This is a genomic window from Flavobacterium sp. RNTU_13, from assembly GCF_046614455.1.
Taxonomy (GTDB): domain Bacteria; phylum Bacteroidota; class Bacteroidia; order Flavobacteriales; family Flavobacteriaceae; genus Flavobacterium.
The window spans coordinates 115,343-173,013 of sequence record NZ_JBKJHB010000003.1 but is presented as its reverse complement, the minus strand read 5'-3'; the positions used below and the strand labels follow the sequence as shown (position 1 = coordinate 173,013).

Annotated in this window: 41 protein-coding genes (2 of these 41 running past the window's edge); 25 read left to right on the top strand and 16 right to left on the bottom strand. The window is 41.4% G+C overall.

The window, feature by feature from the left end; translation table 11 throughout:
• Both ACLI08_RS08960 and ACLI08_RS08955 read right to left on the bottom strand, forming a co-directional pair.
• Window positions 1-1,032, bottom strand: partial view of an N-acetylmuramoyl-L-alanine amidase family protein gene (locus ACLI08_RS08960; protein WP_411428144.1) — the 5' portion only. The gene continues 108 nt to the left of window position 1, outside the view; only the first 1,032 of its 1,140 coding nucleotides appear in the window; it begins with the start codon at window positions 1,030-1,032; its stop codon lies beyond the left edge, outside the window.
• Between the two features lie 20 nt (window positions 1,033-1,052).
• A complete protein-coding gene (locus ACLI08_RS08955) occupies window positions 1,053-2,219 on the bottom strand; it encodes an N-acetylmuramoyl-L-alanine amidase (RefSeq protein WP_411428143.1) in 1,167 nt (388 codons plus the stop codon).
• A gap of 123 nt (window positions 2,220-2,342) precedes the next feature.
• Between ACLI08_RS08955 and ACLI08_RS08950 the strand changes: the two genes are divergently transcribed.
• Both ACLI08_RS08950 and ACLI08_RS08945 read left to right on the top strand, forming a co-directional pair.
• Entirely contained in the window at window positions 2,343-5,051 is a 2,709-nt protein-coding gene (locus ACLI08_RS08950) for a putative LPS assembly protein LptD (RefSeq protein ID WP_411428142.1), read from the top strand.
• A 110-nt stretch (window positions 5,052-5,161) separates the two neighbouring features.
• Window positions 5,162-5,539: a RidA family protein gene (locus ACLI08_RS08945; protein ID WP_411428141.1), complete on the top strand. Its 378-nt coding sequence runs from the start codon at window positions 5,162-5,164 to the stop codon at window positions 5,537-5,539.
• A 71-nt stretch (window positions 5,540-5,610) separates the two neighbouring features.
• Here ACLI08_RS08945 and ACLI08_RS08940 read toward each other — a convergent pair whose 3' ends face one another.
• The 5 genes from ACLI08_RS08940 to ACLI08_RS08920 form a co-directional block, all read right to left on the bottom strand.
• A complete protein-coding gene (locus ACLI08_RS08940; protein ID WP_411428140.1) occupies window positions 5,611-5,973 on the bottom strand; it encodes a methylglyoxal synthase in 363 nt (120 codons plus the stop codon).
• A gap of 14 nt (window positions 5,974-5,987) precedes the next feature.
• Complete coding sequence (locus ACLI08_RS08935; protein ID WP_411428139.1) at window positions 5,988-6,836, bottom strand: N-acetylglucosamine kinase; 849 nt, start codon at window positions 6,834-6,836, stop codon at window positions 5,988-5,990.
• A 132-nt stretch (window positions 6,837-6,968) separates the two neighbouring features.
• Window positions 6,969-7,970 carry a type I glyceraldehyde-3-phosphate dehydrogenase gene (gap, locus tag ACLI08_RS08930; RefSeq protein WP_411428138.1) on the bottom strand — a complete coding sequence of 334 codons (1,002 nt, stop codon included), beginning with the start codon at window positions 7,968-7,970 and terminating at the stop codon, window positions 6,969-6,971.
• A gap of 39 nt (window positions 7,971-8,009) precedes the next feature.
• On the bottom strand, window positions 8,010-8,996 hold the full coding sequence (gene pfkA, locus ACLI08_RS08925) for a 6-phosphofructokinase (RefSeq protein WP_411428137.1): 987 nt from the start codon (window positions 8,994-8,996) through the stop codon (window positions 8,010-8,012).
• A gap of 208 nt (window positions 8,997-9,204) precedes the next feature.
• Window positions 9,205-13,698, bottom strand: coding sequence for a translocation/assembly module TamB domain-containing protein (locus ACLI08_RS08920; RefSeq protein WP_411428136.1), 4,494 nt, complete (start codon window positions 13,696-13,698; stop codon window positions 9,205-9,207).
• Window positions 13,699-13,845: 147 nt separating this feature from the next.
• On the opposite strand from ACLI08_RS08920, the gene tsaD reads away from it, so the two are divergent.
• The 5 genes from tsaD to ACLI08_RS08895 all read left to right on the top strand — a co-directional run bounded on the left by tsaD (window position 13,846) and on the right by ACLI08_RS08895 (window position 18,698).
• Window positions 13,846-14,868 carry a tRNA (adenosine(37)-N6)-threonylcarbamoyltransferase complex transferase subunit TsaD gene (gene tsaD / locus ACLI08_RS08915; protein ID WP_411428135.1) on the top strand — a complete coding sequence of 341 codons (1,023 nt, stop codon included), beginning with the start codon at window positions 13,846-13,848 and terminating at the stop codon, window positions 14,866-14,868.
• Window positions 14,868-15,572, top strand: coding sequence for a 16S rRNA (uracil(1498)-N(3))-methyltransferase (locus ACLI08_RS08910; protein ID WP_411428134.1), 705 nt, complete (start codon window positions 14,868-14,870; stop codon window positions 15,570-15,572). The genes tsaD and ACLI08_RS08910 overlap by 1 nt, the downstream gene beginning before the upstream one ends.
• A 57-nt stretch (window positions 15,573-15,629) precedes the next feature.
• A complete protein-coding gene (locus tag ACLI08_RS08905) occupies window positions 15,630-16,268 on the top strand; it encodes a DUF4159 domain-containing protein (RefSeq protein ID WP_411428133.1) in 639 nt (212 codons plus the stop codon).
• Between the two features lie 169 nt (window positions 16,269-16,437).
• A complete protein-coding gene (locus ACLI08_RS08900) occupies window positions 16,438-17,520 on the top strand; it encodes an AI-2E family transporter (protein WP_411428132.1) in 1,083 nt (360 codons plus the stop codon).
• 2 nt (window positions 17,521-17,522) lie between these two features.
• Complete coding sequence (locus ACLI08_RS08895; RefSeq protein ID WP_411428131.1) at window positions 17,523-18,698, top strand: THUMP-like domain-containing protein; 1,176 nt, start codon at window positions 17,523-17,525, stop codon at window positions 18,696-18,698.
• Between the two features lie 76 nt (window positions 18,699-18,774).
• Here the strand turns inward: ACLI08_RS08895 and ACLI08_RS08890 are convergent, their stop codons facing one another.
• Together ACLI08_RS08890 and ACLI08_RS08885 are read right to left on the bottom strand one after the other, a co-directional pair.
• Window positions 18,775-19,722, bottom strand: a complete 948-nt coding sequence (locus ACLI08_RS08890) for a phosphoribosylaminoimidazolesuccinocarboxamide synthase (protein ID WP_411428130.1) — start codon at window positions 19,720-19,722, stop codon at window positions 18,775-18,777.
• A 597-nt stretch (window positions 19,723-20,319) separates the two neighbouring features.
• A complete protein-coding gene (locus ACLI08_RS08885) occupies window positions 20,320-21,267 on the bottom strand; it encodes a PhoH family protein (RefSeq protein WP_411428129.1) in 948 nt (315 codons plus the stop codon).
• A 101-nt stretch (window positions 21,268-21,368) separates the two neighbouring features.
• On the opposite strand from ACLI08_RS08885, the gene ACLI08_RS08880 reads away from it, so the two are divergent.
• The 9 genes from ACLI08_RS08880 to ACLI08_RS08840 all read left to right on the top strand — a co-directional run bounded on the left by ACLI08_RS08880 (window position 21,369) and on the right by ACLI08_RS08840 (window position 39,505).
• Window positions 21,369-22,199: an S-adenosyl-l-methionine hydroxide adenosyltransferase family protein gene (locus ACLI08_RS08880; RefSeq protein WP_411428128.1), complete on the top strand. Its 831-nt coding sequence runs from the start codon at window positions 21,369-21,371 to the stop codon at window positions 22,197-22,199.
• A gap of 47 nt (window positions 22,200-22,246) precedes the next feature.
• Window positions 22,247-22,543 carry a putative quinol monooxygenase gene (locus ACLI08_RS08875; RefSeq protein WP_411428127.1) on the top strand — a complete coding sequence of 99 codons (297 nt, stop codon included), beginning with the start codon at window positions 22,247-22,249 and terminating at the stop codon, window positions 22,541-22,543.
• 80 nt (window positions 22,544-22,623) lie between these two features.
• On the top strand, window positions 22,624-23,349 hold the full coding sequence (gldF, locus tag ACLI08_RS08870; RefSeq protein WP_411428126.1) for a gliding motility-associated ABC transporter permease subunit GldF: 726 nt from the start codon (window positions 22,624-22,626) through the stop codon (window positions 23,347-23,349).
• Window positions 23,349-25,157, top strand: coding sequence for a gliding motility-associated ABC transporter substrate-binding protein GldG (gene gldG / locus ACLI08_RS08865; RefSeq protein WP_411428125.1), 1,809 nt, complete (start codon window positions 23,349-23,351; stop codon window positions 25,155-25,157). Before gldF ends, gldG begins: the two co-directional genes overlap by 1 nt.
• Before the next feature lie 97 nt (window positions 25,158-25,254).
• A complete protein-coding gene (dnaN, locus tag ACLI08_RS08860) occupies window positions 25,255-26,373 on the top strand; it encodes a DNA polymerase III subunit beta (protein WP_411428124.1) in 1,119 nt (372 codons plus the stop codon).
• A gap of 244 nt (window positions 26,374-26,617) precedes the next feature.
• Window positions 26,618-32,653 carry a choice-of-anchor J domain-containing protein gene (locus tag ACLI08_RS08855; protein WP_411428123.1) on the top strand — a complete coding sequence of 2,012 codons (6,036 nt, stop codon included), beginning with the start codon at window positions 26,618-26,620 and terminating at the stop codon, window positions 32,651-32,653.
• Window positions 32,654-32,840: 187 nt separating this feature from the next.
• A complete protein-coding gene (locus tag ACLI08_RS08850) occupies window positions 32,841-36,308 on the top strand; it encodes a gliding motility-associated C-terminal domain-containing protein (RefSeq protein WP_411428122.1) in 3,468 nt (1,155 codons plus the stop codon).
• Between the two features lie 158 nt (window positions 36,309-36,466).
• Window positions 36,467-38,662, top strand: a complete 2,196-nt coding sequence (locus tag ACLI08_RS08845; protein WP_411428121.1) for a bifunctional alpha,alpha-trehalose-phosphate synthase (UDP-forming)/trehalose-phosphatase — start codon at window positions 36,467-36,469, stop codon at window positions 38,660-38,662.
• A 24-nt stretch (window positions 38,663-38,686) separates the two neighbouring features.
• A complete protein-coding gene (locus ACLI08_RS08840) occupies window positions 38,687-39,505 on the top strand; it encodes an alpha/beta hydrolase (RefSeq protein WP_411428120.1) in 819 nt (272 codons plus the stop codon).
• A gap of 92 nt (window positions 39,506-39,597) precedes the next feature.
• On the opposite strand, the gene ACLI08_RS08835 is transcribed toward ACLI08_RS08840, so the two are convergent.
• The 4 genes from ACLI08_RS08835 to ACLI08_RS08820 form a co-directional block, all read right to left on the bottom strand.
• A complete protein-coding gene (locus tag ACLI08_RS08835; protein ID WP_411428119.1) occupies window positions 39,598-41,451 on the bottom strand; it encodes a DNA topoisomerase IV subunit B in 1,854 nt (617 codons plus the stop codon).
• 105 nt (window positions 41,452-41,556) lie between these two features.
• Window positions 41,557-42,519: a transglutaminase domain-containing protein gene (locus tag ACLI08_RS08830; protein WP_411428118.1), complete on the bottom strand. Its 963-nt coding sequence runs from the start codon at window positions 42,517-42,519 to the stop codon at window positions 41,557-41,559.
• A 154-nt stretch (window positions 42,520-42,673) separates the two neighbouring features.
• On the bottom strand, window positions 42,674-43,357 hold the full coding sequence (locus ACLI08_RS08825) for a TIGR02117 family protein (RefSeq protein ID WP_411428117.1): 684 nt from the start codon (window positions 43,355-43,357) through the stop codon (window positions 42,674-42,676).
• 57 nt (window positions 43,358-43,414) lie between these two features.
• The gene (locus ACLI08_RS08820; protein WP_411428116.1) at window positions 43,415-44,047 is read right to left on the bottom strand and encodes a hypothetical protein; all 633 of its coding nucleotides are present in this window, start codon (window positions 44,045-44,047) and stop codon (window positions 43,415-43,417) included.
• A 188-nt stretch (window positions 44,048-44,235) separates the two neighbouring features.
• Between ACLI08_RS08820 and ACLI08_RS08815 the strand changes: the two genes are divergently transcribed.
• The gene (locus ACLI08_RS08815) at window positions 44,236-46,074 is read left to right on the top strand and encodes a fibronectin type III domain-containing protein (RefSeq protein ID WP_411428115.1); all 1,839 of its coding nucleotides are present in this window, start codon (window positions 44,236-44,238) and stop codon (window positions 46,072-46,074) included.
• A gap of 412 nt (window positions 46,075-46,486) precedes the next feature.
• Window positions 46,487-48,415: an SPFH domain-containing protein gene (locus ACLI08_RS08810; RefSeq protein WP_411428114.1), complete on the top strand. Its 1,929-nt coding sequence runs from the start codon at window positions 46,487-46,489 to the stop codon at window positions 48,413-48,415.
• A 65-nt stretch (window positions 48,416-48,480) separates the two neighbouring features.
• Here ACLI08_RS08810 and ACLI08_RS08805 read toward each other — a convergent pair whose 3' ends face one another.
• Complete coding sequence (locus ACLI08_RS08805) at window positions 48,481-49,101, bottom strand: porin family protein (protein ID WP_411428113.1); 621 nt, start codon at window positions 49,099-49,101, stop codon at window positions 48,481-48,483.
• 383 nt (window positions 49,102-49,484) lie between these two features.
• The gene (locus ACLI08_RS08800) at window positions 49,485-51,095 is read right to left on the bottom strand and encodes an NADP-dependent glyceraldehyde-3-phosphate dehydrogenase (protein ID WP_411428112.1); all 1,611 of its coding nucleotides are present in this window, start codon (window positions 51,093-51,095) and stop codon (window positions 49,485-49,487) included.
• A gap of 235 nt (window positions 51,096-51,330) precedes the next feature.
• Between ACLI08_RS08800 and ACLI08_RS08795 the strand changes: the two genes are divergently transcribed.
• From ACLI08_RS08795 to smpB, 3 genes are all read left to right on the top strand, one after another.
• The gene (locus ACLI08_RS08795) at window positions 51,331-52,179 is read left to right on the top strand and encodes an aldose 1-epimerase family protein (RefSeq protein WP_411428111.1); all 849 of its coding nucleotides are present in this window, start codon (window positions 51,331-51,333) and stop codon (window positions 52,177-52,179) included.
• 61 nt (window positions 52,180-52,240) lie between these two features.
• On the top strand, window positions 52,241-52,645 hold the full coding sequence (locus tag ACLI08_RS08790) for a hypothetical protein (RefSeq protein ID WP_411428110.1): 405 nt from the start codon (window positions 52,241-52,243) through the stop codon (window positions 52,643-52,645).
• Between the two features lie 87 nt (window positions 52,646-52,732).
• On the top strand, window positions 52,733-53,185 hold the full coding sequence (smpB, locus tag ACLI08_RS08785) for an SsrA-binding protein SmpB (protein WP_411428109.1): 453 nt from the start codon (window positions 52,733-52,735) through the stop codon (window positions 53,183-53,185).
• 128 nt (window positions 53,186-53,313) lie between these two features.
• On the opposite strand, the gene ACLI08_RS08780 is transcribed toward smpB, so the two are convergent.
• Complete coding sequence (locus ACLI08_RS08780; protein ID WP_411428108.1) at window positions 53,314-53,961, bottom strand: protein-L-isoaspartate(D-aspartate) O-methyltransferase; 648 nt, start codon at window positions 53,959-53,961, stop codon at window positions 53,314-53,316.
• Between the two features lie 171 nt (window positions 53,962-54,132).
• Here ACLI08_RS08780 and ACLI08_RS08775 point away from each other — a divergent pair, with 171 nt between their 5' ends.
• The 4 genes from ACLI08_RS08775 to ACLI08_RS08760 form a co-directional block, all read left to right on the top strand.
• Window positions 54,133-55,098, top strand: coding sequence for a Gfo/Idh/MocA family protein (locus tag ACLI08_RS08775; RefSeq protein WP_411428107.1), 966 nt, complete (start codon window positions 54,133-54,135; stop codon window positions 55,096-55,098).
• Window positions 55,099-55,173: 75 nt separating this feature from the next.
• Complete coding sequence (locus tag ACLI08_RS08770) at window positions 55,174-56,064, top strand: 3-hydroxyacyl-CoA dehydrogenase family protein (protein WP_411428106.1); 891 nt, start codon at window positions 55,174-55,176, stop codon at window positions 56,062-56,064.
• Between the two features lie 78 nt (window positions 56,065-56,142).
• Window positions 56,143-57,357, top strand: coding sequence for a DUF1015 domain-containing protein (locus ACLI08_RS08765; protein WP_411428105.1), 1,215 nt, complete (start codon window positions 56,143-56,145; stop codon window positions 57,355-57,357).
• Window positions 57,358-57,441: 84 nt separating this feature from the next.
• A protein-coding gene (locus tag ACLI08_RS08760; RefSeq protein WP_411428104.1) for a YggS family pyridoxal phosphate-dependent enzyme crosses the window boundary here: on the top strand, window positions 57,442-57,671 show its start. 433 nt of this gene lie beyond the right edge of the window; the window shows 230 of its 663 coding nt (coding positions 1-230); its start codon is at window positions 57,442-57,444; its stop codon lies beyond the right edge, outside the window.

Below are 57,671 nucleotides of genomic sequence, written 5' to 3'. Positions count from 1 at the left end.
CTTAAAAGAGTTGGTTTCCCCATAAAAATACTTGATAAGCTTACCATTTTTTTCCTTGGAAATGTTTTTAAGGCCTTTAAAGTTAGCGGGCTTGGTAGCAAGATCCCTGTTACTGGCCGAAATTTGTACCTTATAAACCACATCTGAACTCTCTTCTGAAGATGCTCCGCCACGCTTTTCGCCCGACGTAGTAACTTTTTCATTTTTCTCTTTTACAGGTACGGTGTCCGGTTTATTAACCAAAGTTTTATTTTCAGACGTTCCTTTATGCGCTCCGCCCCTTCCGGTCATCATATTCTTGTAGCTAATAATTGCCTCTGCTATAACGCGAGCCAATTCTGATTGTCCTTCATCGCTGTTTAAGTAAGCACCTTCGGTTTTATGCGACACAAACCCCAGCTCTATAAGAACCCCGGGCATGGTTGTAGCATCGAGCACCCAAAGTGGTACCTGTTTAATACCCCTGTCGTTTTTACTAAGCGATTTAAAACCCTTTGAAATTTTGCTGGCAAGGCTGGCACTGTATTCTATATTAGCTTCCTGCTGCACAGACATCCCTATAGAAAACTCTGGCTTGGCCGGGTCAAAACCCTTATATTTTTGCTTATAATTGGCCTCCTTATATATAACACTGTTTTCCTGCTTAACCACCTGTAGATTCATAGCACTACGTGAATGCCCCATTACAAAGGTCTCCGTACCGTATGCGGCGGGGTTATCTACACCATTACAATGTATAGACACATACAAATCTGCCTTTTCTTTATTCGCCATATTAGCCCTGTCTCTCAACTCTATAAAAACATCGGTTTTACGGGTGTATATTACCTCTATACCCGGCTCATTATCCAGAATTTGTCCTATTTTTTTTGCGGTGCTTAATACAATATCTTTTTCCACATATCCATTGTGGTTTGTACCTGTATCTTTACCACCATGCCCAGGATCTAATACTACTTTAAACTTTTGGGAAAACATAACGGCTGTAACCATTAAGGCTACAAACTGAAATACTATTTTTTTTCTCACCATTTTTATGCTTACTAAACCTGTTATTTGTTAAGTGCTTCCTGTAATGTTATCTTCTTGCCATCTCTGTACGCAACTATAAAAGCCGACTCATACCCTTTAGCCTTAGCATCTGCAAGGAGCTGTTTGGCTTTGGTATAATCATCGGTAGCTCCGTAAAAATATTTAATTACAGCCTGAGAGTTATCTTTTGTAACATCTGTAAGACCTTTAAAATTACCAGGCTTTAAATCCAGGTCTTTGCTACTGGCCGCAATTTGTACTTTAAAGGTGGCCGCTGCGGCTTTTTCAACTTTATCTGCGGGTTTGGTTTCCTGTTTTACGGGTTCTGGTTTTGCTGCCACAGGAGTTTCCGGTGCTGCCTTCGTTTCGGGCTTCGGCTTTACATTTTCCTTTATTGCAACCGTATTATCTGCAGCAGTAGTACTTGCAGATTCTTTTTTGTAAGCCAAGATAGATTTAGCAATAGACTGGGCTAACTCGTCCTGCCCGGCATCAGAATTAACATACAATCCTTCATCGTTAGACGATAAAAAACCCATTTCTATTAAAACGCCGGGCATGGCGACTTTATTGAGTAACCAAAACGGCCCCTGCTTAACTCCACGGCTTTTTCTTTTAATTTCTAAGAACCCTTCCTGAATTTTGCCTGCCAACTCTATACTTTTGGCCTGCACAGCCTCCTGCAATGCAAATGCACCTGAAATTACCGCAGGATTTTGTAAATCGTAATCGGCATAATCGGATTTATAGTCTTTCTCCAGCATTAGTACCGCATTTTCCCTTTTTGCCATATCTATACTGGCTACGTTTTTTGTAGTACCTACAAAATAGGTTTCGGTACCAAAGGCTGTTTTCTTAGTTTCGCTGTTACAGTGCAACGACACAAATACATCGGCCGAAGCACGGTTTGCCGTAAGGGCACGTTCTTCCATGTTTACAAAAACATCTGTTTTACGCGTGTAAATCACTTCCACCGATGGGTCGGCATCTAAAATACGACCTACCTTAAGAGCTACATTCAGCGCAATGTTTTTTTCAACAAAGCCATTGTATATACTACCGAAATCTTTTCCGCCATGACCTGGGTCTAAAACAACGCGAAATTTGGCACCCGTTTGCGCAAAACTTAATGATGCTGTTATAATAAAAAGTAGAAAAGCTTGTTTTATTCCCGTGTTCACTTTCATTTTCATGTGGTTATTATACTGCTAATGTTATGGTTACATTAAAGTGGTGAGATTACCAAAAATATCGTAAGTTTGACACTCCAAAAAATAAGCCATACTGTTACAAAATTAGCATTAAAACCGTTGCGCACAAACTTATTTAATATCGTTTTATCAGTAATTTTCCTTACCGGGTGTGTGCAAATGCACGGCCAGGACGGCAGGAAAAGAGGACGTTCTGTACCTGCACAGGAACAGAAAAAAAAATCTGCAGACATTAAAAAAACGACTGACACCGTAAAGGTAAACCCGGTTACAACAGATAAAAAAGAAGCCCAGGTAAAAAATGATTCTGTAAAGAAAGAAAAAAAGGGACTTGACGCAGTTGTAAAACGTTCTGCTAAGGATTACGAAAAGATAGACCAACGTAAAAAAGAACTTACACTTTACAATGAAGCCCATATTAAGATGGAAGATATGGAGCTGGACGCCGGTATCATTGTAATGAAATACGATAAAGACGAAGTTTTTGCCGGCCGTGTGAAAGACAGCACCGGTAAATACAGTCAATATCCTCATTTTAAACAAGGAGCAAACGAGGTAGAAGCCGACTCCATACATTTTAACACCAAGACCAAGAAAGCACGTGTATGGAATTCCCGCACAGATCAGGGTGAGTTTAGGGTAAAAGCAGATATAACCAAAAAAGAAAATGATTCGGTTTACTTTATGCGTGGTGCGCGCTTTACTACCTCTAAAAATCTGGATAACCCCGAATATTACTTTTTTACCAATAAAATAAAACTGGTTCCCGGCGAAAAAGTAGTAGTAGGCCCCACCAATATGTGGATAGCCAATGTACCTACGCCGCTCGGGCTTCCATTTGCATTTTTCCCGATGACTAACAAGGCAGAGTCCGGCTTTATAATCCCCGCTTATGGGGATAGTAATACACGTGGCTACTACCTGCAAAACTTAGGTTATTACTTTGCCATGGGCGATTACTACGACCTTGCATTAACCGGCGATTATTATACTAACGGTAGTTATGGGCTCAGGGCGCAAAGCACCTACTCTAAACGCTATAAGTTTGGAGGAAGCTTTAACCTGCGTTATGAGAACCTGATTACAAGCGAACGTGGGTTTCCTGATTATACCAAGGCTAAGAACTATAACATACAGTGGACACACAACCAGGATAGTAAGTCGAACCCTAATTCCAGGTTTTCGGCAAGCGTTAACATGGGGTCCAGCCAGTATTACAGGCAGTCGCTTAACACGGCAAACATAGGTGCCAGTCTTAACAACACACTGCAATCGTCTATTTCCTATTCAAAGACGTTTCAAACGGTGCCGCAAATAAACATGTCGTTAAGCGCCACGCACAGTCAGAACACTAACACAAAGGCCATAAACATGACATTACCTACATTACAGGCCAGTGTAGACCGTATTTATCCGTTTGCGAAAGATGACGAGCCGAAGAAAGGTATCATAAAAAACCTTAACCTTCAGTACAACTTAAGGGGAGAAAACAGGATAAACACTACTGATTCTTTATTCTTTAAACCGGAAATGTTTAGAGATGCCAAAACCGGCATGCAACATACTATACCGCTAAGCACAAATTTTAAGCTATTTAAATTCTTCAGTGTAACGGCAGGATCTAACTATCAGGAAACATGGACACTTAATACTGTAAAGAAAAGCTTTAACACGGTAACAAGCAAAGTTGAAACTACCGACGTAAAAGGTTTTGACGCATTCCGCACCTATAACTTTAATTCCAGCATAGGTACTACGGTTTATGGTACATTTAACTTTGGTGAAGATAAAATCATACAATCTATAAGGCACGTTGTACGCCCTTCTGTTTCTTACTCATATACCCCAAGTTTTTCAAGGTATTATAACACTTACCAAATCGACGCTTCGGGCACTAAGTACGAAGACTACACCCGATTTGAAGGTAACATTTTTAGCACTCCTCAAAGATCATACGCTAATACTATGACAATTGCTGTAAACAATAACTTTGAGGCTAAAGTGAGGAATAACGACGAAAAAGCCACAGAACCTAAAAAAATTACACTGCTTAATAACCTAAACTTTCAAACAGGTTACAACTTTGCCGCAGATTCACTGGCGTGGTCTCCCGTAAGGGTAAGCGCAGGTACTAACCTGTTTAAAAATAAGATGAACATTAACTTTGGTACTACGCTAGACCCCTATGCCATAGACGCTTCGGGTAAAACTATCAATAAATATAACATTGATAACGGCGGTAGCCTGTTCAGGCTTACCAGCGCCAACATAACTATGAACTACTCGTTCTCGAGTAAGGAGCTGGAAGGTGACAACCCTGATAGCCAAACCGCGAAGAACGGTGGGCGTACCGATGATCTTTTTGGAACTGCTACAAACATGAACGACCAAAGGAAGAGTATGTTTAATGAAGAGGACGAAGATGAAAATAAAAAGAAAAAACCGGGCGAAAGCAAATTCTTTAATGCAAAGCTGCCGTGGGATTTAAAGGTAGCCTACTCCCTTACATTTTCAGACAATAACAGAAAGAGAACCATAACCACCAACTCCATAATGTTTTCGGGTAACGTAGATGTAACCGAACGGTGGAAAATGGGCTTTTCATCGGGTTACGACCTTGTAAGCAAAGGAGTAACCTTTACTCAGCTGCGTTTTGAACGCGACCTGCTTAGCTGGCGTATGGACTTTAACTGGGTACCGATGGGCACCAATAAGTACTGGACGTTCTTTATAGGTATAAAATCATCTGTACTAAGCGATATTAAGTGGGATAAACGCCAGGTACCAGACAGAACTATAGGACAATAACAAAAAGCGTAAATGCTCTGAATAACAACAGAACGTTTACGCTTTTTAGCTTCAGCGAAGTGTTTATTCGAAAAACGAAAATAAACTGATAACTAAAAACATACCTAGAAATGAAAAAAATAATATTTACAGAAAAAGCCCCTGCTCCTATAGGCCCCTACAGCCAGGCAACTCAAATAGGCAATACCATTTACACTTCTGGCCAAATACCACTTACTGCTACAGGCGAACTAATCAGTGGCAGTATAGAAGAAGAAACAAAGCAGGTTATGGAGAACCTTAAGGCCGTTTTAGAGGCTGCAGGAGCTACTTTTGAACACGTGGTTAAAACAACGATATTCATAAGTAATATGGACGATTTCGGCAAGATAAACGGCGTATACGGAAGTTATATAAACGAAGAAACCGCACCGGCACGCGAAACCGTTCAGGTAGCACGTTTACCTAAAGATGTAAATGTAGAAATATCTATGATAGCTGTACTTTAAGTAAGCAATAACAATAAAAAATGCCGCGATAATTTCGCGGCATTTTTGTTTCAATTAATTACGAAAGTGGTTTACAACGCTTTCATAAACAATTCTGCTGAAGCAGGATTTGTAGCAATGGCAACATTGTGCACGTCGCAAACCCTTATAAGCATATTAATATCGGCATCATGGGCATGGCTGCTCAGCGGGTCTTTAAAGAAAATAACCAAATCGGTTTTCCCTTCTGCCACACGCCCTGCAATCTGCGCATCGCCACCCATAGGCCCAGACAACATCCTGCGTACGCTAAAACCGGCCTGCTCTGCCCTGCCTCCAGTAGTACCGGTGGCAATCAGGTTAATTTCCGGACGCATTAAAATGTCTTTATGTTCGGTAATAAAAGTAACCATACGGTCTTTCATCCCGTCATGGGCTATAATGGCAATTTCCATGAATGTATGTAGTATTAGTTAAGTTCGTGGTATTCAATAAGACCATCTATAGGCCTTCTTAATACATTACCCAATTTAAGGCCATTAGCACCAAGAACCTCTTCAAGTTCTGCCTTCAGGTAAAATGCTATAGAACCTACAAAGTGTACCGGCACTTCGCGCGCGTCGTCAAATTGAAGGATGTAGTTATCTACAAACGTTTGCATAGCATCGGTAATGATTTTCTTTATAAACGCATCCTCTTTATTCTGGATGAGGAATTTCGCAAAAGTAGCAAGATATGCGTTAGGGTTTGGCTCCTTGTACAGGTTGTGTTTAATCACATCCGGATCAAGGTTATACTCAGCTGCAAACTTTTCAGAAAGGTGCTGAGGCATTTTATTAAAGTAATAAGCACGAACAAGATCGCGCCCAAAACGGTTTCCGCTGCAGTCGTCCATAGCTATGTAGCCAAGAGACTGTACTTTTTGTATCAGCTCTTTACCATCAAAGTAGCTGCAGTTACTTCCCGTACCTAAAATGCACACTATGGCTTTATCATTAGTAGGGTTAGTAGCGTATGCCGCCGCATAGGTATCTTCTTTAACAACAACTTCGGCATTTGGGAAAAACTCCTGAAAAACACCACTCATGTATGATTTCATTCTGTCTGTACCACAACCCGCACCGTAAAAGAACAGGTTAGTTACATCCTTACGGTTATTGTAAATATCAAAGCGGGCTTCAAGCCTTTCAAGAGCTTCTTCTTTATTAATAACTTCCGGGCTTAGACCAAGGGTTTGCGTGGTAAACAGCCTGTTGCCCTGCTCATCTAGGGCTATCCAGTCTGCTTTGGTAGCGCCGCTATCTACTAATAGTTTCATAATGTGTATAAGTTTGGGTTAGTTATGGGTTAAACTTGGGTTAAAGATAAAGTGTAAAATGTGGGTTACTTACGCTTATAAAAAAACAAAGCCCCGCTTTAACTTATAAAAAGCGGGACTAAGGTATAAAAATTATAGAGACGCTATGTGCGCTGCAAGGTCTATAAGTTTGCTTGAGTATCCGTACTCGTTATCGTACCAAGATACGATTTTGAAGAAAGTAGAGTTAAGACCGATACCAGCTTTAGCATCAATGATACTTGTACGAGAATCTGAAACGAAATCCTGAGATACTACGTCGTCTTCTGTAAAACCAAGGATACCTTTAAGTTCATTTTCAGAAGCTTTTTTAAGTACAGCCATGATTTCTTCGTAAGAAGTTTCTTTAGCCACTTTTACAGTAAGGTCTACAACAGAAACGTCTACAGTAGGAACACGGAATGACATACCTGTAAGTTTACCGTTAAGCGCAGGGATTACTTTACCTACCGCTTTTGCAGCACCTGTAGATGAAGGAATAATGTTAACGCTTGCTGCACGGCCACCTCTCCAGTCTTTCCTAGAAGGACCATCGGCAGTCATTTGTGTAGAAGTTGTAGCGTGTACCGTAGTCATAAGACCCTCAACAATACCAAAATTGTCGTTGATAACTTTAGCAAGCGGAGCAAGACAGTTTGTTGTACAAGAAGCGTTAGATACTACTGTATCTGCTGCAGTTGCAGTTTCGTGGTTTACACCCATTACAAACATAGGAGCATCTGCAGACGGAGCAGAGATGATAACTTTTTTAGCACCTCCTGTAATGTGCTGAGAAGCAGTTTCTATAGTTGTAAATATACCTGTAGACTCAGCTACTACATCTACACCTACTTCATCCCACTTAAGGTTTTTAGGATCTTTTTCGGCAGTTACCCTAATGTGTTTACCGTTAACGTAAAGCTTGCCTTCTTTAACTTCCACTTCGCCTTTAAAACGTCCGTGTACTGAATCATATTTAAGTAGGTAAGCAAGGTGATCTACATCAAGAAGGTCATTAATAGCTACTACCTCAACGTTATCCCTATTGAAAGTTTCACGGAAAACGATTCGGCCAATCCTACCGAAACCGTTAATTCCTAATTTAACTGTTGCCATTTTCTTCGTAATTGTTATTTGTTTATTATTGTGAGTCAATTAAATAGACACTATGTCTGATACTTTAATTAGCTCCTGATTTATTTGTGATTTTCCTTTTACCGCAAGTTCCAGCGGTGTAAGGGCAATTTCGTCTTTAATAAGGCCTACCATGTAGTTAGACTTGCCTTCAAGCAATACTTCTACCGCTTTTACACCAAGCCTGCTTGCAAGAACCCTGTCAAAACAAGAAGGTGAACCTCCGCGCTGCATATGACCAAGGATAGAAACCCTTACATCATATTCAGGCATATTTTTGTCAAAATACTCTTTTAGTTCAAAAGCGCTCTTTCCTGTTTTTTCGCCTTCGGCAATTACAACGATGCTCGATGATTTACCCGAAGCCTTACTACGCTTAAGAGATTCTACCAGCCTGTCTAATCCCATATCCTCCTCTGGGATAAGAATTTCCTCGGCTCCGGCACCTATACCGGCGTTAAGCGCTATATGGCCTGCATCTCTACCCATAACTTCTACAAAGAAAAGCCTGTTGTGCGAGCTGGCGGTATCACGAATTTTGTCAATAACTTCTACCACAGTGTTTAGAGCTGTGTCGTACCCAAGGGTAAAGCTTGTACCGTAGATATCGTTATCTATGGTACCCGGTATACCTATTACAGGGAAGTCGTACTCAGCGTTAAATATAAGTCCGCCGGTAAAGCTACCGTTACCACCGATAACTACAAAAGCGTCAATACCTTGCTTTACAAGATTATCGTAGGCTTTTTTACGACCCTCAGGTGTCATAAACTCTTTAGAGCGGGCTGATTTAAGGATAGTACCTCCTTTGTTGATGATGTTGTTTACACTGCGTGGGCCCATTTCCTTGAAGTCGCCTTCAATCATTCCCTGGTACCCTCTGTAAATCCCCGTACATTCTATATTATGAAAGGCACATGTACGAACCACGGCCCTAATAGCGGCATTCATCCCCGGAGAATCGCCTCCTGAGGTAAGCACGCCTATTTTTTTTAATTTACGTGACATTTTTCAGTATTTGATTGTAAAATTAGTAATTTAATGTAATTTATGTATTTACTTTTGAGAAGTATTGACGAATTTTCAAATTTTCAATCGTTTTCGTTAATAAGTTTTTTTGCTAAGGCTGTTAAATAACACTTAAAAAGCAGGTAATTCATTAAAAAATTACCTGCTTTTTTTAGAAATACGAAATTATTGAAATCGTAATCATTTATTAATCAGTCTCCGGAATCGGGGTGCTATCACGATCCTCGTCGGTTCCCGTCTTTTTACGATTTCTGTCTTCAAACTGTAAATAGTCCGGTGCCAGTTCGCTATCCGGCATATCGTTACCCTGATTATTATTTTTGTCGTCTTTCTTAACAACAGTTTTCCTGAACAACTTTACCATCAACTCATTAAACGTATCAAAGTCTACTTCATACGTTAAGCCTATTCCTTGAGTATATCCTATACCTTCACCCAGGAAATTAATATCATTTTCACGGTTAAACACCCTCGCGTTTAGCGTACCAGGCTCATTTAGCCTAAGCTTTAGCTCTATATTACCTACAATAGAACTCTCATTTACACCCCCTACCGGTACCCCTACCTGACCGTTAATAGAAATCCTGTTGTTAATTTGAGAGGACAGGGTTATACCCAATTGTGAATAATTATCTGCATAAGGGTTCCGTACCGACTGAACGTAATTAACTCCAATATTTACCTTACCGCTGTTATCTGAAAGCACATCGTTTACAAGGCTACTCACCCGTTCAAATAAGCTTCCGTACACTGCGGTGTTAGCATTTGTAGGGCTTATGAAACTTCCGCTTGAAAGCAATGCCAACGCTTGGTTTTTTCGCGTTTCTGCATCACTAAGTTTATAGTCAAGATCACTCTTTAAAACAGAACTTACCCCCGGGAAATTAATGGTAAAATCCGGCTCAGGGTTTGTAATACTTCCCTGTAATGCAATAACTACCTCGGTTTGAATCGGGCGGCTAAAACTACTGTTATCTAATAGTACCGATGGGTTTGCAGTGGTTTTATACACTGCCTCCAGATTAAGCCTTGCACGTGAAGGATCACCTTCCCACACAATAGTACCACCGCTTTTTACGCTAAACTTTTTATCTAAAAGTCCACCATAACGGAAAAAGTAATCACCCTTTTGTACCTGGTAATCACCATACATACTAAATTTACCAAGCGTATTTATATTAAGCAGCATGTTACCATAACCGGTAGACGAAAGGCTATGTCCGCTGTTTTTATCTATAATAACTTCTATTTTAGCATCTGGGGTAACTACAAAATCGAAGTTCATTTCGAGTCCTTTGTAAAACCTCGACTTTTCTGAAACCTGCTTGTCAGTCTCCTTAAGCCGGTTTTCCTTTTCAGCAGGGCTTAAGAAGTGGATAAATGCCGCGGTTGTAAGGCTGGTACTACCTACATTACTTATCGGGATTTTTATATCGGTACCCGGCATTGATGTGGCTTCGGCATTAATTACAAGCGCAGTTGTAGGCCCTTTAATAGAAGCATTCCCTTTTATAAACGCTCGCCCGTAATACAGCGCCTCGTCACTTTCCTGCGTGTCAAGCACCAGTATTTTATCTGATGTCATAGACAAATCAAGTTGCCAGTTTTTAAACATTTCATGCTTTACAGTACCTTGTAACCACGCTTTGGTTTTCTCCTTTGTATCGGTAAGCCCTATGCCTCCAAAAATTATTTTGTCTTCGGTAAGGTTTACTATAGAGTTATCGTCAAAGTTGTAGTCGGTATTAAGGTAGCCCACCTTAACCCCTCCGCCTTTTACGTAAAGTACACCATCTATTTCGGGCTTTCGTACGTTACCTACAATAGCTGCCCTGCCCGAGGCACGCCCCCTAATTTCAGGAAAAATATTTTTTAAGAACGCTGTAAGCGGACTAATGTCAAAATCTTTAAATATAGCATCGAGCGACAATATGGTTTGTTTGTTTACTATCTCTACATTACCATATGTCGTAAATGTCTCTTGGTCGTCTCTGTTAATGGTACCGTTTACGTTAAACTTACGGAACGACTTATCTCCGGTTACCTGCAGGTTTAGGTCGCCCAGCGCATACTTATTTATACGCAATGTATCTACAGTAACCGATGCTGCCGGTTCAAATATGTTGCGGTTTTGCTTTACGCTAATTTCACCGTTAAGCCTTCCTCCAAAGCTTATACTGTCCAGCGATGGTGTCATTTTATTAAGGTCTACATCATCAAAGGCAAGGTGGATGTCTTTGTATGTAGAATCACGAACCGCCCCGGCAAGCTCTACGCGCTGGTTGTTATGAGACAGGCTGAGGTTATCTATTATAAAATTGTCTATCTTTTTTCGGAAAACAATCTTATTATCTTTTTTATCTCCCTCGTTTATGTACCAAAGGAAATCTTTAAAGTTAACTTCAGACTTTTTAAAACCTACTACCGAATTATGCTCCTTATCTATGGTATGGTAAAGGTTTAACTTGTACGAGTCCTTATCCCTATTTCCACCCTTAAATTCCGTACGCACATAGAGGGTATCATTGCGTGTTATGTTAAGAAGGTTAAAATCAGAAATCTTATACTTTTTAACCCGCATGCTGTCTACACTTAAATACGTATTGTAAAGCGGATTTTTATTATTAACATCTAACTTTACATTGCTAAACGAATTATCATACACACTAATACCGGGCGAATTAAAAGCCAGTACAAATTCATTTTTATCGGCGTTTACTTTACCCCGAAGGTGAGTGTCCTTACTAACCGCAATATCAGGCAATACAATACCCACTATTTTGTTGTAAATGGTAAGATCGTATTCCAAGTACTGGCCTTTCCTTAATTTATGAGGCGAATAGTTGGTATACAGGCTACCAAGCCCGTTTTCAAATATCTTAGGTATTTGGTATACATCAAATTTACCCGTAACCCGGCCTTCTATAATTTCCTGGGAGTTTATGGTTATAGTCCTTTCGTTTTTGTCATCAAACGAAGACGAGATAAAGAAATCTTCAAAATAATAACTATCCCTGCTATTCTGGTAAGACAGCCGCGATATTTGGAGCGTTCCGGCAATGTCATTAACATTAGTACCCGATGCCTCAAACAGCAAGTCTCCTTTAAATATAGACAGGGTGTCTTTCTTCATTATACGGAGTTTAGCTAAATCAGCATAATCTACCTGCGCATGGAAATCATAGTTTTTACGGTAATTGCTCATATCTACAAGTCCGTCAAAACTCATAAGCAGGTTAGGGTCGTTACTGTTCATTCGACCTTTAAAGTAAGGCCACTTAAACAATCCGTCTACCGTAATGTTTTTGTAATTATATCCGTTAAACGCAAAACCGTCAACTTTTCCTTTTACAGTAGTATTTAATGATTCTTTTCTGAATCCTTTACCATTAACATTTGCCTGAAGCGTTGCCAGGCCAACTGTTTTTACGCCTGTAATGGCGCCAATGTTAAAACCTTCGAGTTCTATCCTACCTTCATACTGCGCGTCGTTTGGCTTGTTGTAGTCTTTAATGCTCATAATAGCATCAGCCTCCCCTAACTCGCTTACCACGTACATATCAGTCTTTAGGTTTTGCTTCGTCAGCTCTATTTCGCCGACAATGTCTACCTGCCCGAATTTCTCAAGTACTACCGGCAAGCTCTTCCCTAATATACGCGGCATTATGGTACGCAGGTTACCATACTCTGCAGTAATGTGGCTAAAATTACCGTTCATGTAAAAACCCGGGCCGTTTTTACCAAACAGGTGCCTAAAGTTTATCGTACCTGCAATCTCAGTACCTTTGTCATCTAAAAGTTTAAGGTTGTGCAGAACAAAGTTGTTCATAGGCCCCTTTAAATTAGCAGACAGATAATATTTTTGGTTTTTACCAAACTCCGGGTAAAATAAGTTTAGCTCGTTACTGCTTACCGTAGCGCGGTGCACATCAAAATCAAAACGTACACGGTTTACAAAATCCCGCATATCCTTTTTTTGATAGGTAAGCTTTACATCACCTTTCAGTTCAGACTCTGCTGTTTTAAGCTCCGCATTTTTCAGGATGATGTTAGTTTTGGTATATGTGAAATCAGCCGCAAGATTATCTACAAACAGGCCTCTGTGATCCTGAAGCGTAAGTTTTTTTATGGAACCATAAATACTTGGCCCTTTTATATAAAAGTCTTTTACATGGCCCGATAGCTTTTTAAAATCCAGCACGCGATGAGTAACCGCATTTTCATTTGTTAACCTGAACCTGCCACCCGCTACAAACAAATCGCCTACATGCATACGGAACTTACCTTTGCCGGGCTTCCCATCGTCAAAGGATTTAATAAACACATCAAGCGAACTTACATCTTCGCCTTTATAGGTTTTCATGTGTACATTAAAATGCTGCGCGCTAAGTTTGCCGAAATACAACTGGCTTTCGGTTATTTTTTTAAAGCTAAGTATATTGGTCTTAATAAAATCAGCGCTCGCCAGGGTATCATTATGGTGGTCGCGTATAAGCACGCCTTTAAGCTTAATGCCCCCGAATATGTTTACCGCAACTTTATCTATGTAGATATGCGTTTTAAACTGCTCATTTAGCTTTGTGGTAGCGTAGTGAGCTAACTGGGTTTGCACGTACGGAACCTGTAAAGAAATAGCCACAGTTATTATAAACAGCAAAAGCCCCAGCAGGGAGCGGAGCAATATTTTTTTAAATTTTTTGAAACGGCTATTTGTCTTAACTTTGTCTTCCAAAATGATTTGTGTCCCGTTAGTGGCAAAAGTAGGAATTTTTACAGTTGGTTATCCTGCTTTAACCCTTTTTTATAAACTCAAAATCTATACCGCTTTATGGCAGAAAATGCCTCATACATACTGGCAATAGAAAGTTCTTGCGACGATACCGCCGCAGCTGTATTGCTTAACGATAAAGTACTGAGTAATGTTGTGGCGCGCCAGCACGTTCATGAAGAATATGGTGGCGTAGTACCAGAGCTCGCCAGCCGCGCCCATCAGCAAAACATAGTGCCGGTTGTAGACGTGGCACTAAGCAAGGCCGGAATAAAGAAGAGCCAGCTCTGCGCGGTGGCCTTTACACAGGGGCCGGGTCTTATGGGCAGCCTGCTGGTAGGTACATCATTTGCAAAATCGCTTTCAATGGCACTAAATGTGCCGCTTATTGCGGTAAACCACATGCAGGCACACATATTGGCACATTTTATTGCAGAAGAAGGGTATGATAAGCCTACTTTTCCGTTCCTGGCTATGACCATAAGCGGCGGGCATACTCAAATTGTACGCGTAGACAGTTACTTTAGCATGGAGGTTATTGGCGAAACTACAGACGATGCAGTAGGCGAAGCATTTGATAAAAGTGCCAAAATTCTTGGCCTGCCCTATCCAGGAGGGCCGCTTATAGACAAATACGCGCAAACGGGTAACCAAAAAGCTTTTCCGTTTACCAAACCACAAGTGCCGGGGCTTAACTTCAGCTTTAGCGGGCTAAAAACCCAAATTCTTTATTTCATTCAGAAAAACCTTGAGAAAGATGCTGACTTTGTAAAGAATAATATGGAGGATATTTGCGCCTCTATACAGTATACCATAATCAACATACTTATGGATAAACTAAAAATGGCGGTTAAGGAAACCGGTATTACCCAGGTAGCTATTGGAGGTGGTGTTTCAGCAAATAGTGGTATTAGGAATACACTTAAAGCGGCCGAGAAAAAGTATGGTTGGAAAACCTACATCCCAAAATTTGAATACACTACAGATAATGCCGCAATGATAGGCATTGTAGGCTACCACAAATATTTAGAACAGCAATTTAACGACCAAAGTGTAACCAGCAAAGCCCGAATAGAACTATAATGCAGTTATTTTTCGCACCAGATATTAAACCTGAAGACAAATCATTTGTTTTTGGCAAGGAAGAAAGCCGCCATATTGTAAAGGTACTTCGCAAAAAAGACGGCGATACCATTTATATAACTAATGGTAAAGGCTGGTTGTTTACGTCTTCCATAACATTTGCTACAGAAAAACGATGCGAGGTAACACTCAATTCCTCTTCATACACAGAGGCAATGCCATATAGGCTACATTTGGTAGTGGCTCCTACAAAAATGAACGACCGCTACGAATGGTTCCTGGAAAAAGCGGTAGAAATAGGCATAAGCGAAATAACACCCATTATTTGCGAACATAGCGAACGTACGGTTTTTAAAGCCGAACGTTTTGAGAAAATAATACAGAGCGCTATGAAACAATCGTTACAATACCATATGCCGGTATTAAACGAACCTGTAGCGTTTAACCAGTTTGTAAAGCAACAACACGAGGGCAAACTGTTTATAGCCCACTGCGAGGAAACGGATAAAAAACTCCTTAAAACCGAACTGGCTCCAAAAGAAAGCCAAACCATACTTATAGGCCCGGAAGGTGATTTTTCTACCAAAGAAATCGAACTGGCATTATCATTGGGCTACATTCCGGTGTCATTAGGAAATACACGCCTGCGTACCGAAACCGCTGCTGTGGTAGCAGCGCACAGTGTGGCGTTTGTTAATGAGTAACGAAATATAATTTTTCTGGTTCCGTTTACTATATTTACAGTAAAACAAAGCGATTAAATGAAAAAACTCCTTTATATACTCATTGCTTTACCCCTGTTCGCTTCGGCTCAGGAAATAGCGGTTTTAAAATACTCCGGGGGTGGCGACTGGTATGGTAACCCTACCGCCTTGCCTAACCTGGCCAAATTTTGTAACCAGAACATCGGCACAAAAATTAATACAAAGACTGCGGTGGTTGAGGCCGGTAGCCCTGATTTATTTTCATACGCATTTGTACACATGACGGGGCATGGAAACGTTGTATTTAGCGACAATGACATAACCAACCTGCACAACTACTTAACATCGGGTGGTTTTTTGCATATTGACGATAACTACGGTATGGATCAGTACATACGCCGCGAAATAAAACGCATTTTCCCTGATAAAGAGCTGATACGCATACCTGCCAGCCATGAAATTTTTAAAGGGCCGTTTGTATTTTCTCAGGGTCTACCAAAAATACACGAACACGATGGTAAAGCGCCTGATGGATGGGGTATTTTTGTAGAAGGAAGGCTTGTACTGCTGTACACCCACGAAACGGATTTAGGAGATGGTTGGGAAGATGCTGAAGTGCACAATGACCCTGCCGACGTACGTACGAAAGCACTTAAAATGGGTGCAAACATCCTAAACTATGCGTTTAAGTTTTAGGCTGATGTAAGCCAAGCACATCTTATTTTATTTGGTCGATCATTTATTCATTAAATCGCAAAATCGCGGTTTTATCAACACCCTTAAACTCTTAATCTTATATTAAAGCCGACAGCTTTAGTAAAAATTTTCATACTTTCGGGGTACCAGAAAACCTAAAATTTAACGTATGGTAACCAGTAAAACTATTGCCAACGGACTGCTAAGAGCCGTTGCAATTTTGGCAGGAGTATTTGTACTGCTCATGTTTTTGTACAGTATACAAACCGTTCTCATCTACCTTTTTGTTGCGCTGATTTTAAGCCTTGTGGCTACACCCATTGTACGATTTCTTGAACAGAAACTCAAGTTTCCGCACGTACTTGCTGTGGTGGCAACACTTGTTTTTTTCCTGTTGTTATTGGTGGGATTTATGATGCTGTTTGTTCCTCTTATAGCTACACAAAGCGAAAACCTTTCATTACTGGATACGCACAAACTAGAGGCTGACATTAATAGCCTTATAGCACAGGTAGACAACTATTTTGGCATAGATACCCAAAAGATGATTAAGGAATCTAAGCTTACCTCTAAAATCAACTTTAATGTAATACCCATGTTCTTAAATTCGATATTGGGGGTACTAAGTGGTTTTGGTATGGGGCTGGCTTCGGTAATGTTTATTACATTCTTCTTCCTTAAAGACCGTAAACTATTTACCCGCAGTGCCCGCGTGTTACTTCCGGATGAACACGAAGAAAAGGTACTTAGTTCACTGGATAAAGTAAACAATATGCTTGGTAAGTATTTCATAGGCCTTATATTACAAATGACATCTTTATTTATAATGTACCTTATTGTGCTGCTTATTTTTGGTGTACAAAATGCGCTTGTAATAGCTCTAATAACAGCTTTCCTGAATATTATACCGTATATTGGCCCTATTATTTCCACTGTGTTGGTGGTTATTTTAACCCTACTGGGGCATATAGGCCCGGAAGCACAGGGCGACATGTTTTCTACTACGCTTTACGTATTTATAGGATATTGCGCTGCCCAGTTTATAGACAATAACATAACATCGCCACTTATTTTTAGCAGCAGCACAAATTCGCATCCACTGGAAATTTTTATCGTGGTACTTATAAGTGGGTTTACTTTTGGTATATTGGGTATGATAATAGCCATACCTTTGTATACATCGCTAAAAGTTATTGCCAAAGAATTTTTTCCTGAAAACCCTGTTGTAAAAATACTTACTAAAGACCTGTAACATTGTTCACTGCCCTACTGCAACCCGAAGTACAAACATTTATACGCCAGCATCAAAATGATGATGTAACAAAACTTGCCTTGCAAAAAAATCCGTTTCCGCACCTGCCCTTGCCCGAAATACTGAACCAAATAGCCGCCAGGCAAAAGGCTAAGGATAAACTGCCCACATGGTTCAATACAGAAGGCGTACTGTATCCATCGAGAATTTCGGTGGAGCAAACATCTTCTGAAATTGCAGCAAAATATAAAGCGGCGCTGGTTAGTGGAAGCAGCCTGATTGATCTTACAGGCGGTTTCGGGATAGATGACTTTTATTTCGCTAAAAAGTTGCCACGTGTAGCACACTGCGAAATGAACCTGGAACTCTCTGCAATTGCAAAACATAATTTTGACGTGCTGGGCGCGCAGAATATTAGGTGTATTCCCGGCGACAGTTACGAGGCACTTACAACACTAAACGAACAATGGGACTGGCTTTATATAGATCCTTCCCGCAGGAATGATGCCAAAGGAAAAGTATTTATGCTTGCCGATTGCCTGCCAAACGTACCCGAATTGCTAAACTTCTATTTCGGGTTTACAAAAAATATAATGATTAAAACCGCTCCCCTGCTGGATATATCTGCAGGGCTGTCTGAGTTACATTCGGTAAAGACTATCCATATAGTAGCGGTTAACAACGAGGTAAAAGAATTGCTTTGGATACTTGAAAAAGGCTTTAAAAGTGCACCTATGCTTGTGGCAGCCGACCTAACCTGGAACGGGGAAAAAATATTTGAGTCACAATATGCGCAAGATAGCGTACCTACACTAAGCCACCCTAAGAAGTATTTATACGAGCCAAACAGTGCGATAATGAAATCCGGGGCTTTTAGTGCTTTAGGAAATCATTACAACCTGGCAAAGTTACACCTGCATTCGCAACTCTTTACCGCTGATGAAAGTATTGATTTCCCCGGAAGAAGATTTGAAATACAGCACGTACTACCGTACTCTAAACCGGAAATGAAACAGTATATTGAGGGAAAGAAAATGAATATAACCGTAAGGAACTTCCCTTTAAAAACAGAGGAACTGCAAAAAAAGTGGAAAATTAAAGACGGTGGAGATGTGTACACGTTTTTTACAACCAATAAAGAGGGCGAAAAAACAGTTTTGATCTGCAGGAAAGTTTAAGTAAAAAAGCCACAAATTACACTAATTAGCACTAAACATCATTACTGTAATTTGTGTAATTTGTGGCTTAGAGAAATTATTTATTCAAAAACGCCAATACGTTTTTTTCTATTCGGGTATTGATATCAGATATATCTGCCTTGGCAAACTTTTCTCCAATAATATTTTCAAACAACTCTATGTAACGCTCAGAAACGCTGTTTACATATTCGTCAGTCATTTCAGGGATTTGCTGCCCTTCTTTACCTTGGAAACCATTGGCAATAAGCCATTGGCGTACAAACTCCTTACTTAGTTGCTTTTGCTGTTCGCCTTTATTTTGACGCTCCTGGTAGCCTTCCGAATAAAAATAACGCGAAGAATCAGGCGTATGGATTTCGTCTATCAGTACTATTTTACCATCTTTTGTTTTACCAAATTCATATTTGGTATCCACCAGTATAAGTCCGCGCGAAGCGGCTATCTCTGTACCACGCTGAAACAGCGCACGGGTATATTTTTCAAGCACCAGGTAATCTTCCTCGCTCACAATACCCTTAGTTAGGATATCTTCACGGCTGATATCAGTATCGTGCTCTCCATTATCTGCTTTGGTTGTGGGAGTAATTATAGGCGATGGAAACTTATCGTTTTCCTTAAGCCCTTCTACCAGCTCCACACCACAAAGTACACGCTTACCGGCAGCGTACTCACGGGCGGCATGCCCACTAAGGTACCCTCGGATAACCATTTCAACTTTAAACGGTTCGCAAACGTGGCCTACGGCAACGTTCGGGTCTGGGGTATCCAGCAGCCAGTTTGGCACAATATCTTCAGTAAGGCGCATAAACTTGGTAGCAATCTGGTTCAGGATTTGCCCTTTGTAGGGGATACCTTTAGGCAGTACCACATCAAAAGCACTAAGCCTGTCTGTAGCTACCATAACCAGCAGCTCATCGTTTATATTGTAAACCTCGCGCACTTTACCGCGGTATACTGATTTTTGCCCGGGGAAATTAAAATCTGTTGTTGTGATGGTGTTCATCGTGTTGTGTGTTGTTTAGTATGAAAGTGCAAAAATAAGAAAGTTATTTAATCATATTATGTTTTCTTTTAGCGGTAGTAGCATACCTTATTGCAAAACCAATGTTTGCAAACAAAACCAACACAAATAACATAGGTACCCAAGTAAATGTAGTGAAAGTATAACAGTAATCCGGAAAGAGGATAATCGGAAATAATGGAACTACTAAACAAAGATTCAAAATTGACAACACTTTACTTACTGTAGCTCTACAAAGCAGTAAAATGAAATATGCCAAAATGTACAATAACAGACAAAGTAAAGATATTAGAGGTAGATAATTAATTATATTCCATCCCCAACCTACGGTCTTACTAACTCCATAGGTAGAAAAACTTCCTACACTATTTACAACAACTAAAAGTAACAAAACCAAAAGTATCGAAATCACGAAAAAATACAACAGACCCAAAAGAGGGCCTGAAGGTTTTGAGAAATTAATCATCTGATATTTTTAATGGTTGGCTAAAATTGAGATTGCCAAGCTACATTGCATTTCGTTCGTAATGACAGTTAGCGTGACACTTTTAGACTTTCGACTTTAATACTTTCGACCGGCTACCCCTGGTGCTCCAACCTCTTGTATGCCTCAATAACTTTTTTCACAAGGCGGTGGCGTACTACATCTTTATCGTCAAGGTAAATAATACCAATACCTTCTACATCTTTTAAAACAAGTAATGCCTCTTTAAGCCCGCTTGTGGTACTACGTGGCAGGTCTATCTGTCCCGGGTCGCCGGTAATCATAAACTTGGCATTCTTACCCATACGCGTAAGGAACATCTTCATTTGGTTGTGGGTGGTGTTCTGTGCCTCATCTAGTATTACAAATGCGTTATCCAGCGTACGACCGCGCATAAAGGCAAGTGGCGCTATTTGTATTATCCCTTTTAGTATATAATCTTCAAGTTTTTCGGGCGGAAGCATATCACGCAGGGCATCATAAAGCGGCTGCATATAAGGATCCAGCTTCTCCTTCATATCCCCCGGAAGGAAACCAAGGTTCTCACCTGCTTCTACCGCCGGGCGGGTAAGTATTATACGTTTTACCTGTTTTTCTTTTAGCGCCTTTACCGCCAGTGCTACCCCCGTATAGGTTTTACCCGTACCGGCAGGGCCCACAGCAAAAACCATATCATTCTTAGCCATGTAGTCAACCAGTTTCTGCTGGTTTTCGGTCATGGCCTTAATCAGCTTACCTCCCAGGCCATGCACCAGTATCTTATCGCTGGGTTTCATGTGCTCAGTATTGGCATCGCTGCTTATAACACGGTCTATGACATTATCATCTATGCTGTTAAAGCGGGTAAAGTGAAGCATTAGCCTTTTAAACCTTATTTCAAACTCATCCAGGAGTTCTTTCTCGCCAAATGCTTTAAGCGTAGAACCCCTTGCTACAATTTTCAGTTTAGGATAATATTTCTTAATGGTTTCCAGGTGGGCGTCCTGCGCGCCCCAGAAATCCTTAGGCGCTATGTCTGTAAGTTCAATAATTCTTTCGTTCAAGCAAGTATGTTTTTGATTAGAATTTATAGCTCAAATATTAGTAGCTTTGCACTCAAAAATAGTGAAATTTTAATCGCGGTTTTAATAAAGTTTTACAAAAAATGCCCATAATTACCCTTACAACTGATTTTGGCCTGTGCGACCACTATGTGGGCGCCCTTAAGGGTAAGCTTATATCGGGCTGTGCTACAGTAAGCATAGTAGATATATCGCATAATGTAGACTTGTTTAATATACCGCAGGCCAGCTATATTGTAGGCGCCGCATGGAGTAGCTTTCCGGCAGGCACCGTACACCTGATAGGTGTAGATGCAGAAATGAGCGCCGAAAACCTGCACGTAGCCATTAAATGGCACGACCACTATTTTATTGCAGCAGATAACGGCATCCTTACCCTGCTAACCCAGCCCGATACCCCCGATGAAATTGTAACGATAAACCTGCACAGTACGCTGCCGGAAAATAGCAGCGCTATGGATGTATTTTGCAAAGTAGCCTGTCATTTGGCAAACGGGGGCATGCTTACAGAAATAGGTACACCTGCAGAAGCGCTTATGCCAATGTATGATATGAATCCTGTGGTGGCTACAGACAACAATAGTATACGGGGTAACGTTATCTATATAGATCACTTTGGGAACTGCGTTACCAACATACACAGGGAAATGTTAACGGCTGTAGCACAGGGGCGCGACCTTGAAGTAACGTATGGCGCAAGAGGACAAATTAAGGGGATAAAAAAAGGCTATGCCGACTTTAACCTGAACGAACGTTTTTCTTTAAAGAACTACGAAGGCGAAAAGATGGCGGTGTTTAACGAGGCCGGATTTTTAGAAATTGCGGTATTCAGGAGTAATCCCCACACCGTGGGCTCAGCTAAAACCCTGCTGGGTTTAAAGTACCGGGATGTGGTAAATGTTGTTTTTAAATAAGACCATCAGATTTAGTGAGTGTATCTGAAAACCAAAATAAAAACTGTATGTTTGTACGCATTGTAAAAATGACCTTTCAGGAGGATAAAGTGAGTGAATTCCTTCAAAATTTTAACAGCGTAAAAGATAAAATCCGAAACGTAAACGGATGCCGCCTGCTGGAGCTGTACAGGGATAAAGACAACCCTTCGGTATTTTTTACCTACAGCTACTGGGAACGCGAACAAGACCTGGAAAACTACAGGTTATCAGAACTTTTTACAGGTGTCTGGGCGGTTACAAAACCGCTTTTTGCACAAAAAGCCGAAGCATGGAGTGTAGATAAACTTGTAAGCATGGAATAATTTCAGTACGAAGATACGTGACCTGGCAGAAAACACAACCTTATACCTGAAACTGTAAACAAATAAAGAACTAAACATTAATGAAAGCACTGCTTTTACGGGAAATCAAATCCTTTTTCGGTTCGCCAATAGGATATTTGGTAATCGCGATTTTTTTGTTACTCAACGGGCTTTTCCTTTGGGTGTTTGATAACGGCTTTAACATACTGAATAGTGGATTTGCCGACATGGGACCGTTTTTTACCCTTTCTCCGTGGATCCTTATATTCCTTATACCGGCAGTAACCATGCGCAGCTTTTCAGACGAAAAGAAACAGGGCACACTGGAACTTCTTTTTACCAAACCGCTAAGTGTTTGGGAAATTGTAAACGGGAAATTCCTGGGGGCGTTTATACTAATTGTACTGGCTTTACTACCTACCCTAATTTATGTATCGGTGTTATCGCATTTTGGTAATCCACAAGGGAATATAGATATGGGTAGTACAATGGGCTCCTATTTTGGATTGCTGTTCCTTATAGCGGGTTATACCGCTGTAGGCATTTTTAGCTCTACCCTTTCAGAAAACCAGATTGTAGCTTTTATAATTGCTGTATTTCTGTGTTTTGTGCTGTATTTCGGCTTCGAGGGTGTTTCGGCACTATTTGGCGCTAACTCAGGCATCGTAGCAAAAATAGGCATGGATTATCACTTTAAAAGCATGAGCCGCGGCGTTATAGATACGCGCGATGTGCTGTACTTTGCCAGTATTGCCATACTGTTTTTATCTTTTACAGTGTACAAACTTAAATCGCTTAAATGGTAATGGAAACAGGTAAAAATCAAATACGCAAACAGCTACTGGTAACCATTGCGGCACTTATAGTAATCAATGTAGCCGGTTCATTTTTATTTAAACGCTTCGACCTTACTTCAGATAAGCGCTATACGCTGTCTGACGCATCATTAAAACTGGTAGAATCGGTAGACGAGCCGCTTTATATAGATGTGTTCCTTGAAGGGGAATTCCCCGGAGAGTTTAAAAGGCTACAGGATGAGACACGACAACTACTGCGAGAATTCGCATCGTATAACGGCGACATAAAGTTTACGTTTGTTAACCCGCTTGATGAATCAGAGAGTAGTGCCGAGACTAAAAAAGACATTATTTACAATGTTTTTAAAATGGACACGCCTTACCTTACCGCTAAAGACTATGCCGAAGCACGTAAGAGTATAGATAACATAAAAGATGTAGATAAAGCTGTTTTTGAAACGCTGAGCAGATCTGGTATGAAACCGGCAAGCATAAGTGTTAACGATAAAGGCAAGCAAAGCGAAAGTCTTATATTCCCATGGGCTATAGCTACATATAAAGGTAAAACGGTAAAGATACCGCTGCTTAAAAATATGCGCAGTGCCAGTACTGCCGAAAAAGTAGAAAGTTCTGTACAGCACCTTGAATATGCCTTTGCCGATGCTTTCAACAAAATTACATCAGACAAGCAGAAGAAAATCGTAATGCTTCAGGGCAATGGCGAACTTCCGGGACAGTACATGGCCAGCTTCATAAAGTCGCTGCGCGAAAGCTACCACATAGGCCCTTTTACGCTGGATTCTGTTAGCAAAAATCCGCAAAAGACTCTGAAAGACCTTCAGCAATACGACCTTGCCATTATAGCAAAACCTACCCAGGCATTTACCGAGGAAGAAAAAGAAGTTTTAGACCAATATATTGTTAACGGTGGTAAAACACTTTGGTTGCTGGATGCAGTACAGGCCGATATGGACAGCCTGTATGCAAACAACGGCGTAACCCCTGCCCTACCTCGTAACCTTAACCTTAACGATATGCTGTTTAAGTACGGTGTACGTATAAACCCTGATCTTATAAAAGATGAAATGGGTACACCGCTAAAACTGGCTACGGGCGACAGAGGTAACGGAACCGACTACCAGCAATATATGTGGCGTTTTGCACCGTTTGCGTTTCCAGACTCTATTAACAAAAACCCTATTGTTAAAAATTTAAATGGGATAAAACTGGATATTGCAAGCCCCATAGATACGCTTAAAAACGGCATTAAAAAGAATGTGTTACTTACATCTTCACGCTACTCGAAAAAAGTAGGTACTCCTACTGCTTTAAGGCTGGATATGGTAGCCGAGGAAACATCGCCTACAGATTATAAAGAAGGTGGATTTTTACCTATGGCTGTATTGCTTGAAGGTAAGTTTACATCTATGTACGAAAACAGGATATTACCTTTCAAAGATAATGCGTACAAAACACAAGGTAAAGATAACAAGATGATTGTAATATCTGATGGTGACATAGCACGCAACCAGGTGGACAAAAATGGAGAGCCGCTTGAGCTTGGGTACGACAAATGGACAGAACAGTTCTATGATAATAAAGACTTTTTAATGAACTGCGTTAACTATCTGCTGGACGACAACGGACTCATTAACGTACGCGCCAAAGACGTAAGCCTGCCAATGCTTAATACGCAAAAGGTATATGAAAATTATACTAACGCCGAGATTATTACCGTAGGGCTTCCACTACTTATTTTAGTACTGTTCGGGGTACTGTTTACATGGTTACGTAAAAGGGCGTATACAAAAGCATAAAGCTCCAAGGGTTGAAAAAAAATTTTCAGTATTAATTGCTTTACGATATATTTGCTATCCGTTATTGTAACGGTAAAAAACAAAAACTACAACTGCGATGAAATTTATAGTATCGAGTACATATTTGCTTAAACAACTTCAGGTGTTAAATGGGGTTATAAACAGTAATAACACCCTACCCATACTGGATAACTTTTTGTTTGAACTGAATAACAACGAGTTAAAAGTATCGGCTTCAGACCTGGAAACTACCATGACAGCCACCCTTGAGATTGAATCACAAAGTGTGGGCAGCGTGGCTGTACCGGCTAAACTACTACTCGAAACACTTAAAACTTTCCCGGAGCAGCCACTTACATTTACTGTAGAAGATAATAATACAGTAGAGATAAGCTCTAATTCGGGTAAATATGCGCTGGCTTATGCTGCGGGAGACGAATTTCCTAAAGCCGTTAGCTTAGACGATCCTTCGTCTACCATTGTACCAGCAGAGGTATTGGCAACGGCCATAAGCAAAACTATTTTTGCCGCCGGTAATGACGATCTTCGTCCGGTAATGTCTGGTGTATTTTTCCAGTTTTCGCCACAAGGCCTTATTTTTGTAGCTACCGATGCGCACAAACTTGTAAAGTACGCTCGTACTGATGTTACAGCATCTCAGGTGGCCGACTTTATTATGCCTAAAAAGCCATTGAACATCCTAAAAGGGATACTGGCAGCTTCAAATGCTGAGGTAACTATAGAGTATAACGATGCAAATGCCACGTTTACCTTTGATAACTACGTACTTACCTGCCGACTTATAGACGGAAAATACCCTAACTATGAAGCGGTAATTCCTAAAGAAAACCCTAATAAACTACTTATAAGCAGAACTCAGTTCTTTAGTTCAGTACGTCGTGTGGCCATTTTTAGTAACAAAACCACACACCAGATTCGCCTTAAAATAGCAGGTACCGAACTAAACATTTCTGCTGAAGATATCGATTACAGCAACAAAGCAGAAGAAAGGTTAACCTGCGACTACCAGGGAGACGATATGCAGATAGGATTTAATTCGCGTTTCCTTACCGAGATGCTTACAAACCTACAGAGCGATGAAATAATGCTGGAGATGTCATTACCAAACCGGGCAGGAATTTTAACCCCTGTAGACGGTTTAGACGAAGGTGAAACCGTAACGATGCTGGTAATGCCGGTAATGCTTAATAACTAAGCAAAAAAATAAAACATTTTAAACAAACCCCTGTAGTTTTATAACTACAGGGGTTTTTGTTTTGTAGTAAAAAAGCACTTTTTAATCGTTTACAAATAAAATATAACTTCTGTGATTAAAATTGTTTGATTTCTGAAAATCAAACAATTTTTTAATATATACACCAAAGTATCTTTATCAATTTTGATAATTTTAGAAGCTAAATATTATATGACTTCTTATGAAAAAATTTACTTTGATCTTTATGCTCCTAATTTCCTTACGAAGTTTTGCCCAGCTTCCGCTGCAGGACTTTGAAGGAACATGGACACCACTTACCGGAACTAGCGGCCCGGCCGGACCAAGCGGCTGGTACATTAGAAACGAACGTGGACCTATACAAAAATGGGGACAGGTAAACAGTACAGTACAGCCTGTGCATTCGGGCAATAATGCAGCATACATTAATAGAGAAAATGTAGTTGACGGCACTACTACCGAAGACTGGCTTATAACCCCTGCTTTTAACGTACCGAATAATGCACAATTAAAGTTTTGGTCGAGTTTAACACTTGATGGAGACCAAAGTACTATTTATAAGATTTTCATAGGTACAGACCCTACAAACATTAGTACCTTCACTGAAATACAAACATGGAACGAGCTGGATCTAAACCCGGTTCAGACCACATATACTGAAAAAATTGTAAATATACCCGCCACCTATACTAACCAGTCGCTTTACATTGCGTTTGTAATGCAGGGTGATAACGGTGACCGTTGGCTTGTAGACGACGTTCAGGTTTCAGAACTGTGTGTAGCACCCGCTAACCTTTCTGCAAATGCTTTAAGTACTTCGGCTACTTTTAACTGGACCGGATCTTCTGCAGGATATGAGGTAGAGGTTGTGCCATTTAATACTACTCCCACAGGAACAGGCACCCAGATAAACACCACCACTTATACAACACCTGCCACGCTAACACCATCTACGGCATACAGTGTTTATGTACGTGGTGTTTGCGGAGCAAATAACACCAGCGCGTGGACAGGGCCGGTAAACTTTACCACCACACAAATACCGGCAAACCTTAACTTTACAGACAATTTTGAAACACTACCGTCTCAATGGAGCCTTGTAAACGGCACCCAAACAAACCAGTGGTACATTGGCGCCCCGGGCGCAAACAGTGGAACTAACGGTCTTTTTATTTCTAACACCGGCGGTACTACAAATAACTATAGTACAGGTAGTGCCTCTGTGGTACATGCTTACAGAGACATTTTAATTCCTGCAAACGCAGACCAGGCCAATCTTTCATTTAACTGGCGAAGCTACGGTGAAACTTCGGATGTTGTTAGTGTATGGCTGGTACCTGCAAGCTATACTCCGGTTGCCGGTACACGAACAAGTGCCGCAAATAGCGGAGGAATACAAGTAGGCGGAACACTGCAGCTAAACGGAAGCTGGAGCACTTCTAATACAGTAGTAAATATCGCACCTTATGCAGGTACCGTAAGGCGTCTGATTTTTGAATGGAGAAATGACCTTGGCGGGGGGCTTCAGACTCCTGCAGCGTTAGATAATATAAACTTATCTATCATTACATGCCCAAGCCCATCTAACCTTACTTTGGTTAGCGCTAATCAAAACTCGGCTAATATAACATGGACAGCACCGGCAAGCGTTTCGCCAACATACGATTTTTACTTTTCTACAATAAACACTGCACCTACGGCAGGCACATCGCCTACGGCTAACGTTCCTACTGCTAACTTGCCTTTAAACTCGTTATCTCCACTTACTACTTACTATGTTTGGGTTAGAAGTAACTGCGGCAGCGGCGATACCAGTACGTGGACGGGGCCATTGCAATTTACAACCACACAAGTTCCGGCAACATTAACCTACAACCAGGACTTTGAAGGAACCACAAACTTTAGCTTTACAAATGTAAACGCTAACGCAAATAACTGGGTTGTAGGTACAGCAACGGCAAACAGCGGTACAAAATCTTTATACGTTAGTAACGATAACGGTACTACAAACGCTTATGCAAGTGTGGCCGGAACAGTAATACACGCTTTTAGAGATGTACTGATACCGGCAGGGACTAATGAAATAGGTGTTTCATTTAACTGGAAAGCTCAAGGTGAAAACAACTCAGACTATATGAGGGTTTGGCTGGTGCCAAGCACTTTTACTCCGGTAGGAGGTACACAAATTACCACTGCAAATAGTGGGGGAACACAAGTTGGAGGAAATTTTGGGCTGAACAATGCCTGGAGTACCTACAACAACAACGTAAGTTCTACAGCTTTTGCCGGTAGGATTTGCAGGGTAGTATTTGAATGGAATAATAATGGTTTTACTACAAACCAGCCACCGGCAGCTGTAGATAACTTAAATATACAAGCTGTTACCTGCCCAAGGCCAACAGCACTTACAGCAAACGCAGAAGGAACAACCGCTTACCTAAGCTGGACCCCTGGCGGAACCGAAACACAATGGGAGGTTTATGTAACACCTGCTACAGGCGGCACTGTACCAACTGCTGCAACATTAGGCACGCCGGCTAACACTAATGTAAATTTCCCGTATAGCCCACTTGCCCCTGTAACCACATACAATTACTATGTAAGAGCAGTATGTAGCAGTACAGATAAAAGTTTATGGGTAGGGCCAAACAGTTTTACAACTCCGGTTGTAAATGACAACTGTAGCGGCGCAATTTCGCTTACTGTAAGCCCTAACGAAACATGTACATCTCCTGTAAGCGGTACGTTTCTAGGTGCATATCCTTCTCCTGCTACTTTACCGGCATGTAGTGGCATTTCCGGGCCAGACGTTTGGTACAAGTTTACCGCTACAAATTCATCAAACATTGTTTCACTGTCAAATATAGGGCCTGTAGCCGGCAATAACGCGCCGAATCCTACGCGCCCACTGGTAATTAGTGTTTACGAAAACGCATGTGATAACCTTACCCCTATTGGCTGCTCTATCCAAAACTACCTTCGTGTAAAGGATTTAGTACCGGGACAGGAATACTTTGTACGTATTTCTCAAGACTCTGCAACCCCAGCCACCGGATTTACTTACAGCATTTGTGTTTCAACGCCTCCACCGCCTACAGCAGGTAACGCATCGGAGTGTTTAATAACAACTATTAATCCTAGTTTTGAAAACCCTGTGTGGGCAAACCCAACAAATAACCCGAATCCTATTTTCTACAGTGATAACCAGATTCAGGGTTGGAAAACTACTGCAAATGACCATGTAATGGAGTTTTGGCCTACAAATACAGAAAATGTACCGGCCTATGATGGCGTTCAGTTCATAGAAATCAACGCAAACATTAATCAAGGTGTTATGGGTATATACCAAGACTTCCCTACACCTTCTCCAACAACGTTTACCATAAAATTTGCTCACCGAGGCCGCCGTGGTACAGACGTAATGGAAATCCTTGCAGGTGATGCATCTCAATCGCCATCAACCTACACTACGAGGGTGGGTAACCGTACATTTAGTACCGGAAACAGTGCCTGGGTTTATTATGGCGCTGACAACAGCATTACATATACCGTACCGGCAGGACAAACCGTAACCCGCTTTTTCTTTAAGGCAGTGTCTACCGCTACAGGAGACACCAGTATTGGTAATTTCCTGGATGCTATTACTTTTACAGCCGATAACAGTATAATTACAACAAGTCCGGTTGCTGCAAACTGTACTAACAACGTAGTTAGTATAAATGCCAGGGGCGACGGTAACTGGGTAGCACATACGGACAACCCTTCTGCAACAACCATTGCTAATACACGTGCTAATAATACAACTATTAGCGGTTTCTCTGTTCCTGGTGTTTACCTTTATGACTGGGTAACCTCTTACTGTACCAGTACGCTGACTGTAAATTATACAGCACCGGTAATTGCACTACCTACCACAACACAAGATACATATACATATTGCGTGGGCCAATCAGCCACTACACTATCTGCAACGGCTGATACAGGGTTTACCCTTCACTGGTACGACGTAGCAAGTGGTGGTACAGAACTTACCGCTGCACCTACACCGAGTACCGCTACAGCCGGAACATTTATGTACTATGTAAGCCAGTCTAACGGTACATGTGAAGGAGCACGACTACCATTTACCATAACGGTTAACGCGGTTCCTAACGCGCCAGTGGGCAGTAACGTGGTATACTGTCAAAACACTACTGCTACCCCACTTACAGCAACAGCAGATTCAGGAAATACGCTACACTGGTATACTTCCGCAAACGGCGGAACTGAGTTGGCATCAGCTCCTACGCCTGATACCTCTGTAACAGGAAGTACAAACTACTATGTGAGTCAGAAATCGGCGGCGGGTTGCGAAAGCGCAAGAACTACAATTAACGTAACGGTAAACGCTCCTGCCACACAGCCAACCGCATTTACACTTCCGTCAGAGGCATGTATTGCAGGTACAAACCCACAGGCCTCACTAAACACAGGTACAACTACAGGCGGTACATTTACATCTTCTGATCCGACGCGTTTAGTAATTGACCCTGTAACCGGAATAATAAACCTTGCTGCAAGTACTGCGGGTACATATGATGTAATTTACACAGTACAGGCAGACGCAGCAAATTGCCTTGCACTTAGCTCATCGAGAAATCAAATTGTTATAAAAGCACTTAATCCGGCTGATGTAGCGTTTACCTATGCTACTGTATGTGAAACAAGTGCAAACATTTTCCCGGTACCTGCATCTGCTGCCACGTTTACTACGGGCGGTACTTATACCCCAAGCTCTAGCGCTCTTGTTATAAATCCTTCAACAGGAGAGATAAATATAGCTGCGAGCACACCAGGTGACTACACCGTAACCTATAGCGTTACTGCTAACAGCACTAACTGTACAAATGCAGCCGTAAGTGCAGCAATCCCTGTAACTATAAAACAGCTTAGTGTACCAAACACAATATACAGCTACAATCCGGTTTGCGGACTTGCAACAACACTTACTCCTCAAACCGATCCAGGTTTTGTAAGAGGTGGTACATTTAGCACCACTGCTGCTGCAGGGCTACTAAGCATTAATCCGGTTAACGGAGAAATTGACTTAACAACAAGCACTCCGGGAACGTATACGGTATTTTATAATCTGCCTCAGGATAATGTTAACTGTATAGCAGCCGCAATAAATATTCCGGCTACCGTAATAATAACAGCTCCTACGGTACCGATAACACAATTTAATTACAGCAGCACAAGTGTTTGTTCATCAACAACAGCTAATCTAACTGTACAGGAATTTACTGGCTTTACTCGTGGAGGAACGTTTGGCTACACGCAGGGAAGCGGACTTGCCATTAATACAACCGCGGGAAGTATAGACGTAGCAAACAGTACACCGGGTACATACGATGTGTTTTACACCGTGCTATCAGACGTGACCAACTGTATTGCCGGTGCAACAAGTACCCCTGTAAGAATAACTATTGTACCTACAACTACTCCGGAGGTAGGATTTACTTACGAAACCAATTACTGCTACGGCACTGGTACTGTTACACCATTTACAAATCCAGGTTTTAACACCACGGGTACCTTTACCGTAACAGGCGGTTTAAGTATTAACGCCACAACCGGTCAGCTTTCATTGGCAAATGCAACTCCGGGATCTTATACTGTAGCGTATACAGTAGCAGCAGATCCTTCAAATTGTGCGCTTGGAAATACCACATCATTTACATTTAACCTTGCTGGCGAAATTGAGTTTGCTGTGGATGGTGCATGTGAAGGGCCTAGCTTTATAATAAGTACTACACCTGTAAACAATTCGTTTAATGATGCGGCTGCTTCTTATGAATGGACAACAGCCTCAGGAGTTACCGTAGGTGACAACTCAGAGAACTTTAACGTAAGCAAATACATACAGACCATTAATAACCCTGTTTACCCGATGGTGTTTAACGTAAAAGTTACTGTAGGCAACTGTACAAAAACACTTCCGTACACGGTAGATGGAATTACATGTCAGATTCAACGTGGTATTTCCCCTAGCGGAACTGCAGGACTTAATGACAATTTTGACTTAAGCGGATTCGGTGTTAAAAAAATATCAATCTTTAACCGTTACGGAAAAGAAGTTTACAGCAAAACAAATTATGTAAACGAATGGCACGGACAAACCAGCAATGGCGATGAGCTGCCTACCGGAACATATTTCTATATGATTGACAGTGAATCAGCCGGACAGAAAACCGGATGGATTTATATAAACAGAGCACTGTAATTTCTGACACAACTACACCAAAAGACCCTCTTACGAGGGTCTTTTTTTGTTGGGCAAAAAGTGTTAAAATTGCTAATTAATAATTTTATAAACATCTGTGTATAATTTTGTTGAAAATGAAACAAAACGTTTCGCTACATTTGCCAAAATTTTAATCTCATTTTTGATGTTAGAAAAACTACCGAAAATGATAAAGCAACCAGCTATTATCATCGCCTTATTATCATTTTTACTACCTGTAGTTACAAATGCTCAGGTGTATAAACACGAATTTGATACAGCGCCAACTAGTGGCAACCCTACGTATAACGTAGCGCCAACAATCCTTGATGCGAATCTTAGTAATTCCATCTGGACAAACTCCCTGGGCGACTGGACCAGTTTCACAAGAGGCACAGGACGAGCCATAGGTCTTACCGACTCATCAGGTAACCCGGTTATTACACTTACGTTTACCGTGGCACCACAAAAGCAACTGGAAATTACAGCCTTCGATTTTTGGAGGCAACGCAGTAACTCTGGTGCTCAAAACTGGTCGCTTGCCATTAACGGTACAGCTGTAGGAAACGGAAGCGTACCTACATCAGGTGCGGCAATAGGCAATACTCCCGTAAGTACAGCTGTTGCGGGATTAACCGGTAACGTAACTGTAACTTTAACACTTAGTGGTGCATCAGGGTCAGGAACATTCCGCTTAGATGACTTTACACTCTTTGGTACCGTAACTTCAACCTGTACGGCACCCGTTATATCTTCTGTACTGCCTGTTTCAGGTCCTGTAGGAACCGTTGTTACCATAAACGGTAGCGGATTTTCGGCAGGTACAGGAACATCGTCCGTGTTGTTTAACGGCGTAGCTGCCAGTTCCTTTACAGTAGTGTCAGATACCCAGATAAAGGCAGTTGCCCCGGTTTCGGCTACAGGAACGATTAAAGTAACAACAAATAACTGTACAGGCGAATCAACCTTTAGCTACACCTATCTTACAAACAACTGCCCGGGTGTAGGCACTGCTACAGATTTATTTATTTCAGAAATTTATGATGATCAGGCGGGTGAAGGCGGTGCTGTTGAGTTTTACAACGGTACAGCAGCTACTATAGATCTTTCTCAATATACACTAGAGCGTTATGGTAATATAGGCGACGCCACTCCGGCATCCACCTTTACCCTTTCGGGTATGCTTGCTCCGGGCCAAATATACATTGCTACCAGAAGTAATGGCCTTACCTGTACAGTTACAACACCTTTAAGAGGCGAACTGCCTGAAGGTTTTAATGATAATGACGAATTTAAACTGCTTAAAAACGGCTCGCTTATAGACCGTGTAGAGATGCCGAACAACAGGGGTTATTCTATGTATCGCCTTAATACGGCAGTTCCACTGCCAAACCCTGTTTACAACGTAGCGGACTGGACAATAAGTAACACTGAAACCTGTGCAGACCTTGGTATTTACAATATGCCTACTACGCCACAGGCTTCTATTACTACACAACCGCAAAGTACTGCTGTGTGCAACAACAGTCAGGCGGTATTTACGGCTGTAGTACAAAACGCAACCGGCTATACTTACCAATGGAAAACATTAGACAGCACAGGAAACTGGGTAAACGTTACTAATGACGCTACCTATAGCGGCGCGCAAATAGCAACGCTAACAGTAAATGTAGTTAATGCTTTAAACGGAAAACAATACTACCTTGAGGTAACTTCGGCAACATGTACACTTATCAGTAATGCAGCCCAGCTTACGGTTAACCCTAGCCCAACTGTACCTGCTTTTACAACAACTCCTGTAACGTGTTTAATTCCTTTGTCTATATTAACCGTAACGCCTACAGCCGGCCTGCAATTTAGCTTGGACGGTACTAACTTTGTTACCACTAATATTTTCATTAATCTTACTGCTGGTTCTTACACACTATACGTAAAAGACATAAACGGTTGTATAAACAGTACGCCATTTACCATAGCTCCTGCCGCTACTGGCCCTGCTGCACCAACGTATACTGCAACAACGCTGACGTGTAACAACCCAACGGCTACTATTACCGTAGACCCTGTAGCCGGTCTTGAGTACAGTATAGACGGTACTAATTTTAGCTCTAATAATATATTCAACGGACTTACCGCAGATACGTACACAATTACCGTGCGCAATGCTAACGGATGTACTAACAGCACTCCGGTTACCATTGCACCAGCAGCGGCTGGCCCTTCAGTACCTACATATACCGCTACTGCCCTATCTTGTACAGTTTCAACAGCTACTATAACAGTAGACCCTATTGCAGGACTTGAGTACAGCATAGACGGTACCAACTTTACAACAAATAACGTATTTACCGGTCTTGCTGCTAACATCTATACTATTACCGTACGTAATGCAGATGGATGTACTAACAGTACCAGTCCGTTTGTTATTGCTCCAGCTCCGGCAACTCCGGCTGTACCTACCTACAGTGCTACTACAATAGCTTGTGGTACAACAACGGCAACCATTACAGTTGATCCTGTTGCAGGACTTGAATACAGCATTGATGGTATTAACTTTGGCAACAACAATGTATTTAGCGGACTTACTGCAAATACTTACACAATTACAGTGCGAAATGCAGCAGGATGTAGAAACAGTGTTCCTGTAACAATTGCTCCAGGCCCATCAACTCCGGCAACACCAATCTATAGTGCTACTACCCTTTCTTGCGCAGTAGCCACTGCTACAATTACGGTTGACCCTGTTGCAGGACTGGAATACAGCATAGACGGAACTAACTTTAGCAGCAATAACGTATTTAGTAACTTATCTGCAAATACCTATACAATTACGGTGCGCAATGCTGCTGGCTGTACAAACAGCACACCGGTTACTATTGCTCCTGCTACACCGGGACCGGCTGTACCTGCGTATAATGTTAGCACTATAAACTGTGCTAACGATACTGCTACCATTAATGTAACCCAAGTAGCCGGACTGGAATACAGTCTTAACGGAGGTGCTTTTACTACTAACCCTGTATTTAGTGGCCTTAATGCCGGAAACTACGAGGTAACAGTAAAAAATGCTCTGGGATGTACTAACACCACAGGTAACATAACGATTGCACCAGCACCGGCACTGCCAGTATTTGAAACATTTGAGGGATGTGCAACTTCTACCGCAGGCAGGCATTTTATGTTTGAACTAACTTCTGAAGGTGCATTTGATTTCAACACGCTTAACTACCAGTGGAAAACCGCAAACGGTGCTACTGTTTCTACAGATGGTCCAGAGTTTGATGTTACAAAATATGCTAATGATAACAATATTAGTGTTTTCCCTATAACACTACAACTTACCATCACTACAGCACAAGGTTGTACTGCTTCTTACAATTTTGAGGCTGCCGGTACTGCCTGCGACATACCAAGGGGTATATCGCCAAATGGTGACAACCGTAACGATGAGTTTGATCTTGCCGGTTTTAATGTAGAAAAACTTACCATATTTAACCGTTACGGACTGGAAGTATACCATAAAACAAACTACACCAACGAGTGGCACGGGCAAACCGACAACGGAGACGAGCTACCTACAGGTACGTATTTCTATATGGTTAAAACCGCAACCGAATCAAAAACCGGATGGGTTTATATCAACAGGCCTCAGTAAATTTTCTTACTAATATAATTTTAAAAGCTCTGCTAATGCAGGGCTTTTTTTATAAAGTAATGTTAAGTAACACATATTAAACCATGGTTACGGTAATGGGTTTGTAACTTTAAAAAAATTAATGCCGGAACCATATAAAGGCAGTAAAAAAAACACCCATGAAAATTATTACTGTGTCTTACAGATTACCGCTTTCGATAAAAAAACAAAACCGGAAAACTACCATAACACCGTCGGCAGGAGGACTGGCCACAGCCATACGCTCTTATTCTGATAAAAGTAATAAGGAACTTACATGGGTAGGCGTTGCCGATTTTGAGAAAAATATTTGGGACGCGTATAAAAACAGCTTCCCAAAAACATTTGAAATAGAACCCGTTTTTTTAGACAAAAAGCTGAATAAAAACTTTTACCATGTTTTCAGCAATTCGGTATTGTGGTCGTTGTTCCACTACTTCCCTTCGTTTATGGAGTATAATGCGGAGGCTTTTGAAGATTACAAAACCGCCAATGAAGTGGTGGCCTATAAGGTAAACGCCATCTATGAACCGGGCGACATAATATGGATACATGACTACCATTTTATGGGATTGCCAAAATTGATACGGGAGCAGCACCCTGATGCTACGATAGGATTCTTCCTGCATATCCCCTTCCCTAACTTCGAAATATTCAGGATACTGCCAAACAAGGTAAAACGCTACATACTGGAGGGTGTACTCGGAGCAAACCTGGCGGGCTTCCACACCTGGGATAATGCCATTCATTTTACAGAGTGTGTAGAGAAACTATTAGGTTATAATCAAAACGGTTTTATCTTTTCGCAGGAAACCCACCGTACAAAAGTAGGCTCCTACCCTATAAGTATTGACTTTGAAAAATTTAATGATGCGTATGATAAACCTGAAGTAGTTAAATTGAGAGATGAAATTTCAGCATTATACCCTGACAAAAAAATAATTTTTTCGGTAGACCGACTGGACTATTCTAAGGGGATTAACAACCGCCTGAACGCATTTGAGGCATTCCTGAAAAAATATCCGGAGTGGAAAGAGAAAGTAGTGTTCTTACTTGTAATTGTGCCATCACGTGAAGAAATCGGCAAGTATGGCGAACGTAAACACATCATAGAGCTAAACGTAGGACGTATAAACGGAGCATTAGGTAATTATAAATGGAGCCCTGTGGTATACCAATACCAGGCGGTAGACTTTGACCGACTTATAGCATTGTATAACAGTGCAGATGTAGCATTGATTTCGCCCGTGCGGGATGGGATGAACTTAGTGGCTAAAGAGTACGTAGCCTCCAGAAAAGACAAACGAGGTGTATTGCTATTAAGCGTTATGGCGGGTGCGTATAAAGAATTACAACATGCTATAACCATAAATCCGTTTGATACAGAGCATACGGCAGAGCGCATACAACAAGCACTTACCATGCCCGAACCAGAACAGGAACAACGAATGGAACGCATGCAGCACTACCTTAAAAAGCATGATGTTTTTGTGTGGGCCTCGCGCTTTTTAAGCGATGCGCAGGAAATGCAGGCTACAGACAATAAATCGTTACCGCTTACCGGTGATAACCTGAATGTACTGCTTCAAAAATTTGAAAAAGCGGAAAAACGTTTACTACTGCTGGACTACGATGGTACGTTAGTACAACTGCAACCTAAGCCAGAACTTGCCGTGCCTTCTGAAAAAGTGAAATTATTACTGAAAAATCTGGCAGCGGACCCATGTAACGAGGTGTGGGTAATTAGCGGCAGGGATCGTAATTTCCTGGAACAACAATTAGGCGACACCGGTGTAGGGCTTGTAGCTGAGCACGGCGGTTGGATAAAACGCCAGGTATGGGAACCTGTAATTTCGGGTAACAACAGCTGGAAACAACGTGTAATAAGTATTATGGAAGAGTATACAGACCGCAATTCGGAAAGTTTTATTGAAGAAAAAGAGTTCGGTGTAGCATGGCATTACCGTAACGTTGACGAAAAACTAGGTTTTCTTACCTCACGAGAGCTGCTTACACTACTTAAAAATAATCTGTACAATGAACCTGTACAAATTATAGACGGTAACAAAGTTATAGAGGTAAAACACTATATGGCCAACAAAGGTACAACCTGCCGAAACAACATTTTAACCGGAAACTATGACTTGGTAATTGCTTTTGGCGATGACCGTACCGATGAGGATATGTTTGAACAGCTAAGTGCAGAAAACGAGTTTTCGATTAAGGTAGGAACCGGTAACACAGCTGCAAAATACAGGGTAACCGACACAGGAGCTGTGCTTCAAATATTAGCCGGGCTGGAACGTGTAGACAGTTCGGGAAAAGCGTACCTTTAGGCATTCCTCAAACATCCATTTAAAATGAAGAAGTACATTACACTTTTTTTTCTGCTGTTTTTTTCGGTAGCGGTATTGGCACAAGGTACTACGTACGCATTAAAAACAAACGTTCGGTACTATCCTGAACAGGACTATAAAAATGACACCTACAAAGCCGAACGCTGTGTGTTAGATTTGTACTACCCTACAAATAAAAAGGCTTTCGGTACGATACTATGGTTTCACGGTGGTGGCATTACCGGAGGAAATAAAGAAATACCACAAGAACTAAAAGAGAATGGCTACGCCATTATAGGCGTGGGATACAGGTTAAGCCCTAACGTTAAAGCACCCGCGTATATAGAAGATGCGGCTGCAGCGGTAGCCTGGGCGTTTAACAATATAGAGAAATATGGCGGCGACGCAGCTAACATTTTCCTTTCGGGGCACTCTGCGGGCGGCTACCTCAACCTTATGGTAGGGCTGGATAAAAAATGGCTCGCAAAGTATAACATAGATGCTAACAAAATCGCGGGATTAATACCTTTTAGTCCGCAATGTATAACACATTTTACCATCCGAAAAGAAAAAGGGATTCCTGAAAAACAGCCGGTTGTAGATGAATATGCTCCGCTGTACCATGTTAGGGGCGATGCACCGCCACTACTACTTATAACCGGCGACAAAGAATTAGAGCTTTTAGGCCGATGCGAAGAAAATGCCTATATGGCCCGTATGATGAAACTAAACGGACATACACAAACCCAACACTATGAATTGCAGGGTTACGGACATGATATGGTAGTTCCGGGATATCCGCTGCTGCTAAAAGAAGTTAAACGGATATTGGATAAAAAATAGCAGCATCCTACGCAGTAGATAATAAAATAAAAGTGGTGATTTCCTCATATGAAAGTCACCACTTTTTGTATCTGATAAGATATATAGTTACACTAGGCTTCAGCCATATCAATTTCTACCTTAAGGTTATTGATAATAAATTCCTGCCTGTCTGGTGTGTTTTTACCCATATAAAACTCCAACAGGTTTTGTATAGACGTAGCATTGTCCATTAGTACAGGGTCTAAGCGTATATCCTGGCCTATAAAGTGCTTAAACTCGTCAGGTGAAATTTCGCCCAAACCTTTAAATCGGGTTATTTCAGGCTTGCCTTTAAGTTTTTCTATGGCAGCACGGCGCTCTTCATCGCTGTAGCAGTAAATTGTTTCTTTTTTATTACGCACCCTAAAAAGTGGCGTTTGCAATATGTACAGGTGATTCTCTTTAATAAGTTCAGGAAAAAACTGAAGGAAAAAAGTAATAAGCAGCAGGCGGATGTGCATGCCATCTACGTCGGCATCGGTAGCAATTACAATATTGTTGTAACGCAGGTTACCCATTTCCTCCTCTATGTCAAGCGCGGCCTGAAGCAGGTTAAACTCCTCATTTTCGTACACGATTTTCTTACTCATACCGTACGAATTTAAAGGCTTACCCCTAAGGCTAAACACTGCCTGTGTATTTACATCTCGTGATTTAGTTATAGACCCTGACGCCGAATCCCCCTCTGTAATAAACAACGTACTTTCCAGGCTTCGCGGGTTTTTTACATCTGTAAGGTGTACACGGCAGTCGCGCAGCTTTTTGTTGTGCAGGCTTGCCTTTTTTGCCCTGTCGCGCGCCAGCTTCCGTATACCCGAAAGCTCTTTACGCTCGCGCTCTGCCTGTAATATCTTTTTTAGCAGCGCATCGGCAGTTTCAGGATTACGGTGTAAAAAGTTGTCGAGTTTGTTTTTAACAAAGTCGTTTACAAAAGTACGTACGGTAGGCAGGTTAGGCCCCATATCTGTAGAGCCCAGTTTGGTTTTCGTCTGCGATTCAAAAACCGGCTCCTCTACCTTTACACTTATGGCACTAACTATGGATTTCCTTATATCTGCGGCTTCAAAGTTTTTGTTGTAAAACTCTTTTATGGTACGCACTAAAGCTTCACGATACGCCGCAAGGTGGGTACCACCCTGAGTAGTGTTTTGCCCATTAACAAACGAGTAATACTCCTCGCTGTACTGGGTTTTACTATGCGTCATGGCAATTTCTATATCCGCATCTTTAAGGTGAATAATATCGTAAATACGGTCTTCTTCTTGTATGTTCTCAGAAAGAAGGTCTTTAAGGCCGTTATCGCTATAGTATTTTTCGCCGTTATAAATTATGGTTAAACCCGTATTTAAGTAGCAGTAATTTTTCAGCATTTTTACTACATACTCATTACGGTATTTATAGTTTTTAAAAATGATTTCATCGGCTATAAACTGCACCTTGGTCCCCCTACGGCGCGTGGTTTCTACCAGCGGCTCCTCGTTTGTAAGTATACCGGCAGAGAAATCAGCCGCTTTTAGCTGGTTATCACGCACAGATTCAACCCTGAAAAACGTAGACAAGGCATTTACTGCCTTGGTACCTACCCCATTTAAACCAACCGATTTTTTAAACGCTTTAGAGTCGTACTTACCCCCGGTATTCATTTTGCTTACCACATCTACCACCTTACCCAGCGGAATACCCCGCCCGTAATCACGTATGGTAACAGTTTTATCGCGTATGGTAACTTCTATGGTTTTACCGGTACCCATTACAAACTCGTCTATGGAGTTATCCAGTACTTCTTTCAGTAGAATGTAAATACCATCATCCGGCGATGATCCGTCTCCTAACTTACCGATGTACATACCCGGCCTTATGCGGATATGTTCATTCCAGTCCAGCGACCGTATATTTTCTTCCGTATACTGATTTTGTTCTGACATAGGGGTAATTTGCGTATTTTGTGCTAATATACACCATCTGCAAAAAATATAAAAATCCGTAGCCCGGAAAACATTCGCTTTCCGGGCTACAACCTGATTTTATTATTAACGTGCTACGTTATACGCTGCAATAGAAGTCTTATTTACAAAAATAGTGAGTGTTCCGCGGGCAGTGGCGTCAAATAAAACACCAAACTCTGCAATGCCGTTTTTAATTACCGGGGTCACTTTTTTAGAAAACCTGCCCGATGTAAACTGATACGCTACCTCATCTGTAGGTTTAATCCCTTTTATACGAAAGGGCACCAGGCCGCTGCCATTGGTTTTTATCATGCCAAAGTCAGGGGAAACCAGCTCGTAACCCAAATCATAATACAACGGAAGCGCCGCAAAATCAGACGGGCTTTTATCGGTTAGCAACCATTTTTTATCTGTAGGGTAATGGTTCAGGAAAAATACTTCGGGGCTGGTTAAAAAGTATTTATCGTCAAAGATAAAATTAAAGGCATTGCTGCCGCCAGTCATACCTCCTGCGCCCCAGGTAACATCCAGCAGCTTCCATTGGCCGTTGAGTTTTACCGCATTCCAGGCATGGTTTCCTGCATCCGGACTTTTGCCTATATCCTGAGGTCGTATTTTGGCGGTGCCGTAAATTACTGTACTTTCCAGCCCTGTTTTGGCAGCAACTATTTTATACAGCATGGCGTAGCCGTGGCATACCGCTTTTTTAGACCGAAGCGTGCGCGAAGCCAAATCATTTTCTATCTCAGCTACCTTTGCCAGCCGTTCTGACTCTGTGCTGTAAGAATACTTTATAGGCTTTGCGCCAAGAGCTTCGGGGCTGTTATCATAGCGGATGTTACGTGCTATCCATGTAAAAATAGCCCGGGCTTTTTCGTCGTCGCGGCTAAAGTCGCTGTTAATGCGCGATGCCAGCCTGTCCATACTGTTGTACGTTGTAGGATAGCTTTTTACAGTATTGTCTACTTTGGCAAAATCCTGCCCATACGAACACAGTGCCATAAGCCCTGTAACAATAACGGAGTAAAGTTTTGTTCTCTTGATCATGCTAACAGAAAACCAAATACTTTGCCAAGTTTAGTTAAAAGTTGTAAAGTGGAAAGTCATAAAGCCAAGGAACTGAAGGTACGGATAAAACTATGCGTAAATTTTATAGTTTCAGACTTTCGACTTTCGACTTTCGACCTTATCACCTTACGTCTCATTCGTAGTGATAGAAAATTCCTTTGTCGTAGGGAGTCCACAGCGCAGCCCGTTGGTTCGCTGCTTTTAGGGCACCGTTAGCCCAGGTATTACAAGTATAAAAAAGGCTGTAACGTCCTTTGGCTTCGTAAAATGCATCATGCTTTCCGTAGCTGTAGCCTTGTATCCATTGCACGTTACCATCGGCACCAGGACTAAAGCTATCTTCTATATATCGCACCAGCGCACGATAATCGTCTGGCGTTACAAGCATTTTTTTGCAGTCGGTCCCCTCTTTCATGTTTCGGTAAAACGTAGTATGTATGGCAGAGGTGCTCAGGTAAAAAGCCGCTTTAAATGCCGTGCTCGCTTTAAGATCGCTCCACTCCGGCGTGTAGAGGTAAAAACCTTTATCTCCCCAGCCAAAAGCAGCATACTGCGCCAGGCTGTCGTTTGCTTTGGTCTGGCTGAATTTCAGTTCCTTCCTCCAGTCTTTAATATTGTTTTTAAGTGGTACCACAACATCAGTATGTACGCCATTGGTTAAAATATATACGGGTATGGTTCCGCCTTCTTTTGGATGACGGTTTACGGGGATACGATACAGTAAAAACACCGAAAGCAGGTATAATACAACAAAACCTACAATACTCAGTATAAGTTTTAGAATAACCTTGGCTATCTTTTTAAGTGTTAATTTCATGGATGATATAAATAGAGGGTAAATATATTTTTTAAAAATGTACGTAATAAATAACTTTTAGCGGCTTGCTATACGCCTGAAACCTTCGGCACGGCCTAATTTGAGTTTTAATATTTTTTTTAATTCTTTGCGGGTAGGATTTACCCAAACTTTAGTTGTATCAGCGTTTGTATGGACGTCGTTTATGGCAGCTGAAAATGTACTATAATCATCAGCATACACATAGCGGCTTATATATAAACTGTCTTCGTGCACCTGATAAACACTAACGTGCCATGCATCATCGGCAGGGGTATTCACAAGCAGGTAACCTTTAAAATATTTAGCTACCTTTTCGCTTTGTATTTTAAATAAAGTATCGGCAGTAACGGTTTGCATATAAACCGAATCTTTATCGGCACCTGTAACTAGCACTTTGCCACCATCCTCTTGATGTTTAATTAATGTACCGTATATTGAGTCCTTATTTACAGACCAGCCCGAATAATATTTTCTTATCACCTCAGTTTTAGAAACTACGAGCGTATCGCCGTTTTCATCTAAATATTTACCGAGGAAACGGCGGGGAATCGTTTTTACAGCTTCAGATGCCTCTGGCTGTGCTGCTGTGAAATAGTAGTTACTGTTTTCATCCGAAAAACGGCAGGATACACAAAACAGTGCCAAGACGATAATTACTATTGTTTTCATGGTTGCTTTTTTTTTAATGACTGCCCATTTTAAAAAATATTACAGTTGCATTCATAAATAATAGTTACGCAATTTTATCATTTCCCTACACCTTTAGCATTTTAATAAAACCAAACGCGGTTTTGGTAAAATAACCAAAAACCTGGTGGCCATACGCTACTAATTTTGCTGAAAAAACACACTGTAATATGAAAAAAACATTACTAAGTCTATCATTTTTTGCTTCATCACTGTTGTTTGCCCAGGCCCCTACAAATGGGCTTGTTGGGTATTATGGATTTGAAGGAAACGGTAACAGTCATAACCAGCAACACAACTTTACCCCGCCATCGGGTACAGAAATCCCTTCGGCAACGTATGAAAATAGCGGAAAAATAGGAAAAGGCGTTCTGTTCTCCGGAGACCAGGCACTTATAAATACTACATTAAACGATGTATTTGGTACAAACACCCCCATAACCATATCGTACTGGTATAAAGACACTCAGAATACGCAAAACACCTATGGTACACAAGTTGAATTTTTTGGAAGTTTTCTATGCCGCTATCAGGGTGCGCTTAAGGCAGAAATTAGTACCACAGGCGGCTATATAAATGTAGACTCTCAATACACCTACCCGGAACCTGCTACATGGCGACATGTAACAATTACGTATGACCCGGCAAATAATATACCGCTTGCACTGTGGATAAATGCTAACAGGCTGCCTATACAAGCTTCGGCAGGGCGCATGCTAAAGCCATTTATAAAAGCTGTTATAGGCAACGGGCTTGCATCTAGCGGTAATCTCCACGCCCAAAAAGGCTACATAGGTATGATAGACGAGATGTTTATATACAACAGGGTATTAAGCGGCAGCGAAATTGAATCGGTTATGTTTAATACACAGGCTATAACGCCGCCTCTATTATCTGCAATAAGCAGTGTAAACATAAATAATACCCGTGCCGGGATAACCTACACAGTTAACGCACAGAACGAAACCGCTACCAGCGAGGTACGATACGGAACATCGCCTACGGCACTTACTGGGATTGTATCGGGTGAGCCTACTACCGGTAATATAAATACGCCACAAACGGTTACTATTACCGGCCTTACTGCTAACACCACCTATTACTATACAGTTTCGGCCACAAACGCCAGCGGAACAACTACTTCATCGGTAGGCAGTTTTACAACTACTAACTCAAACGCGCCCGAGGTACCTATAACTTACGTTAACGGCATTAGCTTTGGAAGTGCTACAATAAACTACTTCATTTCCCCAAATACCAATACAACGGTTAGCTACTACGTTGAATATGGCACAGCTCCAGATCAATTAACCCAGCGTACAGATGTTGCTGAGATTACGGTATCTCGACAGTTTACTACCGGCACCTCAATATACGGACTGACGGAGCAAACTTTGTACTATTATAGAGTAGTAGCATCTTCGGTAAACGGTACAGGCTATTCAGATATCGGCACATTTACAACTACTGCGGCACCTGTATACATATATATAGATCCGGTTACCGTATCAGATATTACAGATACTACTGCAACAGTAACGTATTCGCTTAATCAGGGTATTGGAGAAACAAGTGTTATCTTGTCTTACGGCACCAATGAAAACGACCAGCAAGAGGTAAATGTACCGGGAAGTAACGGAAATGCTGTTACAAATACTTATACCATTACCAATTTGCAACCGGGCACAGATTACTACTGCTCTCTACGCGCCACGAACGGACAGATGATAGGTTATTCCTTATATTCGCACTTTACTACCAGTACGTTATCTAATGATATTGTTAATAAACTAATGGTTCAGCTATTGCCTAACCCTGCAACAGACGTTATAAAGATTACAGCGAACCAACTGATAAAGGAGATAAAAATTTATAACCTTCAGGGGCAGCAGGTATTGGCTGCATCAGAAAGTACTATAAATGTTTCGGCACTTCAATCAGGAGCATACATTGTTAAAGTAACCGATGCTACTAATAACACCCTTCAAACAAAACTTATTAAAAAATAACAGCTAAAGCCCCAAACTTTTTGTAATTGATAGTTTTTAGAGCCTGCCCCGTATATAGGGGCAGGCTTTTTTTTGTGCCAAAAAAAGATACCTGAACATAAATTTTTATCGCAAAACATAAAAACCTGACGTTTTTCTTACAAAATATTTAGTGTTCCTACAAAAAATACCAGCGCAGCGAAAACGTTTTAGGAACAACAAATGTTAAAAATGCCATAAATACGGGTGTTTTTGGCAAAACCAACTATGTCTGACATTCTGCAAAATTATTTTACCACGTGTCAATTTCAGGCCTTAAAAAGGCTGATTTCAGGCACCCTGTTAGCCCTAAAAACACCTTTAGTTAAAATTACGATTTTCATATCCGGGGATATTCCTTCCCTCTACATTTGTCATATAAATCTTTATAAAAATGGCAACAGCTTTAAGTAATTACTGGTGGATAATGCTGGTAATTTTATGTGTAGTGGGGTACAAATTTGTACTCCGTGTGTTCTTTGGTATGGTAATAGTGCCTGAAGACAGGATAGGACTTGTTACCAAAAAATTTGTGCTCTTTGGCGAGCATACTTCCCTACCCGACGGGCGTATAATAGCCACACGTGGCGAAGCGGGCTTTCAGGCGCAAACGCTAGCACCCGGCTTGTACTGGATGAAATGGATATGGCAGTACAGCATAGACATGACACCGTTTACTATAATCCCCGAAGGAAAAATAGGCCTGATACTGAGTAAAGACGGTAAGGAAATACCAACAGGTAGAATCCTGGCACGCAAAGTAGAAAGCGATAACTTTCAGGATGCGGTTGCTTTTTTGGAGAATGGCGGGCAAAAGGGTAGGCAAACGGCTTTTATTACTACAGGTTCGTATAGGATAAATACCTATTTGTTTGATGTAGTTATAGCCGAACAGACCAAGGTCTTTGAAAACATGGTGGGTATTGTTACCGCCCTTGATGGCGAACCAATCCCCATAGGGCAAATCGCAGGTAAGTTTGCCGAAGGTCATAATAACTTCCAGGATTTTGACCAGTTTCTTGAAAACGGGGGTAACAGGGGTTTACAGCCTCAGGTTATACTGGCAGGTTCTTATTACTTAAACACCTGGGGCGTACAGGTAGAACAAATACCTATGACCGAAGTACCTATAGGATCTGTAGGAGTAGTAATTTCATACATAGGGGAAGAAGGAGAAGACATGACAGGAGAAAGCTTTAAACACGGTAACATTGTAGCTAAAGGCCAACGAGGTGTATGGATGGAACCACTAGGCCCCGGTAAATACGCTATTAATAAATATACAACTAAGCTGGAACCTGTACCTACGACAAACCTGGTACTAAACTGGGCTAATGCGCGCAGCGAATCACATAACCTGGATAAAAACCTAAGCACCATAACCGTGCGTAGTAAAGACGGTTTCCCTTTTAACCTGGACGTGGCGCAGATAATTCACGTTCCGGCAAATGAAGCCCCTAAAGTTATCAGGCGTTTTGGTAGCATGAACAACCTTGTATCTCAGGTATTAGAGCCTACCATAGGTAACTATTTCCGTAACTCAGCCCAGGACAGCGATGTGATTTCCTTCCTAAGCACCCGTAAAGAGCGCCAGGAGTCGGCTAAAAACCACATCCGTGCGGTGCTTGATGAGTATAACGTTAATGCCGTAGATACACTTATAGGTGACATTGTGCCTCCTGAATCGCTTATGAAAACCCTTACTGACCGTAAGATAGCTGAGGAAGAACAGAAAACTTACCAAACGCAGAAAATGGCACAGGAACAACGTCAGGGTGTAGAGAAAGAAACGGCAATAGCCGATATGCAGAAAGAAATTGTAAGAGCCTCTCAGAGTGTAGAGATTGCTCAGCGCACTGCCGATGCTACGGTTAAAAAAGCCGAGGGTGATGCTACCAGTCTTAAACTTAGTGTAAATGCCGAAGCTGAAGCGACAAAAATGCGTGCCAATGCCGAGGCAGAAGCTACCAAAGCCCGCGCCGGTGCACAGGCAGAAGCTACAAAACTAAATGCCAGTGCCGAGGCAGAACGTATTTCTAAAACCGGTTTGGCTGAGGCAGAAAAAATTATGGCAATCGGTAAATCAACCGCCGAATCTTATGAACTGCAAGTCTCAGCCATGGGTGGAGATAACTTTACCCGATTTAAAATTACCGAAGAAATTGCCAAAGGTAACATCAAAATTATACCTGATGTGCTTATAGGCGGTAGCGGTAGCAGCGATGGGCCAATTAGCGGACTGCTGGGCCTTAAACTGATGGAAATGATGGAACTTAACAAACCAAACACCAATAGCGGCTCAGAAACAAACCCAACCTTGTAAATGAGCAAGGGGCTATGTCAAAAAGATATAGCCCCTATTTTTATTTAAATAAAATACATTAAAAATTACTGTAGCAGGAAGTTTAATCCTACGTTTACCGCACTGCGCGACACATTTGTGTGCTCATTATCATATCGTACTTTGTACAGTTCTGTTAAACCATACTGATAATCGTATTCAAAGAACAGGCGCAGCTTATCTCCTACCGGAATTTTTACCCCAAGCCCTAATGCTAAACCCGCGTCTGTGTCATTAAAATCAGGTTTGAGATTAGTGTTAAAACGGGTTTCTTTGGCAGAATTAAGAAATCCTGCGTAGCCTCCGAAATTAAAATACCAGTTTTTTGTACGCCCAAAATGCCAGCTGGCCTGTACTGGTACGGTTACATAATTAAGTGCCACGTCAGACTTAAAATCAAATCCGTTATTATCTGTAAACACTACATTGTTAAAACCTTTACGGTCGTTAATAGCCCTTATTCTTATACTCCAGTCGCGGCTAAGATAAAAATCAAGACCTGCACTAAGGTTATATGCCCCGTGACTGTCAAAGGTGCCTTGCGTATCGCTATAAATAGAAGACCAGTTATATCCGCCCGAAAGGCTTGCCTCTACGCTACCCCTGTGCTGCGCTGTTGCCATAAAGCATACAAAAACAGCTATAATACTAAAGATACTTTTTTTCATACACGATTGGATTTACGTTATACTTACCTTAAAACAATATCTGTGCCATATTTATGCTCAGGTGTGGGCATAAAAAAATTTCCTGTAAACGGGTGTTTACAGGAAATTAACAAAACCAATCAAAACCAATTTATGAAAATTTTACTTTTCATTCCACTAATAAGCTTGTATCCCTTCAAGACTTATTAGCTTCGGTACAAATGTACAACACATTTATAGCCCATTGCTTTACTTTAGACCAATGGTAGATTTGTTGCGACGAACGGTAAAAAAGTGTAGACGCACTAACATAAGTTATCTACCATAAATTACATTTGTATCCAAATTCGGCACAAAAAAAGGCTGCATATTAGCAGCCCTTTAAAATTTTAAGATATTTTACATTAAAATATGTAGTCTGTGCTTAAAAAATTAGATTTATGGTCGCGTACAATGGTGTTGAACAATTCCTTGTTGTCATCTGTTATTTTAGCAGCTACCAGCGATCTTATAGAGAACGACCTCAGCGCATCAAACACAGAAAGTGTACCTTCTGCACTGTCTTTACGACCGGTAAACGGAAACACATCTGGGCCGCGCTGCGCCTGGCAGTTTATATTTACACGGCTTACCAGGTTTACAAACGGATCTATAAGGCTTGAAACCTCTTCGGCGTTATTACTAAATATGCTTACCTGCATACCATGCGAAGCGTTTACCTGGTAATCAATTGGCTCGTCGATACTTTCAAACGGTACCACCGGTATTACCGGGCCAAACTGTTCTTCATGATACAAACGCATATCACTGTTTACCGGGTACACTACAGCAGGGAATACAAACGAAGCTTCTGTGTAGCCTCCATCTTCATTTACCACTTTTGCACCTTTTTCTACGGCATCGGCTATACAGTCTTTTAGATATTGTGGCTTATCGGCTTCAGGCAGCGGGGTAATCTTTACTCCCGATTCCCAAGGCAACCCCGGTTTTAGTGCCGATACGGCTTCACTAAGTTTTTTTACAAACGCGTCAGCCACGTCTTTCTGTACAAAGATTAATTTTAGTGCAGTACAGCGTTGGCCATTAAAAGATAACGCCCCCAGTATACATTCACTTACCGCCACATCAAGGTCGGCATGCTTTGTAACAATGGCGGCATTTTTAGCGTCAAGGCTAAGTATGGCCCTGAGCCTGTTTACCTTTGGGTGCTGTTTTTTAAGTCCGTTTGCCACTTTGCTGGAACCTATGAACGCAAGTACGTTTACCTTACCGCTTTCCATAATAGGCGATATTATTTCGGCTCCTTTACCGTACAGCGTGTTTACCGTACCTTTCGGGAAAGCTTCTTTAAAGGCGTTAAGCAGCGGATAGTGGGCTAAAACACCGTGTTTAGGCAATTTAAACAGTATAGTATTACCCATAATAAGTGCCGGTATAAGGGTAGTAAAAATTTCGTTGAGCGGATAGTTGAATGGTCCCATACTTAAAACTACACCAAGCGGCGCGCGTCGTATTTGTGCCATAGTGCCCTCTGCCTGCTGAAAACGCGAAGACTCCCTGTCCAGATCCTTAAGGGCATCAATAGTATCATTAATATAATCTACCGTTCGGTCAAACTCTTTAGTAGCATCGGCAAGTGTTTTACCGATTTCCCACATAAGAAGTTTAATAACTAGGTCGCGTTGTTGTATCATTAGGTATACAAATTTCTGCATACACTTAATACGGCCTTCCACACTCATATTAGGCCATTCACCCAAACCGTTATTGTACGCTGCTACTGCCGCATCAAGTGCCTCCATGGCTTCTTTTGGAGTGGTTTTCGGTATGCTGCCTACCACTTTACGCTCCAGGCCGTTTGGCCCCGGTATGCATATTGGCGAATACACCGTGTCTACCGGGCCATCCCATGCTACACATTCGCCGTTTAGCAGATACAAGCGCTGGTGTATTTCGGGTATTTTATATTCTTCAGGAAACTGGCTTTCTTCTTTAAAAACTGATTGTTTACTCATAGTATGTGTGTTGTGATTAAGGTTACTAAAGGTAAGAAACTATTAAGTGCAGCATACGGACAATTATCATTTTTTTAAGATATTTTCTTACAGTAACTATTTGATTCCTTCGGCTTGTTCTATGTGCTATGCGGAACATTTATACCTGAAGCCATCCCTCACAATTTAATAAACAGCATAGTATTGTTAATCCGTAAGAGTTTTGATACATTAGCCTATTAAAACTAAAACACCTATGTCTGTAAAAATATCTTACGCTAACATAACCGCAAGCATTAATCCTCAAGGTGCCGAGCTCTTTTCACTAAAACAATCTGAAACAGAATATATGTGGGAAGGCAATCCTGAATTTTGGGGTAAGCACTCTCCCGTTTTATTCCCTATTGTGGGTACTTTAAAAGACAACAAATACAATGTAAACGAAGTAGAATACAATCTGCCGCGACACGGTTTTGCACGCGACAACGAGTTTACTGTAAAACACCAGGAAGAAAACAAGGTAGTTTTTTCGTTAACATCGTCAGATAAAACAAAACAAGTATATCCGTTTGATTTTGAATTGGAATTGATTTACACCGTAACCGAAAAAGGCCTTACGCTGGAATATGTAATTTCCAATAATGGAAGTGAAACCATGCCGTTTTGTATAGGCGCGCATCCTGCTTTTGCACTACCCGGTAATTTTGAGGACTATAGCCTGGTGTTTGAACAGGATGAACCCATTGTAAGCGTGCAGCTGGTAAACGACCTGCTATCTGATATTACAACAGAACTGCCGGTACACAATAAGACACTACCACTACAACATGGCCTTTTTGCTAATGACGCACTGATTTTTACCAACCTTAAAAGCCGCGGCATAACCATAACAAAAAATGACACCGATTATTTAAAAGTAACGTTTCCTAAGTTTCCGCACCTGGGCATATGGACAAAACCGGGAGCCCCATTTATATGCATAGAACCATGGCAAGGCTACAGCGATAGTAATAGTCCCACAAAAAGCTTTTACGATAAACCAGGAGTAATTACATTAGACCCGGGTACAAAGTATTCTACAGGTTTTGAGGTGGAAATTTGCTAAAAAGATATGCCTTTAAAGCAACGTTTTAACTAACCATGTATCTTACCAAAAAACAAAAACAATGATGAAGAAATTTATAGCCATTACTGCCTTATTTGTTGTAGCATTTATTACAGGGTGTAGCCTTTCAAACAACGAGCCCTACTGCTACTCTGCCGCTGCTGCACCGATAACGAGTGTAACCGGACCAGATACCGGCCAGGTAAACACACCTCTTACCTTTACTGTATTAATTCAGGCTGCAAGCAGCTGCGGCGAATTAGACCGTTTTTATGAATCTACAACAGGTTTCCCTAAAGATATTTCGGCTATAGTAAAGTACGAAGGCTGCAACTGCGATAATAAAGTAACATCATTAAGTAAGCAGTATACGTTTACCGCTGCAGCTTCGGGTACCTATACCTTGAGGTTTACAACCGCAAATTCTGCCGCCCCTATAGTAAAAACCATTACTATTACCCAGTAGTAAATGTTAACGCAATGTTGTACGGGTTAGGTTTTAAGTTACAATATTGTAGCTTTAAACTAATGTTAGTACCTTTGTAACCTTATTATGCAAAAAACAGTAAACATATTAAACAAGCGTGCCCGCTTTGATTACGAAATCCTGGACAGGTATACTGCGGGTATTGTACTGGCAGGCAGCGAAATAAAATCTATACGATTGGGTAAGGCCTCTATCGCAGAGAGTTTTTGCGAGTTTCAGAATGGCGAGCTGTTTGTTGTAAACAGTAATATAGAGGAGTATGCCTTTAGCAGGAACTTTGGCCATAAAGCCAAAAGTGAGCGTAAGTTGCTCTTAAACCGACGAGAACTGAAAAGTTTGGAGAAAGACGTACAGGCAAAAGGGCTTGCTATTATTCCTCTTAAAATGTTTACAAACGAAAAAGGTATTGCCAAACTGGAAATAGGCCTTTGCCGTGGTAAAAAGAATTATGATAAACGCGAAAGCATGAAAGAGCGCGACACAAAGCGCGACATAGACAGGCTTAAAAAGATGTACTAGTTTTTAGAGTCATAAAAAAGGAGGTGTTTGATAACACCTCCTTTTTTACTATATGTTTTTACTTTAAAATAATGCTTCAATAACATACCGATACGTGTTTTATGCGACACTTATACGTAACGTTACAACTAGTTTTTATCCTCGAGTAAAGGTACAAACCTAAACTCGCCCAGTTCGTGCTTCTCAAAGCGGGTTTCATCTATACGCACCAGTAAATTCATTATTTGGGTTTCATTTTCGCCGCCTACGGGTATAACCAGCCTTCCCCCTATTTTTAGTTGTGCCATAAGGGGCTTAGGTATCATAGGAGCACCGGCAGTAACAATAATGCTGTCAAACGGGGCAAAGTTCGGCAAGCCCTTGTAGCCGTCGCCAAAGGTAAGGTGCTTGGGGCGTATACCTAGCTTTGGTAATAATATGGAGGTGGATTTAAAAAGTTCGCTTTGGCGTTCTATACTATATACTTTGGCTCCCATAGCAAACAGCACCGCAGTCTGATAGCCGGAACCCGTACCTATTTCCAGTACCTTGTGGTCTTTTTCTACCTGCAGCAACTGGCTTTGGTACGCTACCGTATAAGGCTGGGAAATAGTTTGCCCTGCACCTATAGGAAACGCTTTATCCTGGTAGGCGTAGTCTTCAAAACTTGAATTTAAGAACAAATGGCGGGGCACTTTTTTTATAGCATCCAGTACTCTTTTATCGGTAATCCCTTTCTGTTCCAGTACACTTGCAAGTTGGTTACGTAATCCTTGGTGTTTCGCGGTATCTTTCAATTTTTTCCTCCGTTGTTTTTGGGTAAAATTAGTAAAGAAAGTTAATACTTTCCAAATAGAGTGTTAACAGAATTTCTATCAAAGAAAACAGATAATTGGCTATCATTAGCAACGCTTTTATTTGGATTTTCGCATTAAATAATCTTACTTTTGTTTAAAATAATAAAACCTATGCTAAAAGTTGGCGTTTTAGGCGCAGGCCATTTGGGTAAAATACACCTGCGCTTGTTAAACCAGTCTGAAAAATATGAACTTGTGGGTTTCTTCGACCCGAATGGCGAAAACGCCGAGAAAGTTTCAAAAGAATTTGGCTATAAAAAATTTGACACCATACAAGAACTTATTGCTGCTGTAGACGTAGTGGACATTGTAACCCCTACGCTATCTCACTTTGATTGTGCCAAAGAAGCCATTAGCGCAGGCAAACATATTTTTATAGAAAAGCCCATAGCAAATACCATAGCCGAAGCCGACGAAATTATTTTGCTGGCAAAACAGCACAATATTAAAGGCCAGGTGGGGCACGTTGAGCGTTTTAACCCGGCGTTTATTGCTACCAAAAGCAAAATAGAAAACCCTATGTTTATAGAAACGCACAGGCTGGCCGAGTTTAACCCACGCGGCACAGATGTACCTGTGGTGCTGGATCTTATGATACACGACATAGACGTAATACTAAGCGTGGTAAAATCGCCGGTAAAGGCTATTAGTGCCAGTGGCGTATCTGTAATTAGTGAAACCCCAGACATAGCTAACGCGCGTATTGAGTTTGAAAACGGTTGTGTGGCAAACCTTACAGCAAGCCGTATTTCGCTAAAAAATATGCGTAAGAGCCGTTTCTTTCAGAGGGACGCCTATATATCGGTAGACTTTTTAGACAAGAGCTGCGAGGTGGTAAAAATGAAAGATGCCCCTGAAACACCGGGCGACTTTGATATTATACTGCAAAATGCTGAAGGGTTAAAAAAACAGATTTATTTTGAAAACCCTGAAATTGAAGCAAACAACGCCATACTGGATGAGCTTGAAACCTTTGCCGACGCCATAAACAACGGAACTACCCCCACTGTAACGCTTGAAGACGGTACAGAAGCACTTAGGGTAGCGTACCAAATCATTGAGTGTTTTAAAAAATAAACAAACAATTTTACTATAACCCAAACACCTGTACCCCCGGCAGGCCATACCCTTTGTGGGAACGGGGATTAACCGATGAAAAATATTGCTGTAATAGGCGCCGGTACTATGGGCAACGGTATTGCTCACGTATTTGCGCAAAGCGGATTTAGCGTAAAGCTGATAGACGTTTCTGAAAAAGCACTTGAAAAAGGTATTAATACCATAGCCGCTAACCTTGACCGTATGGTGGCTAAAGGTAGTATTACCGAAGAAGACAAACACAAAACCATAGGCAACATTATTACCTACACCGATATTGAAGACGGTGTGGTAAATACAGACCTTGTGGTAGAAGCTGCTACAGAGAACGTAGACCTTAAATTAAAAATATTCAGGGACCTGGATAAATATTGTAGTGCAGATACCATACTGGCTACAAATACATCGTCTATATCTATAACCCAGATTGCCGCGGTTACCGCACCTGCAAGGCAGGATAAAGTTATAGGTATGCACTTTATGAACCCGGTGCCTATTATGAAGCTTGTAGAAATCATTCGTGGTTATAACACGTCTGATGCGGTTACAAAAACCATTATGGAGATGTCTGAAAAACTGGGCAAAGTACCTGTAGAGGTTAACGACTACCCCGGTTTTGTGGCAAACCGCATCCTTATGCCCATGATAAACGAGGCTATAGAAACACTGTACAACGGTGTAGCCGGCGTTTATGAAATAGACATGGTAATGAAACTGGGTATGGCGCACCCTATGGGTCCGCTTCAACTGGCCGATTTTATAGGACTTGATGTATGCCTTAGTATTCTAAACGTAATGTACGATGGCTTTAAAAACCCGAAATATGCACCGTGTCCGCTGCTTGTAAATATGGTACGCGCCGGTAAGCTGGGTGTAAAATCAGGAGAGGGCTTCTATGATTACAGCGAAAGCAAAAAAGCTGAAAAAGTAGCGTATAAAAAATAACAATATGTCCCGGTTTATCCGGGACTATTTGTCTTAGTCAGAATCTGAAATCTACAATCAAAAATCTGAAATTATCCCTTGGCCACAATAGTACCCTTTAAAGCAGTGCGCCCAGCGCGCGATAAAGTAAGCCTGGTTACCTGCCGGTCTTACGATGAATACAGCCCTGCCGAACTGGCTTCGCAGCTGGATTATAATCCGTTTTCGTTTCTGCATGTTCTAAACCCGGCTTACGTAAACCAGCAAAAGTTTTCCGAAACGGTACGCTTTCGTTCGGTACATAACAAGTATGTAGAGTTTAAGCATGATGAGGTATTAAAACAGGAAAACGTACCCGTTTTTTACCTGTACGAAATACAGAGTAAAAACAATGTGTATACCGGTATTATAGCAGGTACATCTATAGCAGACTATCAAAAAAACATAATTAAGAAACACGAAGACACCCTGCCCTACCGGGTTTCTTACTTTAAGGATTATATGCACCTTACTGGTTTTAATACAGAACCCGTGCTCATAACCTACCCCGAAAATGAAGACCTGGAACAGTGGATAACACAGCGCAAGCAAAAACGTCCGCTATACCTGTTTTCATCGCTTAACCGGGATAAGCATACATTGTGGCGCATAAAAGACACCGCGGAGATTGCCTGGCTACAGGCGCAGTTTGCCAACATGCCCAGCCTATACATAGCCGATGGCCACCACCGCAGTGCTTCGGCAGAGTTGTTGCATACAGAATATAAGGCTACAGGGGCTGAGAGCCTGGATTATTTTATGAGTTTCCTGATTGCAGAGAAAGACCTTAAAATATATGAGTTTAACAGGCTGGTACACGACCTTCACGGGCACACTGCCGCAGGTTTTTTAAGCCTGCTGGAGAAAGATTTCGTTATCGAAAACCGCCATCTTGAGCTCTGGAAGCCATCAAAAAAATTTGAGTTTGGCATGTATCTGCAAGGCGAGTTTTATTCGCTCACCTTAAAAGAAACTCATTTTGTCGACGTTCACGAAGCACTTGACGCACAGATCCTTTACACCAAAGTACTTCAACCGTTGCTTGGTATAGAAGACCTTAGAAATGACGACCGTATAAGCTATCTGCCCGGCACAAAATCTATTACCTCAATTAAAGAAGTTGTAGACGAAGGCCTGTACACTGTAGGCTTTACATTGTTCCCGGCGTCAATAGAGGAAATTAAAGCCCTTGCCGATAATAATCAGATTATGCCACCTAAAAGCACCTACATAGAGCCAAAGCTTAGAAGCGGATTGTTGGTGTATGAACTTTAGGTTATGCGGTAATTCGGTTATGTGGTTATTTGTATGTATCGTACCTTTGCCTATACTTTGAATCATTAACTGTAAACTGATAAAATGTCTATAGCAGATAACCTAAGCAGCATAAAAGCTACATTGCCTGACCATGTAACCCTTGTAGCGGTAAGTAAAACCAAGCCTGTAGCTGATTTAAAAGAAGCCTACGATGCAGGCCAGCGTATTTTTGGGGAAAATAAAATACAGGAAATGACCGAAAAATGGGAGCAGCTTCCCAAAGATATACAATGGCACATGATAGGCCACGTACAAACCAATAAGGTTAAGTA

Bases quoted from the DNA above. Each gene is read 5' to 3' on its own strand.
- ACLI08_RS08955 (WP_411428143.1), bottom strand. From the start codon at position 2,219: ATGAAAGTGAACACGGGAATAAAACAAGCTTTTCTACTTTTTATTATA.
- ACLI08_RS08945 (WP_411428141.1), top strand. From the start codon at position 5,162: ATGAAAAAAATAATATTTACAGAAAAAGCCCCTGCTCCTATAGGCCCC.
- ACLI08_RS08940 (WP_411428140.1), bottom strand. From the start codon at position 5,973: ATGGAAATTGCCATTATAGCCCATGACGGGATGAAAGACCGTATGGTT.
- ACLI08_RS08935 (WP_411428139.1), bottom strand. From the start codon at position 6,836: ATGAAACTATTAGTAGATAGCGGCGCTACCAAAGCAGACTGGATAGCC.
- gap (WP_411428138.1), bottom strand. From the start codon at position 7,970: ATGGCAACAGTTAAATTAGGAATTAACGGTTTCGGTAGGATTGGCCGA.
- pfkA (WP_411428137.1), bottom strand. From the start codon at position 8,996: ATGTCACGTAAATTAAAAAAAATAGGCGTGCTTACCTCAGGAGGCGAT.
- tsaD (WP_411428135.1), top strand. From the start codon at position 13,846: ATGGCAGAAAATGCCTCATACATACTGGCAATAGAAAGTTCTTGCGAC.
- ACLI08_RS08910 (WP_411428134.1), top strand. From the start codon at position 14,868: ATGCAGTTATTTTTCGCACCAGATATTAAACCTGAAGACAAATCATTT.
- ACLI08_RS08905 (WP_411428133.1), top strand. From the start codon at position 15,630: ATGAAAAAACTCCTTTATATACTCATTGCTTTACCCCTGTTCGCTTCG.
- ACLI08_RS08900 (WP_411428132.1), top strand. From the start codon at position 16,438: ATGGTAACCAGTAAAACTATTGCCAACGGACTGCTAAGAGCCGTTGCA.
- ACLI08_RS08890 (WP_411428130.1), bottom strand. From the start codon at position 19,722: ATGAACACCATCACAACAACAGATTTTAATTTCCCCGGGCAAAAATCA.
- ACLI08_RS08880 (WP_411428128.1), top strand. From the start codon at position 21,369: ATGCCCATAATTACCCTTACAACTGATTTTGGCCTGTGCGACCACTAT.
- ACLI08_RS08875 (WP_411428127.1), top strand. From the start codon at position 22,247: ATGTTTGTACGCATTGTAAAAATGACCTTTCAGGAGGATAAAGTGAGT.
- gldF (WP_411428126.1), top strand. From the start codon at position 22,624: ATGAAAGCACTGCTTTTACGGGAAATCAAATCCTTTTTCGGTTCGCCA.
- gldG (WP_411428125.1), top strand. From the start codon at position 23,349: ATGGAAACAGGTAAAAATCAAATACGCAAACAGCTACTGGTAACCATT.
- dnaN (WP_411428124.1), top strand. From the start codon at position 25,255: ATGAAATTTATAGTATCGAGTACATATTTGCTTAAACAACTTCAGGTG.
- ACLI08_RS08855 (WP_411428123.1), top strand. From the start codon at position 26,618: ATGCTCCTAATTTCCTTACGAAGTTTTGCCCAGCTTCCGCTGCAGGAC.
- ACLI08_RS08850 (WP_411428122.1), top strand. From the start codon at position 32,841: ATGATAAAGCAACCAGCTATTATCATCGCCTTATTATCATTTTTACTA.
- ACLI08_RS08845 (WP_411428121.1), top strand. From the start codon at position 36,467: ATGAAAATTATTACTGTGTCTTACAGATTACCGCTTTCGATAAAAAAA.
- ACLI08_RS08840 (WP_411428120.1), top strand. From the start codon at position 38,687: ATGAAGAAGTACATTACACTTTTTTTTCTGCTGTTTTTTTCGGTAGCG.
- ACLI08_RS08835 (WP_411428119.1), bottom strand. From the start codon at position 41,451: ATGTCAGAACAAAATCAGTATACGGAAGAAAATATACGGTCGCTGGAC.
- ACLI08_RS08830 (WP_411428118.1), bottom strand. From the start codon at position 42,519: ATGATCAAGAGAACAAAACTTTACTCCGTTATTGTTACAGGGCTTATG.
- ACLI08_RS08825 (WP_411428117.1), bottom strand. From the start codon at position 43,357: ATGAAATTAACACTTAAAAAGATAGCCAAGGTTATTCTAAAACTTATA.
- ACLI08_RS08820 (WP_411428116.1), bottom strand. From the start codon at position 44,047: ATGAAAACAATAGTAATTATCGTCTTGGCACTGTTTTGTGTATCCTGC.
- ACLI08_RS08815 (WP_411428115.1), top strand. From the start codon at position 44,236: ATGAAAAAAACATTACTAAGTCTATCATTTTTTGCTTCATCACTGTTG.
- ACLI08_RS08810 (WP_411428114.1), top strand. From the start codon at position 46,487: ATGGCAACAGCTTTAAGTAATTACTGGTGGATAATGCTGGTAATTTTA.
- ACLI08_RS08805 (WP_411428113.1), bottom strand. From the start codon at position 49,101: ATGAAAAAAAGTATCTTTAGTATTATAGCTGTTTTTGTATGCTTTATG.
- ACLI08_RS08800 (WP_411428112.1), bottom strand. From the start codon at position 51,095: ATGAGTAAACAATCAGTTTTTAAAGAAGAAAGCCAGTTTCCTGAAGAA.
- ACLI08_RS08795 (WP_411428111.1), top strand. From the start codon at position 51,331: ATGTCTGTAAAAATATCTTACGCTAACATAACCGCAAGCATTAATCCT.
- ACLI08_RS08790 (WP_411428110.1), top strand. From the start codon at position 52,241: ATGATGAAGAAATTTATAGCCATTACTGCCTTATTTGTTGTAGCATTT.
- smpB (WP_411428109.1), top strand. From the start codon at position 52,733: ATGCAAAAAACAGTAAACATATTAAACAAGCGTGCCCGCTTTGATTAC.
- ACLI08_RS08775 (WP_411428107.1), top strand. From the start codon at position 54,133: ATGCTAAAAGTTGGCGTTTTAGGCGCAGGCCATTTGGGTAAAATACAC.
- ACLI08_RS08770 (WP_411428106.1), top strand. From the start codon at position 55,174: ATGAAAAATATTGCTGTAATAGGCGCCGGTACTATGGGCAACGGTATT.